This is a genomic window from Aquibacillus kalidii, assembly GCF_014280935.1.
In the GTDB taxonomy this organism is placed as follows: domain Bacteria; phylum Bacillota; class Bacilli; order Bacillales; family Amphibacillaceae; genus Aquibacillus_D; species Aquibacillus_D kalidii.
Genome location: NZ_JACLZI010000024.1, coordinates 1 through 57,671 on the forward strand (window position 1 = coordinate 1; position 57,671 = coordinate 57,671).

General features: G+C 36.1%; 59 protein-coding genes, 1 other RNA gene and 1 pseudogene (1 of these 61 running past the window's edge). 15 read left to right on the forward strand and 46 right to left on the reverse strand.

All coding sequences use genetic code 11. From position 1 onward, the window contains the following. Positions 1-171 precede the first annotated feature (171 nt). The 12 genes from mtaB to gpr all read right to left on the reverse strand — a co-directional run bounded on the left by mtaB (position 172) and on the right by gpr (position 14,330). On the reverse strand, positions 172-1,524 hold the full coding sequence (mtaB, locus tag H7K77_RS04095) for a tRNA (N(6)-L-threonylcarbamoyladenosine(37)-C(2))-methylthiotransferase MtaB (RefSeq protein WP_186576450.1): 1,353 nt from the start codon (positions 1,522-1,524) through the stop codon (positions 172-174). A gap of 1 nt (position 1,525) precedes the next feature. After that, positions 1,526-2,284 carry a 16S rRNA (uracil(1498)-N(3))-methyltransferase gene (locus H7K77_RS04100; RefSeq protein ID WP_186576451.1) on the reverse strand — a complete coding sequence of 253 codons (759 nt, stop codon included), beginning with the start codon at positions 2,282-2,284 and terminating at the stop codon, positions 1,526-1,528. 10 nt (positions 2,285-2,294) lie between these two features. Then, positions 2,295-3,242 carry a 50S ribosomal protein L11 methyltransferase gene (prmA, locus tag H7K77_RS04105; protein ID WP_186576452.1) on the reverse strand — a complete coding sequence of 316 codons (948 nt, stop codon included), beginning with the start codon at positions 3,240-3,242 and terminating at the stop codon, positions 2,295-2,297. Between the two features lie 45 nt (positions 3,243-3,287). Next, positions 3,288-4,415 carry a molecular chaperone DnaJ gene (gene dnaJ / locus H7K77_RS04110; protein WP_186576453.1) on the reverse strand — a complete coding sequence of 376 codons (1,128 nt, stop codon included), beginning with the start codon at positions 4,413-4,415 and terminating at the stop codon, positions 3,288-3,290. A gap of 213 nt (positions 4,416-4,628) precedes the next feature. Beyond that, positions 4,629-6,461 carry a molecular chaperone DnaK gene (gene dnaK / locus H7K77_RS04115; RefSeq protein ID WP_186576454.1) on the reverse strand — a complete coding sequence of 611 codons (1,833 nt, stop codon included), beginning with the start codon at positions 6,459-6,461 and terminating at the stop codon, positions 4,629-4,631. Positions 6,462-6,492: 31 nt separating this feature from the next. Next, positions 6,493-7,089, reverse strand: a complete 597-nt coding sequence (gene grpE / locus H7K77_RS04120; protein ID WP_186576455.1) for a nucleotide exchange factor GrpE — start codon at positions 7,087-7,089, stop codon at positions 6,493-6,495. A 179-nt stretch (positions 7,090-7,268) separates the two neighbouring features. Next, positions 7,269-8,291 carry a heat-inducible transcriptional repressor HrcA gene (hrcA, locus tag H7K77_RS04125; protein WP_186576456.1) on the reverse strand — a complete coding sequence of 341 codons (1,023 nt, stop codon included), beginning with the start codon at positions 8,289-8,291 and terminating at the stop codon, positions 7,269-7,271. Positions 8,292-8,368: 77 nt separating this feature from the next. After that, on the reverse strand, positions 8,369-9,526 hold the full coding sequence (gene hemW / locus H7K77_RS04130) for a radical SAM family heme chaperone HemW (RefSeq protein WP_186576457.1): 1,158 nt from the start codon (positions 9,524-9,526) through the stop codon (positions 8,369-8,371). Positions 9,527-9,637: 111 nt separating this feature from the next. Continuing rightward, positions 9,638-11,455, reverse strand: a complete 1,818-nt coding sequence (gene lepA / locus H7K77_RS04135) for a translation elongation factor 4 (protein WP_186576458.1) — start codon at positions 11,453-11,455, stop codon at positions 9,638-9,640. A 131-nt stretch (positions 11,456-11,586) separates the two neighbouring features. Continuing rightward, positions 11,587-11,931, reverse strand: coding sequence for a DUF3679 domain-containing protein (locus H7K77_RS04140; protein WP_186576459.1), 345 nt, complete (start codon positions 11,929-11,931; stop codon positions 11,587-11,589). A 14-nt stretch (positions 11,932-11,945) separates the two neighbouring features. Beyond that, complete coding sequence (gene spoIIP / locus H7K77_RS04145; protein ID WP_186576460.1) at positions 11,946-13,118, reverse strand: stage II sporulation protein P; 1,173 nt, start codon at positions 13,116-13,118, stop codon at positions 11,946-11,948. Positions 13,119-13,229: 111 nt separating this feature from the next. Then, positions 13,230-14,330 (reverse strand): GPR endopeptidase, encoded by a 1,101-nt coding sequence (gpr, locus tag H7K77_RS04150; protein WP_186576461.1) that lies wholly within the window; start codon positions 14,328-14,330, stop codon positions 13,230-13,232. A gap of 190 nt (positions 14,331-14,520) precedes the next feature. Between gpr and rpsT the strand changes: the two genes are divergently transcribed. Further along, positions 14,521-14,787, forward strand: a complete 267-nt coding sequence (rpsT, locus tag H7K77_RS04155; protein WP_186576462.1) for a 30S ribosomal protein S20 — start codon at positions 14,521-14,523, stop codon at positions 14,785-14,787. A gap of 319 nt (positions 14,788-15,106) precedes the next feature. On the opposite strand, the gene holA is transcribed toward rpsT, so the two are convergent. After that, positions 15,107-16,132: a DNA polymerase III subunit delta gene (gene holA, locus H7K77_RS04160; protein WP_222599205.1), complete on the reverse strand. Its 1,026-nt coding sequence runs from the start codon at positions 16,130-16,132 to the stop codon at positions 15,107-15,109. Between the two features lie 410 nt (positions 16,133-16,542). On the opposite strand from holA, the gene H7K77_RS04165 reads away from it, so the two are divergent. Continuing rightward, positions 16,543-16,677, forward strand: coding sequence for a YqzM family protein (locus H7K77_RS04165; RefSeq protein ID WP_186576464.1), 135 nt, complete (start codon positions 16,543-16,545; stop codon positions 16,675-16,677). A gap of 77 nt (positions 16,678-16,754) precedes the next feature. Here H7K77_RS04165 and H7K77_RS04170 read toward each other — a convergent pair whose 3' ends face one another. The 3 genes and pseudogenes from H7K77_RS04170 to H7K77_RS04180 all read right to left on the reverse strand — a co-directional run bounded on the left by H7K77_RS04170 (position 16,755) and on the right by H7K77_RS04180 (position 20,199). Next, positions 16,755-19,040 carry a DNA internalization-related competence protein ComEC/Rec2 gene (locus H7K77_RS04170; protein WP_186576465.1) on the reverse strand — a complete coding sequence of 762 codons (2,286 nt, stop codon included), beginning with the start codon at positions 19,038-19,040 and terminating at the stop codon, positions 16,755-16,757. A gap of 41 nt (positions 19,041-19,081) precedes the next feature. Next, a pseudogene (locus H7K77_RS04175) lies at positions 19,082-19,528 on the reverse strand (ComE operon protein 2); the annotation flags it as partial. Between the two features lie 68 nt (positions 19,529-19,596). Beyond that, positions 19,597-20,199 (reverse strand): helix-hairpin-helix domain-containing protein, encoded by a 603-nt coding sequence (locus tag H7K77_RS04180; protein WP_186576467.1) that lies wholly within the window; start codon positions 20,197-20,199, stop codon positions 19,597-19,599. Positions 20,200-20,278: 79 nt separating this feature from the next. Between H7K77_RS04180 and comER the strand changes: the two genes are divergently transcribed. Beyond that, complete coding sequence (gene comER, locus H7K77_RS04185) at positions 20,279-21,103, forward strand: late competence protein ComER (RefSeq protein WP_186576468.1); 825 nt, start codon at positions 20,279-20,281, stop codon at positions 21,101-21,103. Between the two features lie 80 nt (positions 21,104-21,183). On the opposite strand, the gene H7K77_RS04190 is transcribed toward comER, so the two are convergent. From H7K77_RS04190 to H7K77_RS04225, 8 genes are all read right to left on the reverse strand, one after another. Beyond that, entirely contained in the window at positions 21,184-21,936 is a 753-nt protein-coding gene (locus H7K77_RS04190; protein WP_186576469.1) for a class I SAM-dependent DNA methyltransferase, read from the reverse strand. A gap of 2 nt (positions 21,937-21,938) precedes the next feature. Next, positions 21,939-22,295, reverse strand: a complete 357-nt coding sequence (gene rsfS / locus H7K77_RS04195) for a ribosome silencing factor (protein WP_186576470.1) — start codon at positions 22,293-22,295, stop codon at positions 21,939-21,941. A gap of 89 nt (positions 22,296-22,384) precedes the next feature. Beyond that, positions 22,385-22,948 (reverse strand): bis(5'-nucleosyl)-tetraphosphatase (symmetrical) YqeK, encoded by a 564-nt coding sequence (yqeK, locus tag H7K77_RS04200; protein WP_186576471.1) that lies wholly within the window; start codon positions 22,946-22,948, stop codon positions 22,385-22,387. Continuing rightward, positions 22,938-23,504 (reverse strand): nicotinate-nucleotide adenylyltransferase, encoded by a 567-nt coding sequence (locus H7K77_RS04205; RefSeq protein WP_186576472.1) that lies wholly within the window; start codon positions 23,502-23,504, stop codon positions 22,938-22,940. Before H7K77_RS04205 ends, yqeK begins: the two co-directional genes overlap by 11 nt. A gap of 49 nt (positions 23,505-23,553) precedes the next feature. After that, a complete protein-coding gene (yhbY, locus tag H7K77_RS04210; protein WP_186576517.1) occupies positions 23,554-23,844 on the reverse strand; it encodes a ribosome assembly RNA-binding protein YhbY in 291 nt (96 codons plus the stop codon). Between the two features lies 1 nt (position 23,845). Then, a complete protein-coding gene (aroE, locus tag H7K77_RS04215) occupies positions 23,846-24,685 on the reverse strand; it encodes a shikimate dehydrogenase (protein ID WP_186576473.1) in 840 nt (279 codons plus the stop codon). A gap of 20 nt (positions 24,686-24,705) precedes the next feature. Beyond that, the gene (yqeH, locus tag H7K77_RS04220; RefSeq protein ID WP_186576474.1) at positions 24,706-25,806 is read right to left on the reverse strand and encodes a ribosome biogenesis GTPase YqeH; all 1,101 of its coding nucleotides are present in this window, start codon (positions 25,804-25,806) and stop codon (positions 24,706-24,708) included. Between the two features lie 2 nt (positions 25,807-25,808). Beyond that, a complete protein-coding gene (locus H7K77_RS04225) occupies positions 25,809-26,324 on the reverse strand; it encodes a YqeG family HAD IIIA-type phosphatase (RefSeq protein WP_186576475.1) in 516 nt (171 codons plus the stop codon). Positions 26,325-26,737: 413 nt separating this feature from the next. Here H7K77_RS04225 and sda point away from each other — a divergent pair, with 413 nt between their 5' ends. The 9 genes from sda to H7K77_RS04270 all read left to right on the forward strand — a co-directional run bounded on the left by sda (position 26,738) and on the right by H7K77_RS04270 (position 33,593). Further along, positions 26,738-26,881 carry a sporulation histidine kinase inhibitor Sda gene (sda, locus tag H7K77_RS04230; RefSeq protein ID WP_186576476.1) on the forward strand — a complete coding sequence of 48 codons (144 nt, stop codon included), beginning with the start codon at positions 26,738-26,740 and terminating at the stop codon, positions 26,879-26,881. A 219-nt stretch (positions 26,882-27,100) separates the two neighbouring features. Continuing rightward, entirely contained in the window at positions 27,101-29,443 is a 2,343-nt protein-coding gene (locus tag H7K77_RS04235) for a Na+/H+ antiporter subunit A (RefSeq protein ID WP_186576477.1), read from the forward strand. Continuing rightward, a complete protein-coding gene (locus tag H7K77_RS04240) occupies positions 29,444-29,791 on the forward strand; it encodes a Na(+)/H(+) antiporter subunit C (RefSeq protein ID WP_186576478.1) in 348 nt (115 codons plus the stop codon). Next, the gene (locus H7K77_RS04245) at positions 29,784-31,268 is read left to right on the forward strand and encodes a Na+/H+ antiporter subunit D (RefSeq protein ID WP_222599207.1); all 1,485 of its coding nucleotides are present in this window, start codon (positions 29,784-29,786) and stop codon (positions 31,266-31,268) included. The genes H7K77_RS04240 and H7K77_RS04245 overlap by 8 nt, the downstream gene beginning before the upstream one ends. A 6-nt stretch (positions 31,269-31,274) precedes the next feature. Further along, positions 31,275-31,751, forward strand: a complete 477-nt coding sequence (locus tag H7K77_RS04250; protein WP_186576479.1) for a Na+/H+ antiporter subunit E — start codon at positions 31,275-31,277, stop codon at positions 31,749-31,751. Between the two features lie 17 nt (positions 31,752-31,768). After that, entirely contained in the window at positions 31,769-32,059 is a 291-nt protein-coding gene (locus H7K77_RS04255; RefSeq protein WP_407926413.1) for a Na(+)/H(+) antiporter subunit F1, read from the forward strand. Further along, positions 32,040-32,414, forward strand: a complete 375-nt coding sequence (gene mnhG, locus H7K77_RS04260) for a monovalent cation/H(+) antiporter subunit G (RefSeq protein WP_186576481.1) — start codon at positions 32,040-32,042, stop codon at positions 32,412-32,414. The genes H7K77_RS04255 and mnhG overlap by 20 nt, the downstream gene beginning before the upstream one ends. Positions 32,415-32,618: 204 nt before the next feature. After that, positions 32,619-33,326: an RNA polymerase sporulation sigma factor SigK gene (sigK, locus tag H7K77_RS04265; RefSeq protein ID WP_186576482.1), complete on the forward strand. Its 708-nt coding sequence runs from the start codon at positions 32,619-32,621 to the stop codon at positions 33,324-33,326. Between the two features lie 69 nt (positions 33,327-33,395). Next, a complete protein-coding gene (locus tag H7K77_RS04270; protein ID WP_186576483.1) occupies positions 33,396-33,593 on the forward strand; it encodes a hypothetical protein in 198 nt (65 codons plus the stop codon). 46 nt (positions 33,594-33,639) lie between these two features. Here H7K77_RS04270 and H7K77_RS04275 read toward each other — a convergent pair whose 3' ends face one another. The 3 genes from H7K77_RS04275 to H7K77_RS04285 all read right to left on the reverse strand — a co-directional run bounded on the left by H7K77_RS04275 (position 33,640) and on the right by H7K77_RS04285 (position 35,402). Then, positions 33,640-33,879 (reverse strand): YrhC family protein, encoded by a 240-nt coding sequence (locus H7K77_RS04275; RefSeq protein WP_186576484.1) that lies wholly within the window; start codon positions 33,877-33,879, stop codon positions 33,640-33,642. 86 nt (positions 33,880-33,965) lie between these two features. Continuing rightward, positions 33,966-34,664 (reverse strand): 5'-methylthioadenosine/S-adenosylhomocysteine nucleosidase, encoded by a 699-nt coding sequence (mtnN, locus tag H7K77_RS04280; RefSeq protein WP_186576485.1) that lies wholly within the window; start codon positions 34,662-34,664, stop codon positions 33,966-33,968. A 27-nt stretch (positions 34,665-34,691) separates the two neighbouring features. Further along, positions 34,692-35,402, reverse strand: a complete 711-nt coding sequence (locus H7K77_RS04285) for a YrrS family protein (protein ID WP_186576486.1) — start codon at positions 35,400-35,402, stop codon at positions 34,692-34,694. Positions 35,403-35,586: 184 nt separating this feature from the next. On the opposite strand from H7K77_RS04285, the gene H7K77_RS04290 reads away from it, so the two are divergent. Beyond that, on the forward strand, positions 35,587-35,835 hold the full coding sequence (locus tag H7K77_RS04290; RefSeq protein ID WP_186576487.1) for a hypothetical protein: 249 nt from the start codon (positions 35,587-35,589) through the stop codon (positions 35,833-35,835). A 17-nt stretch (positions 35,836-35,852) separates the two neighbouring features. On the opposite strand, the gene H7K77_RS04295 is transcribed toward H7K77_RS04290, so the two are convergent. The 17 genes from H7K77_RS04295 to H7K77_RS04375 all read right to left on the reverse strand — a co-directional run bounded on the left by H7K77_RS04295 (position 35,853) and on the right by H7K77_RS04375 (position 53,481). Beyond that, entirely contained in the window at positions 35,853-37,583 is a 1,731-nt protein-coding gene (locus H7K77_RS04295; protein ID WP_186576488.1) for a peptidoglycan D,D-transpeptidase FtsI family protein, read from the reverse strand. Between the two features lie 102 nt (positions 37,584-37,685). Beyond that, positions 37,686-38,162 carry a transcription elongation factor GreA gene (greA, locus tag H7K77_RS04300; protein ID WP_186576489.1) on the reverse strand — a complete coding sequence of 159 codons (477 nt, stop codon included), beginning with the start codon at positions 38,160-38,162 and terminating at the stop codon, positions 37,686-37,688. Between the two features lie 154 nt (positions 38,163-38,316). Further along, the gene (gene udk / locus H7K77_RS04305) at positions 38,317-38,955 is read right to left on the reverse strand and encodes a uridine kinase (RefSeq protein ID WP_186576490.1); all 639 of its coding nucleotides are present in this window, start codon (positions 38,953-38,955) and stop codon (positions 38,317-38,319) included. A gap of 28 nt (positions 38,956-38,983) precedes the next feature. After that, positions 38,984-39,619 (reverse strand): O-methyltransferase, encoded by a 636-nt coding sequence (locus tag H7K77_RS04310; protein WP_222599208.1) that lies wholly within the window; start codon positions 39,617-39,619, stop codon positions 38,984-38,986. An 82-nt stretch (positions 39,620-39,701) separates the two neighbouring features. Beyond that, complete coding sequence (mltG, locus tag H7K77_RS04315; protein ID WP_186576491.1) at positions 39,702-40,889, reverse strand: endolytic transglycosylase MltG; 1,188 nt, start codon at positions 40,887-40,889, stop codon at positions 39,702-39,704. A 316-nt stretch (positions 40,890-41,205) separates the two neighbouring features. Further along, positions 41,206-41,490, reverse strand: coding sequence for a DUF1292 domain-containing protein (locus tag H7K77_RS04320; protein WP_186576492.1), 285 nt, complete (start codon positions 41,488-41,490; stop codon positions 41,206-41,208). A 16-nt stretch (positions 41,491-41,506) separates the two neighbouring features. Further along, the gene (gene ruvX, locus H7K77_RS04325; protein ID WP_186576493.1) at positions 41,507-41,923 is read right to left on the reverse strand and encodes a Holliday junction resolvase RuvX; all 417 of its coding nucleotides are present in this window, start codon (positions 41,921-41,923) and stop codon (positions 41,507-41,509) included. A gap of 1 nt (position 41,924) precedes the next feature. Next, positions 41,925-42,191 (reverse strand): IreB family regulatory phosphoprotein, encoded by a 267-nt coding sequence (locus tag H7K77_RS04330; RefSeq protein ID WP_186576494.1) that lies wholly within the window; start codon positions 42,189-42,191, stop codon positions 41,925-41,927. An 81-nt stretch (positions 42,192-42,272) separates the two neighbouring features. Continuing rightward, positions 42,273-44,909, reverse strand: coding sequence for an alanine--tRNA ligase (alaS, locus tag H7K77_RS04335; protein ID WP_186576495.1), 2,637 nt, complete (start codon positions 44,907-44,909; stop codon positions 42,273-42,275). A 394-nt stretch (positions 44,910-45,303) separates the two neighbouring features. Beyond that, positions 45,304-46,371 carry an AI-2E family transporter gene (locus H7K77_RS04340; RefSeq protein ID WP_186576496.1) on the reverse strand — a complete coding sequence of 356 codons (1,068 nt, stop codon included), beginning with the start codon at positions 46,369-46,371 and terminating at the stop codon, positions 45,304-45,306. 118 nt (positions 46,372-46,489) lie between these two features. Then, positions 46,490-46,681, reverse strand: coding sequence for a hypothetical protein (locus H7K77_RS04345; protein ID WP_186576520.1), 192 nt, complete (start codon positions 46,679-46,681; stop codon positions 46,490-46,492). Between the two features lie 282 nt (positions 46,682-46,963). Further along, on the reverse strand, positions 46,964-49,315 hold the full coding sequence (recD2, locus tag H7K77_RS04350) for an SF1B family DNA helicase RecD2 (protein ID WP_186576521.1): 2,352 nt from the start codon (positions 49,313-49,315) through the stop codon (positions 46,964-46,966). A 33-nt stretch (positions 49,316-49,348) separates the two neighbouring features. Further along, positions 49,349-50,008, reverse strand: coding sequence for a tetratricopeptide repeat protein (locus H7K77_RS04355; protein ID WP_186576497.1), 660 nt, complete (start codon positions 50,006-50,008; stop codon positions 49,349-49,351). 128 nt (positions 50,009-50,136) lie between these two features. Continuing rightward, positions 50,137-51,249, reverse strand: coding sequence for a tRNA 2-thiouridine(34) synthase MnmA (gene mnmA / locus H7K77_RS04360; protein WP_186576498.1), 1,113 nt, complete (start codon positions 51,247-51,249; stop codon positions 50,137-50,139). 30 nt (positions 51,250-51,279) lie between these two features. Beyond that, complete coding sequence (locus H7K77_RS04365; RefSeq protein WP_186576499.1) at positions 51,280-52,422, reverse strand: cysteine desulfurase family protein; 1,143 nt, start codon at positions 52,420-52,422, stop codon at positions 51,280-51,282. 14 nt (positions 52,423-52,436) lie between these two features. Beyond that, a complete protein-coding gene (cymR, locus tag H7K77_RS04370) occupies positions 52,437-52,856 on the reverse strand; it encodes a cysteine metabolism transcriptional regulator CymR (protein WP_186576500.1) in 420 nt (139 codons plus the stop codon). Then, complete coding sequence (locus H7K77_RS04375) at positions 52,810-53,481, reverse strand: YczE/YyaS/YitT family protein (RefSeq protein ID WP_186576501.1); 672 nt, start codon at positions 53,479-53,481, stop codon at positions 52,810-52,812. The genes cymR and H7K77_RS04375 overlap by 47 nt, the downstream gene beginning before the upstream one ends. 305 nt (positions 53,482-53,786) lie before the next feature. Here H7K77_RS04375 and H7K77_RS04380 point away from each other — a divergent pair, with 305 nt between their 5' ends. Together H7K77_RS04380 and H7K77_RS04385 are read left to right on the forward strand one after the other, a co-directional pair. After that, positions 53,787-55,055, forward strand: coding sequence for a replication-associated recombination protein A (locus H7K77_RS04380; protein WP_186576502.1), 1,269 nt, complete (start codon positions 53,787-53,789; stop codon positions 55,053-55,055). Positions 55,056-55,174: 119 nt separating this feature from the next. Further along, entirely contained in the window at positions 55,175-55,891 is a 717-nt protein-coding gene (locus H7K77_RS04385; protein ID WP_186576503.1) for an RsfA family transcriptional regulator, read from the forward strand. Between the two features lie 169 nt (positions 55,892-56,060). Here the strand turns inward: H7K77_RS04385 and ssrS are convergent. After that, positions 56,061-56,251, reverse strand: a non-coding RNA gene (ssrS, locus tag H7K77_RS04390) — 6S RNA. A 106-nt stretch (positions 56,252-56,357) separates the two neighbouring features. Beyond that, positions 56,358-57,671, reverse strand: partial view of an aspartate--tRNA ligase gene (gene aspS, locus H7K77_RS04395; protein ID WP_186576504.1) — the 3' portion only. Its footprint extends 456 nt past the window's final position; 1,314 of the gene's 1,770 nt are visible here — the last part of the coding sequence; its start codon lies off the right edge, out of view; the stop codon is at positions 56,358-56,360.

Sequence of the window (57,671 nt, forward strand, 5' to 3'; positions counted from 1 at the left end):
AAGCAACAGGTGAAGACCCCACAGGAAGCGGTTTTCTTCCGAGGAGGCTGAGGCGTTGCCCACGGAAAGCAACTGCCCGGAGCGGAAATCAACGTCTCCACTTACTGGTTATTTTATAGAAATTGCGTCTTAATAAAATTTTATTAACAAAAAAACCCAGGAATCCTGGGTTTATGATGTCATTTCTATTTTTTGATTAATCATTGGCTCATCCATTACACGGACAAATGTCCCTTCATTGTATGGGTAGCCAGCTTTAGTTAATTTTACTCTTACGATCTTACCAATCAAATCAGAAGAACCTTCAAATTTAACTTTTAGATAGTTATCTGAATAACCAATAAGAAGATTTCCATCACCGTCGAAATTTTCCTCTGGAATCACTTCTAGGATGTCACCTTCGTAAAGAGAAGCATATTCTTTTGCTTGTTGATTGGATAACTCTATTAACTTTTGTACACGATCATTCTTCACTTCGTCCTCAACCTGATTATCCATTCTTGCTGCAGGTGTACCAGTACGCTTAGAGTATGGGAAGACGTGTAATTCTGAATAACCTATTTCTTTAATGAAGTCGACCGTCTCGTTAAATTCCTCTTCCGTTTCACCTGGGAAGCCTACAATAACATCTGAAGTTATTGCTAAGCCTGGTAAAGCTTTTTTAATCTTATCAACCTTTTCTTTGTAAAAAGAAGAAGAATATTTTCTACGCATTCTTTCCAAGACTGTATCTGATCCTGATTGCAATGGAATATGCAAATGACGAACAATCTTTTCGGATTTATCTAATACATCGATTACTTCATCTGTAATTTGACTAGCCTCAATAGAGGAAATACGAATTCGTTTTAAACCTACAACTTTTGTTTCTAATTCCCTTAATAGTTTAGCAAAGTTGTAATCTTTCATATCTTCTCCATACCCTGCAGTATGAATACCAGTTAACACTAGCTCTTTATAGCCTGAATCTACTAACTGCTGAGCTTGTTCTAGCACGTTTTGAGGATCTCTGGAACGAAGTAAACCTCTGGACCACGGAATGATACAGAACGTACAGAAATTGTTACAACCTTCTTGTATTTTTAGATTTGCTCTTGTTCTGTCCGTAAATGCTGGGACGTCCATTTCCTCAAACACACGGTTTTTCATTATGTTAGAAACACCATTAATAGGTTGACGATGTTCTTTATGTTCCTCAATATAGCTGATCATTTTGCCACGGTCTTGCGTTCCAACAACTATGTCGACTCCTGGAATCTCCATAATCTCACCTGGTGAAGTCTGTGCATAACACCCTGTTACACATACCACACCTTCAGGGTTTTTCCTTACTGCACGTCGAATAATTTGTCTAGACTTCTTATCTCCAGTATTCGTAACAGTGCAGGTATTAATAACATAAACATCAGAATGGTGATCAAAGTCAACACGCTCATAGCCTTCTGCTTTGAACTTTTGCCAAATCCCTTCTGTCTCATACTGATTAACTTTACAACCTAATGTATGAAAAGCCACTGTAGGCATTTCAACACCCCAATTCTTCAAAATGATAAGATAAACTTGATAGAAAATACATGGCAGCTGTTTCAGTTCGTAGGATTCTAGGCCCTAATCGAACAGAAACAAAACCAGCTACTTTTAACGCCTCAACCTCTTCAGGGGTAAAGCCCCCCTCTGGTCCAATACAAGTGAAAATAGTCTGGTCTCGTTCCAACGTATTAAAAACTTGACTAAGTTTATTTGGTTGATCACTGCGTGCCTCTTCTTCATATGCCATAAGTTTAACATCATATGATTTACTTTTCTCTATCAAATTCTGGAAACTAACTACTGTTTCCACGCTAGGAATGACACTTCTATGAGCTTGCTCACTAGCCTCTTTGATAATCTTATGATATCTATCTAATTTTTTAGTCGCCTTTTTTTGATCCCATTTAACGATGGATCTACTTGCTTGGTAGGGGATAAACTTCCTAGCACCAAGTTCTGTTCCTTTTTGTAAAATAAGTTCCAACTTGTCACCTTTTGGTAACCCCTGAGCAATGGTAACCTCAACAGGAAGTTCAACTTCTTCCTGCTTCCATTCTAGGACAGAAACTTTTACTTCATCAGAATCTATATGCGTAATTTCACATGTGGCTGCTTGCCCACCTGAATTTACGCAGATCACTTGATCTCCTTCTGTCATTCGCATAACCCGGGAAATGTGGTGAACATCATCACCTGTAATCCTTGCTTTATCAGGAGAAATCCAATCAGTAGTAGCTACGAAATAACGTTGCAATGCTAGCCACCTACTTTCCTACCGGTTTCTTTGCAATAATTGAAATCCAATCTTCCATTTGGTTGACCTCTAAATCTACGAAGCCCGCCGAAATTAGCGCATCCTTTACCAATTGTTTCTTGGCTTGAATAATTCCTGATGTAATAAAAGTACCACCTGGCTTCAATCTATCAAATGCGTCCTTTTCAAAGCGCAAAATAATCTCTGCTAATATATTAGCAACTATGACATCTACTTGTTTATCAACGTTATCAAGCAAGTTGTTCTGCTTAGACTCAATTTGTTGCTCAACTTTATTTAACTTAGCATTTAACTTTGTCGTTCTAACAGCTATTTCATCAAGATCAAAGGCTTGGACACGGTCAGCGCCTAGTAGGACAGAAGCAATACTTAACACACCTGAACCACAACCAACATCAATGACCTGATCCCCTGATTTTAGCTGTCTTTCCAAAGCTTGTATACTTAATACCGTTGTTGGATGGGTACCAGTACCAAATGCCATTCCAGGATCAAGTTCAATAATAATTTCATCACTTGAAACTGGAGTATATTCTTCCCAAGTGGGAGTAATGGTTACTCTTTCAGAGATTTTGACAGGTTTATAGTATTTTTTCCAAGCAGTAGCCCATTCTTCTTCATTAACCTCACTGACAGTTATCTGATTACTTCCTAAATCGATATCATATAACAGTAAGCCATTAATCGCTTGTTTAATCTCTTCAACAGTCTCACCCAAAAAACTATTAACTGGTAAATATGCTTTTAAAAGAACTCCCTCTTCCGGATAATCATCAGGATTTAATTCATAAATTTCACCAAGAAAAGTGTCGCGTTCTTTTATAAGATCATTAGGATCTTCTATTACAACACCACTTGCTCCAGCTTCATGCAATATATTAGAGATAGGCTCGATAGCTTCATTGGTGGTTTGGATGCTTAATTCAGACCACTTCAATAAGATCAACTCATTTCCTTAAATTTCAGTACACCTTATTAAAAATTATTCTCCCTTAAACGCACGTTTTACACGTTGAAAAAAAGAATCCTCATGTTCATCAGTTGCTTGATTACCGCTAATTTCATTAAACTCTCTAAGTAAATCCTTTTGACGATCGCTTAGATTAGTTGGCGTAACGACTCTAATTTTCACGTGCTGATCGCCATGACCATGACCACGTACATTTGGAGCACCTTTCCCTTTTAGACGGAAGGTCTTCCCATTTTGGGTACCAGCTGGCACTTTGAGCTTTACTTTTCCATGGACTGTTGGTATCTCAATCTCATCGCCAAGTGCAGCTTGCGCAAAAGTGATAGGCATTTCACAGAAGATATGATCCCCTTCACGCTCATAAAATTCATGAGAACGGACTTGAATAACAACATATAAGTCGCCAGCAGGTCCTCCGTTTGCACCTGGCTCACCTTGACCAGACACACGAATTTGTTGACCTTCATCAATACCAGCTGGAATACTGATGTGAATTTTTTTACGCTTTTTAACTGTCCCACTTCCACCACAAGTATTACACTTATCCGGAATGATTTTTCCAGTACCTTGACAATAATGACAAACTCTTTTATTCACCACACGTCCGAATGGCGTATTTTGCTCCATATTTAATTGCCCAGAACCGTTACAATGCGAACACGTTTTAGATTTTGTACCTGGTTTTGCACCTGAACCATCACATGTATCACATTCTTCTTCTTTTGGAATTTCAACATCGGTCTCTTTACCAAAGATTGCTTCCTCAAATCCTAGTGTCATGGTGTACTGAAGATCTGCCCCTTGTCTCGGTGCATTTGGATCACGACGACGTCCACCACCACCAAAGAACATATCAAAAATATCACCAAAGCCACCAAAGTCCTCAGCACCACCAAATCCTCCACCGAAGCCTTGGCTTTGTGGACCAGCATGACCGAACTGATCATACTGAGCACGCTTCTGCTCATTACCTAGTACTTCATACGCTTCTTTTGCTTCCTTAAATTTATCTGCGGCATCCGATTCCTTGTTCACATCAGGATGATATTTTCTAGCAAGCTTGCGGTATGCTTTTTTTAATTCATCCTTAGATGCATCTTTTGAGACACCTAATATTTCATAATAGTCTCGTTTACTCACTTGACGATCACTCTCCCGACTCTCTATAGCATAGAGTTTATCATAACATTTAATCTAATTTCAGGGCAAATATTATCCTATCTATCCTTACCTACATCTATTTCTAAGGCTAGCTCGAAATTAAAGACCTTTTTAAAGAGGTAAAAGTCAAAGCCATGTGGATCCTGACTTTGACTTTTACTTAATCTATCTTCTCATTCACTTTTTGGCTAATTATTCTTTCTTTTCATCATCGACTTCTTCGTAATCTGCGTCTACAACATCATCATCTTGTTTTGTTGAGCCTTCAGCACCTGCTTGAGCTTGTGCGTCTGCTTGAGCTTGCTCATACAATTTAACAGATAAAGCTTGTACTTGCTCTTCAAGAGCTTCTTTCTTAGCTTTAATATCATCTAAATCGTTACCTTCTAAGGCTTTTTGTAATTCATCCTTAGCAGACTCGGCTTTTTGCTTTTCATCATCAGAAACTTTATCACCAAGATCTTTTAATGTTTTGTCAGTGCTGAAAATCATTTGATCTGCTTCGTTGCGTAGATCAATTTCTTCACGACGTTTTTTATCTGCCTCGGCATTTTCTTCAGCGTCTCTTACCATTTGTTCTACTTCATCATCAGATAGACCAGAAGATGATTTAATTGTAATAGACTGTTCTTTATTTGTTCCTAAGTCCTTAGCACGTACATTTACAATACCATTCGCATCAATATCAAATGACACTTCTATTTGTGGTACACCACGTGGAGCTGGTGGGATATCAGTTAGTTGGAAACGACCCAACGTTTTGTTATCAGCAGCCATTTCACGTTCCCCTTGTAACACATGGATATCTACAGCTGTTTGGCTATCAGCTGCTGTTGAGAAGACTTGAGAATGGCTAGTTGGAATAGTGGTGTTACGTTCTATTAATTTTGTTGTAACGCCACCCATAGTCTCAATACCAAGTGAAAGTGGTGTAACATCTAAAAGAACAACATCTTTTACATCACCTTGTAGAACTCCACCTTGGATAGCAGCACCAAGTGCAACTACTTCATCAGGATTTACACCTTTTGATGGGTCTTGACCAACTTCTTTTTTAATAGCTTCTTGTACAGCCGGAATACGAGTAGAACCACCAACTAAAAGAACTTTGTCAATATCACTTGCAGACATACCAGCATCTTTTAAAGCTTGACGTGTTGGTCCCATTGTACGCTCTACTAGATTCGAAGATAACTCATCAAATTTTGCACGACTTAGATTCATTTCCAAGTGTAACGGTCCAGCTTCACCCGCAGTGATAAACGGCAAAGAAATCTGTGTTTGTGTTACACCAGAAAGATCCTTTTTCGCTTTTTCAGCAGCATCTTTTAAACGTTGTAAAGCCATTTTATCTTTAGAAAGATCAATTCCGTTTTCTTTTTTAAACTCTGCAACCATGTGATCAATGACAACTTGGTCAAAGTCATCTCCACCTAGACGGTTGTCCCCTGCAGTTGCTACTACTTCAAACGTACCTTCTCCGATATCAAGGATGGACACGTCAAATGTACCTCCACCAAGGTCATACACTAATACAGTCTGATCTTGATCACCTTTATCAATACCGTATGCAAGTGCTGCAGCTGTTGGTTCGTTAATAATACGTTCTACTTCAAGCCCTGCAATTTTACCAGCATCTTTTGTTGCTTGGCGCTCTGCATCGTTAAAGTATGCTGGAACAGTGATAACTGCTTTATCCACTGTTTCACCAAGATAGTCTTCTGCATAGGATTTAATATATTGTAAAATTGCTGCAGATAACTCTTGAGGAGTGTATTCTTTTCCTTCAATCTCTACTTTATAGTCTGTTCCCATGTGACGTTTAATAGAAATGATAGTATTAGGATTAGTGATTGCTTGACGCTTTGCAACCTCCCCTACTTGACGTTCCCCATTTTTAAACGCTACGACAGAAGGAGTTGTACGGTTACCCTCTGGATTAGGGATAACTTTCGACTCTCCGCCTTCCATTACAGCCACACATGAATTTGTTGTACCTAAGTCAATACCGATTATTTTTCCCATGACTTATTTCCTCCTTTACGACATATGTAATTTATTGATTTACTTTTACCATGCTTGGACGAATTACTCTATCCTTTAAGCGATAGCCTTTTTGTAATTCTTCTACAATTTGATTGGATTGATAGTTTTCATCTTCCACTTGCATGACTGCTTGGTGAAGGTTAGGATCAAATATTTCTCCTTCTGTTTTAATCTCTTCTACCCCTTCATTTTTCAATGCATCAGCTAGTTGACGGTAAACCATTTGCAATCCATCTACAACACTTTTAGCTGCTTCATCTTTAATTTCCACTTGCAGGGCTCTTTCAAAATTATCCACAGCCGGAAGCAACTCTGTTACAAGACTTTGAGATCTATACTTTCTATCAGCTTCTTTTTCTTTTTGTGTTCGCTTGCGGAAATTATCATACTCAGCCTGCAACCTTAACAATCGCTGATAGATTTCATCTTTTTCTTGCTTTAACGCCTCTAGTTCTGAATCCTCATCTGTACTCTCAGCATTTTCAAGATCTGGATCTTCAACTAGCTCTTGTTCAGCTTCCTCTACTAACTCTTCTTTTTCTTGTTCCCCTGTTTCTACTGTTTCTTGTTCCCCTGTTTCTACTGTTTCTTGTTCTTTTTCTTCCACGACGATCGTCACCTCCTAAAACTACAGAAAAATCCTTATAGAATATATCACGAATGATTAGATAATCAAATCATTTCGTTTGCATGTATATAGCCGCAAGTAGCATAAGCTCTAATACGGCTAGTATTTCCCAACAATTTAAAAGCTTACATAACCAACTATTCCCTATTTGAAGGAAATTAATACCAAGAATGAAATGTCTTCGTTAATCTTGATGATAGAACATTTAACAATGAAATAACTCGTGAATATTCCATTCTTGTAGGGCCAAGCAAAGCTATTGTTCCCATTTGTTTATCACCAAGGGAGTAAGTTGCAGTAATCAAACTACAGTCTTGCATAGCATCCATCTTGTTTTCTTGCCCAATGGAAACATTAATCCCACCAGTGCTTGAACGAAGTAGGTTAGCTATTTCATCTTCTTTTTCCATGATAGTAAACAACGAACGGATTTTCTCAACATCTTTAAATTCAGGTTGCATTAAAATATTTGTCTTACCACCAACATATAGCTTAACATGCTGTTCATCAAATAATGCTGCCTTAACATATTTATAAGCAGTTTCGAAATCCTGTGTATAACTGTTTACTAACTCAGCGATTTCCGTATATAGTTTCTCATGAAGTTGGATAATCGGCACTCCTACTAGTCGATCATTTAAGATATTTACTAATTTATCTAGATCACTTGGTTGAATAGTAGCAGGGATAGTAAAAGACCTATGCTCAACGTGACCAGTGTTTGTTACAAGTATGGCAACTGCGGTTGTTGAAGATAAGCTAATGATCTGGATTTGTTTCAGTTTCGTTTCAAAAACCTCAGGTCCTAAAATGATTGACGTATAATTCGTCAGATCCGAAAGTACCCTCGCAGAACTTTGCACTATTTGTTCGAATTCTAGCATTCCTTTTTCAAAAGTATGCGTGATAGAATTCATTTCGTCACTCGACAGTCGAAATGGTGATATTAAGTGATCGACATAAAAACGATACCCTTTTTCAGATGGCACTCTCCCAGAGGATGAATGTGTTTTTTCAATATATCCCATTTCTTCCAAATCTGCCATTTCATTACGAATCGTCGCAGAACTGAATGAGATATCCTCTTTCTTGGAAATAGCACGGGAACCTATTGGCTGTGCCGTCTGGATGAATTCATCAATAATAACTTGTAATACTAATAATTGTCTATTTGATAACATCGATGATCACCTCTGTTAGCACTCTTCACTTCCGAGTGCTAAATCTAATAATAAATTATCAAAAGGTGCCTAAATTGTCAATGCGAAAGCTTCAAAGAATCTTCTTCCAAAAGAAATTCTTGAAAAACTTCATTACCGAATAACGCTCCAGATTCTGTTAAGGAAATAGAGTCTTCCGTTTCCAGAAGCCAACCTTTTTGAACAAGGTGAAAAATAGCGTCTTTATATATGTCATTTAACGTCACTCCATACTTATCATGAAATAACTGTTTAGAAACTCCTTGTATTTTCCTTAAACCTAAAAACATTTCTTCTTCTACTTGCTCTTTCTTGTTTATCTCCTCAATATGCAGAACAGGTCTACCATCTTCATTTGCTTTTTTTACATAAGCTGGAAACGGCCTTAAGTTTATTATTCTTTGCCCAGGCAAGTATCCATGTGCCCCTGCCCCAAATCCAAAGTAATGTTGGTTATTCCAATAGGTTAAATTATGCTTACTTTCAAAACCGGGTTTAGCAAAATTACTTATTTCATATTGTTTTTTACCATGAGCATTCATTTCATCTCTTAATAACTCGAACATGGATGCTTCCACTTCTTCCTTGGGCTTTCTAAGCTTCCCTTTCTTATGACGTTGATAAAATACTGTTTTAGGTTCTATTTGTAACGAATAAGCGGAATAATGTGGTAAATCAAAGGATAACGCCTCATCTAGCGTATGCTTAAAATGTTCCAACGTTTGGTTTGGAAGGCTATATATTAAATCAATACTGATATTTGTAATTCCTTGCTGTGTTAATGAATCAATGTTTTGGTAAACATCCTTAATGCGATGGAGTCTTCCTAGTTTCTCAAGCATCTCATCATCAAATACTTGTACCCCCATGGATATACGATTCACACCGTATTGTTTTAATATCTTAATTTTTTCAGCGTCAAGATCGCCCGGATTCGCTTCAAAGGAATATTCCTCACAGTGCTCTACATCAAAATGTCTAGCTATCGCTTTTACTAATCTTTCTAACTGCTTATAGTTAAGGGCTGTTGGTGTACCACCCCCAACAAATATCGTATTTACTTTGTGTTTTGGTGCCGAAATATAACTTGCCATTTCTTTTTCTAACGCTTCTAAGTAGTCATCCGCCATTTTTTCTTCATAGAAAAACTTTGTGAAATCACAGTAGTGACATATTTTTTCACAAAATGGGATGTGAATATATACTGCAGAAACCATCTTTACAACTCCTCGACTAATTAACGTTCACACCCAACGGGAAGTGAGAAACCCTTGTCAAAAGAAACGACAAGGGTCAGATTACTATTATACTATACAATTACGGATTGATTAGCTTTCATCATCCATACGCAAGACAGCCATAAATGCCTCTTGAGGGACCTCTACAGATCCTACCATTTTCATCCGCTTTTTACCTTCTTTTTGTTTCTCAAGCAATTTTCTTTTCCGTGAAATATCCCCACCATAACATTTTGACAACACGTTTTTCCGCATTGCCTTAATAGTGGACCTAGCAACAATTTTATTCCCTATAGCTGCTTGAATTGGAACCTCAAACTGCTGTCTAGGAATTAATGATTTTAATTTTTCAACAATAGACTTTCCACGCTCAAAAGAGAAGTCTCGATGCACAATAAAGGAAAGCGCATCGATGGTATCCCCATTTAAAAGAATTTCCATCTTCACTAAATTAGATGACTTATAACCAATCATTTCATAATCAAAAGAAGCATATCCTTTTGTGTTCGACTTTAATTGATCAAAGAAGTCATAAACAATCTCAGATAAAGGAATTTCATAAACAACATTGACACGATTATCGTCCAAGTACTGCATGTCAATGAAGTCTCCACGTTTCTTTTGACATAATTCCATAACAGGTCCCACGTAATCGTTCGGCACCATAACAGTAGCCTTCACATAAGGTTCCCTAACTTCTTCAATTTTTTGATTATCAGGCATAAAGGATGGGTTATCAATGGATAGTTCTTCTCCATCTGTTTTTAAAACTTGATAAATAACGCTTGGTGCTGTTGTAATTAAGTCAATGTTAAATTCGCGTTCAATTCTTTCCTGGATTATTTCCATGTGAAGTAATCCCAAGAAACCACAACGGAAACCAAAACCTAATGCTTGGGATGTTTCTGCTTCAAACTGTAAGGAGGAGTCATTTAATTCTAGGCGCTCCAACGCTTCACGTAAATCATTATATCGATTAGCATCGACTGGATACAATCCACAGAACACCATTGGGTTTAATCTTCTATACCCAGGTAATGCTTGTTCTGCCTGGTTATTAACCAATGTGATTGTATCCCCAACACGCGTATCTCCAACGTTTTTAATGGAAGCAGTTAGATACCCAACATCCCCAACTGAAAGTTCATTTTGTGGAACCGGCTTTGGATTGAAAACACCAACTTCATTAACTTCGAATTCTTTACCAGTTGCCATCATTTTAATCTTGTCGCCAACTTTTACAGATCCCTCTTTAATACAAACATAGGCAACTACACCTCGATAGGAATCGTACAATGAATCAAAAATTAGTGCTTTCAGTGGGGCATCTTGATCACCAACAGGGGCAGGAATTTTCTCGACAATCCGTTCTAATATCTCATCAATTCCGATCCCGGCCTTAGCACTTGCTAATATCGCTTCATCTCCATCAATCCCAATTACATCTGTTATCTCTTGCTTTACTCTTTCGGGGTCAGCACTAGGCAAGTCAATCTTGTTTATAACTGGGATAATCTCCAAATCGTTATCCAGAGCTAAATAAACGTTTGCAAGCGTTTGGGCTTCAATCCCTTGGGCAGCATCTACCACTAGAATTGCTCCTTCACAAGCTGCTAAACTTCTAGAAACTTCATATGTAAAATCGACATGCCCAGGGGTATCAATCAAGTGAAATAAAAATTCATCACCGTTTTCCTGTTGATATTTTAACTGAACAGCGTTTAGTTTAATAGTTATCCCACGTTCTCTTTCAAGGTCCATGGCATCAAGGAATTGTTCTTTCATTTCTCGTGATGTTAGTGCTTTTGTTTTCTCTAAAATTCTATCCGCCAAGGTTGACTTTCCATGGTCAATATGGGCAATTATTGAAAAGTTACGTACTCTACTCTGATTTCTTTCTTTTGTCAATGGTGATCACTCCTATTTTCGAGAGGGCATACTAGGGTAAATTATAGCAGTCGACACTGCTATATTCAATAAAAAGTATAGAACCCTGGGATAATTCCTATCACCAGGATCATTTTGGGTTACATTTTGGATTAGAAGAAGGCTTGGGATAATTGATAGGCTGAGTGAATCACTTGGTTATAGAACCATTTTACCCCACTCTCTAAATTAGTTGCCACTTTTTGCATAAGGTGATTAGATTCTATTTCTTCATATTGCTGTTCCTTTTTATCCATATCTACCTGTTCAAATTTCTTTCCCATTACTTCTACTTCATAACTACCTCCTTCTGTCACCTCAGACTTGACAGCCTCCTCCAGATCTGAGGAATATCCCCGAGTTTGGAGGACCCCTTCATTTGCTTGTTCGATACCAAATAGTACACCACCTAGAAACAAAACCAACATTGTCAATGCCGTCATAATCATTTTCCCCATTTTAGTCACCTCGATTAATTTCCTTGAACCTTCTCAGCATTCCAATAATACTCACTAAAAACCTCTGCCACAGCATCAGCCGTTCTGTATAGTTCTTCCATAGTGTTGTCTACACCGCCAAATTCAAGAATTATTGAATTTTGAGATAGATCTTGGTTATATACGCCGTTATAACCTGCACCACCTTGGGTCGAAACAGTTCTACTTAGCCCAGGATATTTTTCATTAATTAAATTATGTAATTCCGTTGCAAAGCTAAGATTCTTTTCATTCTGATAATCTTCTCCTACTACGAAAGCGATACGAGCATATTTTTTTCCGTCAAATTCTTTTGTTGTGACATCTTTCCTCTGACTATCTCTATGAATGTCAAAAACATATTGAATATCTTTGTTTTGTGCTAATGCTTCCTTAACTACAGGTCTCGAAGCATCATAGGATTGCCAATACTCCCAACCGTTTTTGCTTAAAACATTCCCAATATCTGTTTGGTCAACGCTAGAACCAATTCCATTTGCCTCTAAGCTTTTTGCAAGTCGATCACTTACTTTTGTAATGTTAACCTCTGAATGGTAAACGTGATTTATATCTGTTCCTTCCGGTAAATATGGCAAGAAGGATTCCCTATTATGGGTGTTATAAACGAAGACAACATCTTTTCCATTGGTAGTAGGTTGACCTTCTTCAGGCTCCTTACTTGGAACGTTTGTTTCTTCCTCTTCCGGTTCTTTTGCCTCTCTGTCCTCTAGAACTACATCTAACGGAGCAGAAGATTCAATCGGTAAGTTCGTATAGTCGCTACCTTCACTTGCCACAATGATTGTACTATCATATGCCTCGAAGCCAGGTAACTCTCGTCCTAAAAGACTTCTAGCATCATTTGGCTTTACACTCGTCGCCATTTCAAAAACTAAATCAGATATAACAATAGGGGATTCGTCTTGAGGAAACGCTTTTCCAAATGAATGGTTTTCCATTTTTAATAAATACAGAAAAGATGACCCCTTGATTTGACTAGTCCAATTATTAATAGTCGATGAGGATACTCGATATGCTGGTTGTATGGTTGTTAAAATCCCTATAAAAATAAACAGTATTGAAACACCTATGACCAGTACACTAAATTTCTTCCATGGTTTCCATCTATTTAAAAACTTTTTCGCTTCGTTTAACTTTTGTTTATACATCGTCCCACCCTTTCTAAACCTTCTATCACCTTTAATAGACTCTATGATAGAGATTCAGAAAGTAGAACGACTTATTTATTTTTCTAGTAACTATTTATAGTCCTAATAGATTTAACGTGTATATGCTCCAAAGTTGTCTATATTAACATTCTCATGGAGGGCAGCATTTAATCCTTCTGCTATAACATGAGCCATGTCCGTCATAAATCCATCAACTTCTTTAGGCGTTACCATTAAGTTATGACCAAGCGGGGTTAAAACTTCTTTGATCAGCGTACGTTTCTCATCATCGTTTAATTGCCCCACCATTCCTAGTACAGCTTTTCTGTTCTCTTCACTTGGCATATCTTCGTCTGTCAGTTTCCTATTCCCGAAATTCATCCCAGCAGGGGTCAATGCTTTTGATGGCTTATCTCGTTCGTTCCACTCTCTACCAAAATGTTTTAGTAGAAAGTCAATTGTGTCACTTGTTATGGTAACGGCATCGACAACAGTCGGAACTCCCAAAGCGATGACCGGAATACCTAGTGTGTCCTTACTTAATTCTTTCCGCTTATTTCCAACACCCGAGCCAGGATGAATTCCAGAATCAGAAAGCTGTATTGTAGCGTTAACTCTTTCAATAGACCTAGAAGCTAGAGCATCTACTGCAATAACAAAGTCTGGTTTCGTTTTTTCTACGATTCCAAAAATAATGTCACTTGTTTCAATCCCGGTTAGCCCCATAACACCTGGTGTCATTGCTGAAACTGGACGATATCCTTCTTCGACATATTGAGGTTGTAACTTAAATAGATGACTAGTCACCAGAATTTTTTCAGCCGTCATAGGTCCTAGCGCATCAGGTGTCACGTTCCAATTTCCTAACCCAACAACAAGACATTTCGCATCATCTGGAAGGTTACTTTGCTTTAACATCTCCACTAATTCTTTAGCTAAAACCTTTGCAGTTTGCTCCTGTAGCTTCGTATCTTGTTTTTTAACTCCCTCTGAATGGATGGTTATATAGTTACCAGCTTTTTTATCTAATGATTTAGCACCCGTTTCATCTATTTGAACATATGATATGTTTATATTACCCTCATTTTTTTCTTTAATGGTTACCCCTTTTATTTCCTGTTCCTCTTGATTTTCCTTTTCGACATACATATCTCTTGCTTCCACAGCTAGATCTGTGCGAACTTCAAATAACTTCTTATCTTCTTGTGCCACCGTAATTCCTCCTTCAGTAAATGGTTAGGATTATTTACACCATTTTTCCATTAGGGTTGACATAAAGGGAGGAAAACATACAATTATACACAATAAAAAATATTCCTATTGAAAACTTTGTCCTGCTTTGGTACAATGACTTTTGATCCAAAAAGTTAAGTTGATCGAGTTGTTACATGGAGGTGAAAAAATGGCTAACATTAAATCTGCAATCAAACGTGTTCGTATTAACAACGATCACCGTGCACAAAATCTATCAATTAGAACTGACATGCGCTCTCAAATTAAACGCGTAGAAAGCTTAGTTGAAGGAAAAGATGTGGAAAACGCTAAAGCTGCTCTTCAAAAGGCTGTTACTAAAATTGACAAAGCAGTTCAAAAAGGCATTATCCATAAAAATAAAGGTAATCGTCAAAAATCTCGCCTAACTAAAGCTGTTAACGAGCTTAGCGCTTAATTCGTTTTAAATATGACCAACACTAACGATCCTCTTGTAAGGGTCGTTTTTTATTTTTAAAAAGCTAGATCTCACCCGTTTTAAGGGGCTTTTTGCACATGGACTGTTAAAAGAGTGATAATTCCTCGGACATTAAACATAAGACAACGAAAATCACACTATATACTAGGGGCATATTAAACAGCTGGTTCATTTTGATGTGATAAACGTAGTGATTAGATAGACTGGAGAGGATTTTTCTTTTCGATGTTAAAAAAAGTACTATTCAGAGGAGATATGGATAGAATGTCTATTAAAAAAAAGAGATAAGCATAAATGCTTATCTCTGGATTGCAGTAGCCTTTCGATTAATTAATTGATATAACAGTAATTCAAAAGCCAATGACTTTTCAATTCTACCTCGTTTTATACTTGCATCAGTATCCGTAAAGATGTGAAAAATTTCTTTCAATTCATTTACCGAAAAGTTTTTTTCCCTCGATGCTGACATTTTCACTACATAGGGATGTACTCTTAATTGCTGAGCCATTTGTTGTTGCCCATATCCTTTTTGCTTTAAAATTTTCACGTGATAGATCGTTCGAAATTGTGAAGATAACAACGCTACTAAAGCAATCGGGTCTTCATTCATTTTTTCTAAGTCTTTATAAATTTGGATTGCTGATGATAAATCTTTATTAATAACAGCATCAACTAATTTCAATCCAGAAGTGTTTGTATTATGGGAAAGCAATTGTTCTGCAGTTTCAATGGTAATGTGCTGATCTTCTCCCACATATATGGCCATTTTCTCAATTTCTGACTTAAGCATTAGAAGATTAGTACCAATTTCTTGTACTAATTTTTCTTTTACTGGATCGTCCATAACCACTTTTAATGAACGAACTATATCATCGATCCACTTACCCAAATCCCACTCTTTAATTGGTTCACAAGCGACCACTTCGCTTTGCTTTTTCAATAACTTAGTTATTTTCTTTCTTTCATCTATTTTTTCATATGCTGCAATAAATACTATGATGGAGTATTCAGCTGGATGAAGAAGGTATGATTGTAATACCTCCACATCGTGTTCAACAGAAGTCTTATCTGGTTTGGCCTTTAAAAACATTGGATTATTCACTATAATTATTTTACGTTCTCCAAAAAAGGGATAAGTCTCAGCATCAGCAACCACTTCCTGTATGGAAACGTCCTCCAGATCGTAAATAGAGACATTTGTGTCTCTTTCTTCTTCCGTTAAACCTTTAGAAAGAATTTGTTGTTTAAGATCCTCTACTAAATATGATTCAGTACCATAAAATAAGTATATAGGAGAGAATTGCTTTTTTTTAATCTTTTTCATTACTTCAAAATATGACACGTTTATTTCCCTCCGACAGAAAAACCATTTATGTGTTAATCCTAATCGGAAAGTAAATAATTCGCAACATCAAGTTGCAATTTTCTTTTTATTGTTTTATTGTATGTTTATAAACTGATCCAGATATGTATGGTGTAAGCAAAATAAAAGAGGGAAGTAGCGGCAACTACTCCCCCCTGCAATCTATATCAACGCTTTAAAAGTGAGCCCCAGGAAACTCCTTCATAAAGCGATATTTTCTCTTTCCTTTATAGATTGACCAAAATTTAAAATAATATGGGTGTAAAGTCTTGCTAACTAAGGTAACTCCCACAATTTTGATTTTTTATCTGTCTAGGTGGATTTTTTTATTATTTTGCACTATACTAAAGATTGGATTAGGAGGGGTACATATGAATGAATTTGAAAAAGATGTGCAATCCAAAAGTCATGATATATTTGATTCCGGTAAAGGGTTCATTTTCTCTTTTCTATTCTTTATGATTATTTTCTTCGTCGGAGTTATCATTGACGTAATTGGATCTTAAGTATTGATTATTACGTATGAAAGAGACTGTTTTAACAGTCTCTTTTTTCATTGAATAAATGCTTCTTCATCTGTATACTATGGAAGTTGTGTTGTAAATGTTCCTAATTGATTACTGCGAAACTGATATTGAATTGCACCAACCTGATCTGTACGTAAAATCGAAACCCCTTCTTGCTCTAAACTGTTTATAACTTCTAAATGTGGATGACCATACCTATTATTATCTCCTACAGAAATTAAAGCATACTTAGGAGAGACAGTTTCTATAAAGGAATTTGCGGAAGATGAATTACTACCATGATGGGCAACCTTTAATACATCAATAGTAAGGTTCGGGTATTTTGTTACCAATTCTGATTCAATGTCTGTATTTATATCCCCGGTAAATAACCATGTTAAACCTCCGATTTTTGAAAATAATACTAAGGAGTTTTCATTAGTAGATCCATTATTGTTAATAGGGCTTAGAACATAAAAATGTTGGTTTCCTTGGACAAACTCTTCCCCCGTTGATAGTGTAATGTGCTCAATCCTCTTTTGTTCCAATATCTTTTTAGCCTCTTGTGAAAATGTAAAATATTCAGAAGTGATCAGCTTCCCCACCTTAAAATCTCCCAAAAGATACGGCAGACTCCCTATATGGTCGTGGTCCTCATGGCTAAGAAATACTGCATCAATGGAGGAAATCCCCCTTGAAAGTAAATATGGTTTAATTACCTGTCGATACACTTTATCAGAAGGAGATTTAAAATTTGCTTGCAAGGTACCTGCTACATCGATTAAAATTACTCCTTTTCTGTGCGGTAGTTCTACAACTATAGCATCCCCTTGGCCAACATCAAGAGTTGTTACATATCCACTACTACTTATGTAAGGTTTTAAAGTAGCTGCTAGCAGAATAACTACTAACAAACAACCGGAATAAAAAGCCTTACTTTTATTAGAGCGAGACAACTGATTCATAAATAGGATAAATACCACAAAATAAGGGATGAACATTAGAAGCGGAAACTTACCAGTAATCCATGGATAAAATAGGGTTTTATCGATATTTTCCAATGGAATCATTGCAAAATGATGGATGTTTTGGAACATTTGGTCTACAAAAGAGAATGGAAAAGGAAAAATTAAAGATAGGGTTATAACAAGTAAAAGTGGCATTACAATAAAGGAAAAATAAGGAACATATAATAGATTTATTAGAATGGATAAGGGGTTGAAATAATAAAAGTTATATAATTGAAGAGGTAACAACGTAAGTAAGCTCAAAAAGCTAATTGTTAGTATAGAAAAAAAACGTGATTGATTTTGAATAAACGACTTAGATAATAACAGACAATATGTGATTAAAAAAGAAAATTGAAAGCCCAAGTGATACATATTTTCCGGTTTGATCAATATAAGAAGTAAGAAAACTACTCCTAGCATGTCGGTAGTAGTCAACTTAATTTTGACTTTTGTTATGATGAGGGCCAAAAAGGTTAGAAGAGAAGCACGCCAAACAGATGGTGCACCCCCTGCTAAAATAGCGTAAAAAGGCAAACAAATAATAACAAACCATTGCGCTTTTTCTCGGGTAAGCAGTTGTAACTTTATAAGTGAGAAATAAATAGAGGAAACAATTAAACCAACATGTAAACCTGAAATAGCCAGGAGATGAGATAGACCCCACTTCTGAAATAGTTCGATTGTGTCGTCACTTAAGAACTGATCATCACCTAAGATTAACGCAGAAATCCAGCTTGCTGTTGAAGGACTTAACTCCTCTTGTGCTTTCTGTATAACGGTAGTCCTTGCCAAATATAACTGGTTAATTGTCGATGCGCCTGTACAATAAACATTCTGTGGATCTTTCACAATCAGTTCGCTCGTGATCCCCTGTTTTTCTAGATATCCCCCATAATCAAATTGACCGGGATTAGTTTTCCTGTCTAATGGTTGTGGTAATCCATTTATGGTACAGTTAGCTCCTGCTTTTAATTGACTATATTGATTTTCACTCTGTATTTGATCTGAATAGACAACAACTAATGTCTTGTCGTTTACCTGATCTGGTTTAAGGGTAAATTGAATGGCTTTTGAAGAAATAGAAACCGGGGAAATTATCTTTCCGACAACAGTGTTGCTTATGGAAGAGGAATTAAATTTTAAACTAGGATCAACTAACAATCCTTTGTTCCAAACATTTAGGAATACGATTGCAATCATAAGACTGACGAAAACACGTTTTTGCAATCCTTTCGCAAATACTAAATAGACCAACCACCCAATCCAACACCAGGAAAAAATCGTGTTATGAAAAGAGGCTGATAAGGCAGAAGTGATTGCGGATAAGACAAACAAATGATTGTTTCCTTTCACTGACGCTTAATACCCCCTTTACATAACCATTAATTATTTGGCTGTAAGTCAATTGTATCTTTTTCTAATTCAACCTTTTCTACAGAAACACCAGCGTCTCTAAATAACTCGATTGCATATGGGTGATTTTTGTAATCTTTAGCATAATACACCGCTTTAATCCCACTTTGTATAATCGATTTACAGCAATGTAAGCATGGAAAATGGGTGACGTAGATTTCAGCGTTCTCTGTAGCCACACCAAATTTCGCACACTGTAAAAGCGCATTAATTTCTGCATGAACAGTTCGGACACAATGCCCATCTATTACATAGCATCCATCATCAATACAATGGATACCACCTGACACACTTCCATTATATCCTCCTGCTATGATTCGCTTATCTCTTACAATGGTCGCACCAACCATTAATCGTTGACAGGTACTTCTAAGTGCGAGCAAGTGACTTTGCGACATGAAATATTGATCCCAAGAAATCCTCTGCATTGTACTCTACCTTTCTTTTCTTTCATTTTTACTAAGTTTACATTCATTCGTCAATCTTCGTCAACATATTACGGGACTTGGATATAATCTTTGATATTTTCTAATGTCTTTTCACCAATTCCATCTACATTTAAAAGGTCTTCCAATTTAGTGAAGTTGCCATGTTCCTCTTTATATTGAACAATTGCAGAAGCTTTCGTTTCACCAATTCCTTTCAATGCTTGGATTTCCTCTATTGACGCATTGTTTATCCTGACTTTTTGATTTGCACCTGTTGTTGTACCATCACTTACAATCGCTGTGGGATTCTCACCTTTTTTTAGTACATTTATTACCATTTCGTCCATTACCTTTTGCGCTAAATTGACTGATTGCGGATCTGCTAAATCTGTAAATCCACCAGCAAGATGAATGACATCATCCACTCTCGAATTACCCGTAAGTTGGTAGACACCAGGCTTTTTCACTTCCCCTTTTACATCAACAAAAATAGGGGACTGTAGATTGTTGCCTTCTTTTAACTGTGTTTCCGTTTCATCTGTATTTACTACCTCAATTGCTTGTTCAGATACAGGGTTATTCACTTCTGATTTATCGTTATCAAGGAGAATAAAAAGAGTTACAGCCAGAATAACCAATAGAATTAACCAATTATTTTTAATCCAAAACAATTAGTTCACCTCTTTTTCTCATAATATGAAAATTTAGTTCATAGACTTGATGTGAAGCATTAATTAGGAGGGGAGCACCATGAAATGGGGAGTAATAGGTACTGGAAACATGGGTCAAATATTAATTGAATCGTGGTTATCTTCAAGAACTATAGAACCAGAGCAGCTTTATATTACAAACCGAACGATCAGCAAAGCAATGGCTATTAAGGAACAATATCCAAGTATAAATGTATGTGAGGATATCAAGGATTTAGTTAAAACCGTAGATATTATTTACATTTGTGTTAAGCCACTAGAAATTCACCCTCTATTACTTAACATATATAATTATCTCTCAAAAGAACAATGTATTGTATCCATAACAAGCCCTTATTCAGTAGAACGTTTGGAATCAATGGTTCCGTGTCAAGTTGCTCGAATGATTCCGAGTATAACAAATCGTGCAATGTCTGGGATTACCTTGGCTAGTTTTGGAAACAGAATAACAGATCAAATGAAGGGGTATCTTTTACAAAGTAGTAAGATATATTCAACTCCAGAACAAATTGATGAGAACGTGACTAGAATGGCTTCTGATATCGTTTCTTGCGGACCAGCATTTTTCGGTTATTTAGCTGAACGATTCATCCAGTCTGCAACAGAGGAAACACTTATTAGCAAAGAACAAGCGACTAAACTTACAGAAAAAATGTTTATTGGGTTCGGAAAACTTTTAGAGGATGGGCATTATACTCTTCCTGAACTCATTGAAAAAGTATGTGTTAAAGGTGGAGTTACTGGTGAAGGAATCAAAGCGATGGACCAACATATTGGGGAACTGTTTAATTACTTAATAAGAGCGACACACGATAAGTACCGTGAAGATATTGAAAAGATTAGCGACCAAGTGCTAAATGGATAGCTCTAGTTTATATGTTTCGACATAGTTAAGATAAATCCTTCCACCTTTTTAAAATATTTAAATCAAGACAGCTAAGTCGATCAGCTGTCTTGATTTTTTTGGCAAACAAAAAATATACGTTCTCCTGTGTTAGCTTCTGTTTGTTCTATAGAAAAGTCAGAATAGATTCCACGAACAGTAAAGCCTGCTTCTTTAAGCCACTGTTTATATTCATTTATAGAAAAAGTTCGTTGGTGATGTGTCTCATCAAACCTTTCATATCGATCGTTATCTTGAACGAAAAAGGTTAACTCATGATAAACTTCGCCTTCTTCTTCTCCAGGCTGACAAAGCCATACATATGTAAGGTCATCATAAATTTCCGCAAAAGTCTCGCCTTTAAGGTTTTCCTCCACATGCCTCATAGAATGGGCATCAAATAAGAATAAACCACCTTGCTTAAGAACATTATGAATACGTTGAAATACTTGCTTTACATCTTCTTTATCCGTTACATAATTAATGACATCACAAAAGCTGATAGCTGCATCAATTTGATGAAATCCTTCTAATTGGCGTAAATCTTGCTTGTACCATTGTATGGACAGATTTTCTTCAGCAGCAGCTTGTTGTGCATATGTTAACATGTCTGACGAATAATCTACTCCAAGTAAATGATATCCTCGTTTAGCCAGCCTTCGTGTTAATTGACCCGTTCCACACCCCAGATCAGCAACCGTCTGTACAGAAGATCCATATTGTTTAAACATTTGTTCTGCAAACAGCATCCAATCGTCATAGGGGGCATCTTCCATTAACACGTCATAGACATATGCCATCTTCTGATACGACATGTTTAGCTCTCTTGATCTAAACTTAGTTCGACTGAAGGAGCATCTCCCCATAGTCTCTCTAAATTATAATAATTTCTTTCATCTTTATGGAAAACATGGCAAACAACATCGCCAAGGTCGACAAGAATCCATCGTGCTTGCTCAAAACCTTCTAGACGTTTGATATGAATGTCCTTCTCTTGTGCTTGTTCTTTAATTTCACGTGCAATTGCTTGGACCTGACGTTCATTCGTTCCTTCACATATGACAAAGTAATCAGAAATTAAAGAAACATCCTTCATATCTAGAATTACGATATCCTGACCCCTTTTATCGTCACAAGCTTTTGCAGTTAGTTGTACAAGTTGTTTGCTATCCATTCAATAAATCCCTCCAATATATAATACACATATTTCCTCTTTGTTTTAGCAGGTTGCAGTCAATTTAACTAAAATAAATAAGTTATTCATTATGATAATCGACTAGTGAAATCATTATACGCATGAAATGTATCCGGATAAATAGTTTGTTTTTTGCTCATTAGAAATTGAATTGTATTCCTAAGTGCCATCCAACAAGCTAAGTCTAGGCTTAGTTTTACTTGATGTCTCACTTCATCCACACCCGGGAAATCCCGACCTGGTTCAATATAATCTGCTATGAAAACAATTTTTTCTATTAAAGACATGCCAGCTTTTCCAGTAGTATGCCAGCGAACTGCACTTAAAACATTAGTATCTTTAATTCCAGCTTCCTTTTTTAATAGCAATGATCCAACAGGTCCATGCCATAGCTCATGATGGAACTCTAGTAAGTCTTTAGGTAGCGATTCTTCGATAATCCACCTTTTCATTTCTTCTTTATCACGGTATTTCGCATAGTCATGTAATGCCGCGGCTAACTCTACTTTTTCAATGTCTGCTTGATAAAAATCAGCCAGATCAACAGCAGTTTCTACAACCCTTTTAGTATGTTCAAATCTAGACTTCTTTAAATGAGGTTCTACAAATTGCAATGCTTCCTTAAGATTCATACAATTGTAACTCCTTTATAAACTCCTCTACCTTCGTAGGTATTAGATACCTGATCGAATGCCCTTGTCTAATCCTTTGCCTGATCATAGTAGAAGATATCTCAACTCCGGGTATATTCACTTCTATAATAGGATACTTAGAAACTAATTGATAATCATTTCTTTTAACCCCTACAAAATCAACTAATTGAATTAATTCTTCGATTTTATTCCACTTAGGTAAGAATTCCACCATATCTGCTCCAATGATAAAATAAAATTGAAAGGTAGGAAATTTCTCTTTTAAATGAACGATCGTATCATAAGTATATGATTTACCTAAGCGATCTATTTCTAATGTATTCAAAGAAAAATGATCATTATCAGAAATTGCATTTTTTAACATTGCGACACGATCAGATGCTTTTATATTTGCTTTTTCTTTATGCGGTGGTTCATAGGAAGGAATGAACCAAACTTCATCCAATTCCAATGCTTGATATACCTCTTCAGCAATTAATAAGTGTCCATAATGAGGAGGATCGAACGTCCCCCCCAATAAACCAACCTTTTTCATGTTTTACTCCTTTTACATAACCTCAATTATTAAATAGTCGTTACTTGAATTAAGGTAACTGTAATTGTTTGTTTTCCTTAGATTCTTTATATAATACAATGATGTTTCCTATAATTTGAACAATCTCAGCCCCAGTACCTTCTGATAACTCTCCGGCTACCTCATTTTTATCTTCCATACAGTTTTGTAAAATAGATACCTTTAACAACTCTCTTTTTTCTAACGCCTCATTAATTTGAATGATCATATTATCATTAGTTCCTGTCTTACCTACTTGAAAAATAGGGTTCAAATGGTGTGCTTCCGCACGTAAAAACCGCTTTTGTTTTCCTGTTAACATTTTATTCATTCCCTCTCAATCTTTCTTCCATTAATTTTAAAGTATCTCCTAGTCCGAACTGTTTTCCTGACCAAATTTGAAAAGCCAATTGTGCTTGATATAATAACATGGCATGGCCTTGATGAATTTTCCCATAATTGGAATGCGCCTCTTTTAAGAAGCTCGTCATTAGAGGTTGATAGACAATATCACTTACTACCGCCCCTTTTTTCAAATTATCTAGGGAGATAATCGTTTCTTCCTTATTCATACCTACTGAAGTGGTCTGTACAACATAATCATAATCCTCTAATCTTAATTGGGCCTCTTCGAAAGACAAAATATTCGTTTCCACATGGTCGTCCTTTAACTCCGCTAATTGTTGAGCTTTCTCAAAAGTTCGATTTGCAATATCTACAATAGAAAACGGCTCCTGTACTAGTGCACGATAAATTCCTCGTGCCGCACCACCTGCACCTAATATTAAAACTCGATTCTTGGGTTGAAATAAATCCGGGTAATAATCCCTAACGGATTGAACATATCCCATCCCATCCGTATTATACCCTTTCCATTTACCATTGATTTGGGTAACTGTATTTACCGCGCCTATTCTAGCTGCATCCGGATCTAATTCATCCAAGTAGTTGATTATGTCTTGCTTATAAGGCACTGTTACATTAAAACCATTGAGTTGCTTTTCTTTTAAGCGATCAATTGTCGCAGCAAAATGTTCTTTCTTTGTTTCATATAGAACATATTCCCCATTAATACCAAGTTTCTTCATAAAATGGTTATGGATCCACGGTGAAAGTGAATGCTGAATCGGAAAACCGATTAATCCCAGTGATAATGTACTCATATTCCTCCCCCTATCGCACTTTATATTAATGATTCACGTAACGACACTGGCACACCCTTTGGACTATGAACAGTGACAGTAATTTCTCCATCTGGTAGTGTTATCCAACCTAATCCTGGAAAAACTATGTCTGTTTTCTTATCTGCTATCTTCATGGTTCGGGATGATAATGGTGGGAGTTGTTTTAACGTTTCATCATTGGGCGGCGACAACAATTCCCCGATATGTTTTTCATAAAGCTCTTCTGCATTATCTAGTTTAGTTCTATGAATGGTCAACTCATTTGAAAAATAACAAACAAACGACTGCCTTTCTCCTTTTTCAAAATCGATTCGCGCTAATCCACCAAAATAGAGCGTTTGTTGGTCATTTAGTTGGAAAACTCTAGGCTTTATTTCTTTTTTCGGTGTAATAACCTTTAGATCTGCTTCTGAAATATAATGTGCCATTTGCTTCCTATTAATAACCCCTGGTGTATCAAATAATGAGCTACGATCATCAAGTGGAATATCAATAAACCCTAATGTTGTACCAGGAAAATAGGAGGTAGTAATAGCATCTTGAATACCACTCGTTCGATCGATTAACTTATTAATAAATGTAGATTTCCCAACATTGGTACTACCAACTACGTAAACGTCTTTTCCCTTTCGGTAACTTTCAATTGCCTGTTCAAGGGCATCCATACCTTGCCCCTTAGAAGCTGAAATCAAAAATACATCCTGAACGGTAAGGCCCATATCACTTGCAGATTTTTTCATCCATTGCTTTAATTTGTTGTGATTCGTTGATTTAGGCAAAAGGTCTACTTTATTCCCTACCATTATAATTGGATTATTTCCTGTTAATCGCTGTAGACTTGGAATAAAACTCCCATTAAAATCAAAAATATCAACAATTTTAATAATTAAACCTTGTGTATTTCTTATTTGGCTTATCATTTCTAAGAAATCATCATCTGTATAAGACACATCTTGTACTTCGTTGTAATGTTTTAACCTAAAACATCGTTTACAAATAATTACTTCTTTATTTAACGCAGAAGCTGGAACAAATCCTGCCTTATCTTGATCTTCCGTTTGGATTTGTACACCACACCCTTGACAAATTATCTCTTCCACATCTATTCCTCCCAACTAATCATACCTTTCCTTCTCATCCAACTTAAAATTCTTCTTTCAATTTGACGGTTGATCCTAGTTATTTTCCCATCCGTTTGTACGATTGGAACGACTAAAATGGTGTAAAAGCCCGCGCTATTTCCTCCTAATACATCTGTGAGAATCTGGTCCCCTATGACAACAATCTCATCCTTAGATAATTCCATTTGCTTAGCTGCACGTTTAAACGCCAGTCCTAAAGGTTTTCTAGCACTGTAAACAAAAGGGGTCTTTAACGGCTCCGAGAATATTTTTACTCGTTCTTCCTTATTATTAGAAATAATGGTAACTTTTATATCATTTTCTTCCATTAATTGAAACCATTTAATTATTTCAGGCGTAGCATCTTTTACATCCCAAGCAACCAAAGTGTTATCCAGATCGGTTATGATTCCTTTAATTCCTTTCTCTTTTAACTCTTCCGGTGTTATCTCAAATACACTTTTAACATGTTCATTTGGCAAAAAATATTTCAACAACTATACGTCACCTCATATGCTTTTCAATTATTATTCCTTATTTTATAAAAGTCAGTATTATTTCCCCTTAATACTCCTTACTCATCATAAACAATTTAAGTAGTTGTTTCAAAACAAATTATTAAAACTTACTATTTATATGCTAGAATTTTAGTTTTTTCACAAAAACTTTTCGACATTTTTCAACAACATCTTTTCTGTGGATAACTTTATGCACAAAATTAAGGTTGTTAAATCACCCTTTTCTATATCTATTAACCCTTTACTAACAAGTTATATACAATCACCTGTAGATAACTTTCAACTTGTCCACCTATACTATTCATGATAAAGTTATATTAACTTCTTAAGAAGCAGTAAAAATCCTTTAACCACAGGGGTGGAAGGGGACTCCAAATATAGGAGGGGCTATGATGGAACATTTGTCAGATGAGCTTTTACTTGAATCCTATTACAAGGCAAATGAATTGGAATTAAGTAAAGAATTTATCCAATTAATAGAAAAAGAAATTCAAAGAAGATCATTATTACACGAAATTCAATATTTTGCCAACTAAATTATATAAACATTTTTCGCCAAGAAAAATTCATAAAATTGTCGAACTCTTGCCGTTCTCTAACGTGGCAAGGGTTTTTTGTTTTGTTATGATTGAAATTACGCAACGTTTTATGTTGTATAATCATACTGTTTTTGTTAAAAATGTAGTATGATAGTTGGGTTGAAAAACATACGATTATAGTAAAACTGCAGTTAATTAAAGGAGGACCATATATAGATGTTATTTGCTGTTTTTTTTCCATTACTACTTGCTTGCTTAATCCCCTTCTTAAGTAGGTATAAGCACAAAGTACATACAGGATTCTTTGTATTACTTGCACCGTTAAGTATATTCTTATACTTTGTTTCCTTTATAGGACATGATTTCGAACCGGTGATGAAAAGCTATCCTTGGATCCCATCATTGGATATCACACTTAACTTTCATCTAGATGGACTGAGTTTATTGTTTGTCCTTCTAATCAGTGGAATTGGTGCACTCGTTACTTTTTATTCCATCTATTATTTGCATAAATCGGAGCGACTTGGACATTTTTATGTGTATTTATTACTTTTTATGGCTGCAATGTTTGGTGTTGTCCTATCCGATAACGTATTTGTCCTTTATACATTCTGGGAACTCACATCGATTTCTTCCTTTCTATTAATTGGGTATTGGAACCATAGAGAACGGTCTAGATATGGTGCATTAAAATCAATGTTAATTACAGTGTTCGGTGGATTGAGTCTACTCGGAGCATTTCTATTATTAACAGTTATTACGAAAACAACAAGTATTCATGAAATGATTCAACAAGCAGACTTAATCCTATCGAGTGATTATTTACCTTTAATCATGACATTCATTTTTCTTGGTGCATTCACAAAATCTGCTCAATTCCCATTTCATATTTGGCTTCCTGATGCAATGGAAGCTCCTACACCTGTTAGTGCTTACCTGCATTCAGCAACAATGGTTAAAGCTGGAATATTTCTGATTGCAAGATTCTCACCTATTTTTTCAACAAATGAATGGTTCTTTATCATTGTCAGTGGTATAGGGATTATTACACTGTGTTGGGGCTCTTATATGGCTGTACGACAAACAGACTTAAAGGGTATTCTTGCCTTTTCGACGATTAGTCAGCTAGGTATGATTATGGCCATGTTGGGATTTGGAACAGAAGCTGCTATTTTTGGCGCAGTATTTCATATTTTAAATCACGCAACATTTAAAGGAAGTTTATTCATGATTGCAGGTATCGTGGATCATGAAACGGGAACAAGAGATATTCGTAAATTGGGCGGATTAATGACTCTAATGCCAATCTCTGCAACCTTAGCCTTTTTTGGGACTTTTTCTATGGCTGGAGTACCTCTTCCATTTTTAAATGGTTTTTATAGTAAAGAGGTGTTTTTTGAGTCTACCTTAGAATTGAATAATACAAGTTTGGCTTTTGCAGAAATTTTACGTACTGCGATTCCTTACTTGGCAGTATTCGGTAGCATCTTCACTTTCGTCTATTCCATGTATCTTGTATTTGGAACGTTTAGAGGTGAAAAACATTTAGATCAGTTACCTAAGAAACCACATGAAGCTCCAATCGGGATGCTTATTGCACCTTCTATATTAATCTTAGGCGTAATCATTATTGGACTATTCCCAAACCTTGTGAACGAATCCTTTTTAGCTCATACAGCTAGTGCAATTTTAGGAGAAGCGTATCATCCGCACGAAATAAAATTCTGGCATGGGTTTATTACACCACTCAAAATGTCTTTAGTAGTTGTTGGTGTTGGTACGGTACTATTCATCTTCAGAAAAAAATGGAGTGGCGTTTATCAAGCAATACCTGGCCGACTTAGCATGAACAAAGTGTATGATACGATCGTTAATGGAACAAAAACTGTCTCTGCAAGGATAACTAACAGTTATATGAATGGTTCATTAAGAAGATACATGGCACTTATATTAGCAGCAATTATAGTGGTGTCCCTCGGAACGATGTATTTAACAGATGGATTTACAATAGAATTGCATCCGGATACGTTAGCAGATATTAAGCTTCCTGAGATTTTAGTTGCCGCTACAATGGCGATAGCTGCCATAACAACTATTTTTACGAGAAATAGAATTGCGGCCATTCTTATATTAGGTGTAGTAGGTTACGGATTGTCCATTTTATTTGTTATCTATCGTGCACCAGATTTAGCTTTAACACAATTAGTTGTAGAAACCATTACGGTAGGTTTATTTTTACTATGTTTTTATCATTTACCAAATTTAAGACCAAGAACTGAGTCAATTGGTTTTAAATCAGTTAACTTAATTATTTCAATCGGTTTTGGTTTGTTAATGACTCTTATAGCTATTTCTGCCCACAGTAGCAAATGGTATAGCACGATAGCTGATTATTTCATTCATACTTCACATGACCTTGGTGGCGGAGATAACGTAGTAAACGTAATACTAGTCGATATGCGTGGCTTGGATACACTCTTTGAAATTACTGTACTTGGTATTGCTGCACTAGGCATTTATGGTTTAATCAAACTACGTGCCAAGAAAGGGGCAGAATAAATGGAAATTATCATGTCCATTCTTGCTGGAATCTTATTTACAACAGGAATCTATAATTTATTACAGAAACAACTATTAAGGATCATTATCGGGACTGGTCTCATATCTCATGGGGCCCATCTCTTCATTTTAACAATGGGGAAGTTAAAAACTGGTCTTCCTCCAATCTTGGAGCATGGAGATACAAATCCTGATCATTACACAGATCCACTTCCACAAGCGTTAATACTTACCTCAATTGTTATCAGTTTTGGTGTTACTAGCTTATTGTTAGTATTAGCGTATCGAGCATCGAAAGAAAATGAAACGGATAATATGGATTTATTAAGGGGTAACGAAAATGATTAGTAACTTAGCTGTGTTGCCGATTGTCATACCGATGATTGCCGGCATTCTACTCGCGTTTTTTCACAAAAAAATACCATTAGTAAGAAGCCTAGCTAAAATACTAACGACCACAAATACGTTAGTTGTATTGTTTATTTGGTTATACGTTAAAGAAAATGGTGCGGTTATTCTTGAAACAGGGGGATGGGAAGCACCATATGGCATCATTTTAGTGGCAGACTTGTTGTCCATAACATTAGTATTAACGACAAATATCATTGGGATAGCTGCTGTGTTTTATGCTCCAGCATCTTTAAGTAAAAAACAAGAAGAATTTTATTTTTACACCTTCTTCTTTTTACTAATCACAGGAGTTTCTGGCGCTTTTATTACAGGAGACTTGTTTAACCTATTTGTATTCTTTGAAGTGTTATTGATGGCTTCTTATGCGTTAATTGTTCTTGGTGGCGGAAAAGTACAATTAAGAGAGTCCATTAAATACGTTCTAATCAATCTTTTTTCCTCTATGCTCTTTGTTACAGCAGTGGCATTTTTATACTCTGTAGTAGGAACTGTTAATATGGCACACATTGCTGAACGTGTTCAAGGTGTAGAACAAAAAGGAATACTAACAACCATCGGGATACTGTTATTTTTCGTTTTCGGTACAAAAGCAGCTTTATTTCCTTTGTATTATTGGCTACCAAAGCCTTATACAGTACCGAATCCTGTTGTCTCTGCATTATTCGGTGCCTTATTAACAAAGGTAGGAATATACTCTATCTTGCGCGTGTTTACGTTGATTTTCATTCACGATACCGACTTTACACATACATTCTTCCTTTGGATTGCAGGATTAACACTCATTTTCGGGGTCATAGGTGCCCTATCGACCAACAATATTAAACTCATTGTTGCATACAACATCATTCCTGCGGTCGGATTTATGTTAATCGGTATTGCTATTTTCAATGAAACCTCTCTTAGCGGAACAGTCTATTACTTAATTCATGACATGATAATTAAGGCAGCATTGTTCCTTTTAGTTGGCGCTGTTGTCTATTTAACTGGTACGACTGATTTAAGAAAAATGAAAGGATTGATACACCACTATCCTTTACTCGGTTGGCTATTTTTCTTATCTTCCTTCGTATTAGCGGGTATTCCACCTTTTAGTGGATTTATAGGGAAACTTCAGTTACTCAAGGGTGCATTTGAAGAAGGAGAGATCCTTATCGTAATTGTTGGATTATTAGCTAGTCTGTTAATCTTATTATCCATGATCCGCATCTTTATCCAAGCATTCTGGGGTGAAAAAGACGAAACAGTTACCGTAAATAAAGCAGCTGCACGACGTTTTACGCTGCCAGTTGTGTTTTTATTATTCTTCTCTGTATTCCTTGGAGTTGGCGCTGAATTAATCTTCCCTAGTGTAGAACAGATAGCTGACTACTTAATGAATCCAGAAATCTATATACAATCCGTATTAAAGGAGTAAATGCTAATGCCTTTTCAAATTCTCTTAAACATTATCATTGCAGGTATGTGGATGTTTCTAAGTGAAAGTTACACTTTTTCTGCATTTATATCCGGCTATATAATTGGGATTCTGTTATTGCTCGTTCTACAAAGATTTATACCAGATGCCTTTTATATGAAACGGGTTGTAAAAGTAATTAAGTTAGTTTTATTATTTTTTAAGGAATTACTATTATCAAATATTGAGATTGTGAAGTTAGTTTATAAACCCAAACAAACTTTCGAACCAGGTATTTTTGCATTACCGACGGAATTAAAAAGTAACTGGGAGATCACAATCTTAGCTAATTTAATTACATTAACTCCTGGAACATTGTCTGTGGCTGTATCAGACGACAACTCCTTTATTTATATTCATGCCATGGATATAGGTGATAGTGAAGAATCGATAAACTCAATTAAAGACACGTTTGAAAAAGCGATTATGGAGGTGACACGATGAGTGATTTAGTAAAATCAATGGATTCTGCTGTTGAAACTGTTTCCATCATTTGTATTGTATTTATAAGCATATCTATTTTGATGCTTTTATACCGTGTCATTATCGGGCCAACAAATCCTGATCGCGCTGTAGCTTTAGACACAATTGGTATCAATTTAATGGCACTTGTAGGACTGATTGCTATTCTACTGGAAACAACAAGATTAAATGACGTTGTCTTGCTAATCGGAATATTATTATTTATCGGTACCATTGCGCTAGCAAAATTCTTAGAAAAGGGTGTTATTATTGATAGAGACTTGGATTGACATTATTGTTGACATAGTTGTAATTATAAGTTTACTAATTGGCACCTTTTTTATATTTTCTAGTTCCGTCGGTCTGATACGGTTTCCTGATGTGTACACGAGGTTACATGCTGCAACAAAAGCATCTACACTTGGTGTTGCTGGTATTATGATTGGAGCATTTATATTTCTCTATATTGAACATCACATTGTTAGTGGTAAATTAATATTAGGAGTTATTTTTGTATTACTAACTGCACCAGTATCTGGTCACGTTATATCCCGTGCAGCACATCGAAGCGGCGTTAAACCATGGAGCAGAAACAAATTACAAGATGATTATGCTGACTCATTTAAGGATAATTCGATTGAATAGGTAATTACAAAAGCTGTGAGGCGTTACACTGCCTCACAGCTTTTTTTACCTATAAATCTTCTTATAACGTTTAAGTAATCCCGGTATACCTAATTAACAAATAAATCCATTTGATAAATTTTATGTGGACAGGCACTTTTTGGGCTCTTACAACATAAGAATGATGTATAGGCTTAAGCCCAAATCAGCAGGAGGTGCATGTGTTTGTCTACCATTCTAAGCGCACTAGCTTTACTCATTAAAGAGGCGTTATTCTTTGTATCTTACGTAAAAAATCATGCCTTTCCTCAGCCTTTATCATCAGAAGAAGAAGCCATTCAAATTGAAAAAATGCAAGAGGGTGATGAAGAAGCTAGAAACAAATTGATTGAGCATAATTTGCGTCTAGTTGCCCACATTGTCAAAAAATTTGAAAATACTGGAGAGGATACAGAAGATTTGATATCGATTGGAACAATCGGTTTAATCAAAGGAATTGAAAGTTTTTCTAGTGGTAAAGGTACAAAATTAGCAACGTATGCTGCCCGTTGTATCGAAAATGAAATATTAATGCATTTACGGGCATTAAAGAAAACAAAAAAAGATGTTTCCTTGCAAGATCCAATTGGTCAGGATAAAGAAGGAAATGAAATTAGTTTAATTGATATTCTAGAAGCAGAAAATGAAGATGTCATAGAGTATATTCAATTGAACATGGAAGTTGCTAAAATAAGAGAATACTTAGACATTTTAGATAAGCGTGAAAAAGAAGTAATTATTGCGCGTTATGGCTTAAGCAATGAAGATGAGTTAACACAAAGAGAAATTGCTAAAAAATTAAAGATATCTAGAAGTTATGTCTCACGAATTGAAAAGAGAGCGCTAATGAAGGTATTTCATGAGTATTACAAAAAAGAAAAACAAAAGGATTAAGGACATCAACCCATTCGAAAATAGGCTTCTTGCATAGGATATAGTAAAAACCTTTAAGGTGGTGATATTGTGCCATATTGGGGTTATGATTACTACTATCCTTATCAAGGCTTCGGATACGGATACCCAAACTATGAATTCGGTTATCCCAATTATTTTGATTATGGCTATAGTGGTGGTAGTGGCTTAGGATTTGCATTATTAGTAGTTGGCGTCGTACTCCTATTAATTTTAGGCGGCGGATATTACTATTTCAATTATCTCTAATCTAAACTAATAAAACCCTCTGATTCCATGTAAGAATCAGAGGGTTTTATTGTTCGACCATTTCACTTAATTGGTTTTGCCATCTTTTTAGCAGGAAAGCAAACCATGCGGCTAAAGATATACTAACCAACATTAAGATGATCAAAATACCGTATTTATCACTTGGTTCAAGAAATGTATTAATAATCATTCCCAAATAAAAGTAAATACTCAGGATTAATAATGTAAACAGAAACCTACTGTAATCTTCTATTTTATCCTTCAGGTGCTTTGACTGCGAATTCAATATTATACCCCTCCTTCAGCCCTTATATGCATAATAACATAAAAGCAATCCAAAAAAGGGGTGTAAATGTTGGTAATAAAATATGATTAATCTTGAATATTTGTTACCAGTTCGATTATTAATTGTGCAGCATTAGTAGCTGCTTTATCTAAAAACGCATCAAATGATACGGAAGATTCTTTCCCTGCTATGTCAGATAACGCTCTAATTATGACAAAAGGTGTTTTATATTGGAAGCATACTTGTGCTATGGCAGCAGCCTCCATCTCACTTGCAAGCATCATTGGAAACTTACCTCTTACATATTCCACTCGCTTCTCGTCTTGCATAAATGAGTCACCAGTTGCAATTAAACCTGTAGTAGAGTTTATGGTGGTTAATTGCTTTGTAGCCTCCTCAGCAGCCTGTATTAAGGTTTCATCTGCAATAAATGTTGGTGGCATTCCTGGAACTTGTCCGTATTCGTAGTTGAATGCCGTTACATCCACATCATGATGAACAACTTCAGTTGAAATGACAAGATCTCCAACATCCAGATCCTTAGCAAATCCTCCAGCAGAGCCTGTATTAATTATTTTTGATGGTGTATAGCGCTCATGAAGGATAGTCGTCGCTAAGGCTGCATTAACCTTACCTATACCTGATTTAAGTAGCACTACCTCTTTCCCATTCAACTTTCCTACACTAAACCTGCATCCAGCAACATCCTCCTGCCTAGTTAGCTCCATTTTATTTTGTAATAATTTTACTTCTTCGTCCATTGCTCCGATTATTCCTATAGTCAATGTAAAAGTTCCTCCTTATATGTGTATCTATTCTTGTATGTCTTGTGCGTCTTCTGTTGAGTCAGCATTTGAAGAATCATCTTCTCCAGCAAAACGGTCTTTCTGATCATTTTCTTTTAATTCTTCTACCAAGGTTGGTTTCCACCCCTGACCATCAGCCCAACTTACATAAACACGGTATATCTCTGTTTCGGCATTATTGGAAACTGTAGCGACTACAGATTGATCGTCATTTCCTCTTGTAACCCACCACTGAATCATATCATCAGGTGTTAAGTTTGTAGCAACCCGAACTGCACGCATCATTTCCTGCCAATCTTGAGATTCCGGTTCAAAGCTAACCACATGTTCACCTTGTTGTTCCGTTCCAACGGGCTGCCAATCTTTTTTATATGCTTTCACTACATTATCATCACTAGAAGGTACCGTCTCTAACCCTTCTGACTCTATGTCTTCATTTACTTCAATACTTGCTTGATCACCTTGCTCCACATTGGCTTCACCTAGACTTGGTTCTGTAGTGTCCTCTTCAGTAGTCACATCTTCTTGATTATTTGATTTATCGTTTGTACCTACGCTTTTAGCCTGGTCTTCCTCATTTCCACCAAAAATAAAGAAGCCAATTAGTACAATAACTAATACTCCTCCTATACTTCCTAGAATAGAAATGGCTTTTGTGTTTTTCCTCTTCTTTTCAAAGCGGTTTACTCTAGTATAGCTATTATAATCATCCGACATACAAATACCTCCCCTAAATCTAATCTATATTATACTATGATACAAGCCATGAACCAATGATAGCATTTTAAAATATACAAAGTTTTCATGTCGAACTTCAACTACTTTTGACATATATGAAGGAGTTATTGAATAAGTATCTAATAATTACAATATGGAACCATTATAAGGAGCGTGTTGCGAATTGAAAACAACAAAATTTGATTGTAACCTTTGGGGACTAACTTCATTTGATCAAGTCAGTTATGATAAACACAACCACTTATTCGTAATCTATTTATTTGATGGTAGCCAATTACAATTTTCTGAAGTTGATGAATCGATTGTATTTAAGTTTATACTTTCTGAGCAAAAAGAAGCTTTTTTATCCAATACCTTACTCAAAAATTACCCATATATCCAATTGAAAAATTGGGTCTCCAACTTTACATAAATGGAGACCCTCTTGTTTTATTTTTTTTGATCGGAAAGTAAATTACTGGCTACTTCCTTATATATATCGTACGTCTTTGCTTTTTCATAGGTTTGCTGTAAGTCGACGACAACCATAGCATATTTAGGATCATCTTTTGGGAAATATCCAACAAACCAATGGTTATAGTGATCCTCTTTTCCCGTCTGGGCTGTCCCTGATTTGCCTGCAATAGGTAATGGCTTCAGCCGATTACCAGTACCATTCTCCACAACACCTTCTAGTAATTTCTGTAGAGCTCCAGCTGTTTCAGGTTTTATCGTATTTTCTATCTCCTTATTAGATGTAAACTCTTTCATTGTCGTATTATTATTATATAAAATAGACTTAACAACTGTAACCGGTTGTTTCAGGCCGTCACTCGCAATTGTGGCCATCATATTCGCCATTGCTAATGGTGTTACCTTTACTTCCTTTTGACCTATAGACGTTTGTTTGATCGCTTTTTCCACGTATGGATCATGCTCATTCCCCCAAACATGCCCTACCTCTTCATCTGGAAGTTGACTGAAATTATCATAATGATAGACATCACCAGACCAACCAACTGGACCAAGTAAACCTAATTTATTTGCATAGTCATCAAGAATAGTCACGTTTTGATTTACTAGCTTATTTCCAATCTCAGCAAAGGTATAGTTGCAGCTTTGAGCAAAGCTTTGTTCAAAGGTAAGTGTACCTAGTTGTCGTTCAGAAGCCTCTTCTCCGTAAAGATCTAAATTACAATTATAACTTGAGTTAATACTTTCTTGATCACTTTCAATTGCAGCAGCTGCTACTACCGTTTTGAAAACCGACCCAGGAAAATGAGTAGTTAACATTTGATTTTTTAAAGAATCATTCTTATAGGGCTTGTCTAAGTTAATATTTGGTTTTGATACTAATGACAATACTTCTCGACTATCAATGTCTAAAAGTACTAGTCCACCTTTCTCTACCTTATATTTTTCAAACACTTTCTCCACCATTTTCTGGGCTTGTGAATCAATAGTAGTTTGTATTTTAAGTGGATAAAAGGCATCCTGTGCTCCTGTATAACGTAAGTCCAGTCCTAAAAGAGGGTTACCCTTTGCATCAACATGGTACATAAGCTTTTCTTCCTTTTCCGATAGTAGAAAAGGGTCAAAGGTCTTTTCTATACCAGAAATACCGAGTGGTTGTGTTTTTCTTTGCTTGGAATCCCCTTCATAACGTTTATTAAACTGCTCTGGATTACTTCTAACAAGTCCTTGTAAATGGGTAGCTATTTTCGGGTCTTCCGATTCTGTTCTCTGTACTGCGACCATTCCAGGTATAGCGGCTTCTTTCAAAGTATTATATAAAGCATCATCCACCTCTTTCCCTATTAATTCAGAAAGGTAGACAGGTTCTTTCTCATTCTTCAATTTTTGTTTCCAATTATAGGATAGGTCAGTCAATTCACTAGTAATATCCTTTGGTAAAGAAATAGATTGTAAAAAAGGAAATAGGACAACATCTTTTTTAATATCATTGTTTAACGGAATATTATTTCTATCTAGTAACACACCTCTTCCTGTAGACAAAACCATCTCACTAGATCGCTGTTCAACACTTTCCGCTAACAGATTTACTTTATTTGGTCCGTATTGTTCCGTAGAAATTAGTTGGATATCAACGAGCTTGTATAAAATATAGGAAAAAAATAGAATCATAATACTAGCCAATACAAGAACGCGTGATTTCTTCATACTATCACCTCTTCTTCAAGTATCAACTATAATTAGGTAAATTAAACTTCTCTAAACATGAACAAGGTGTTTTGTCAGAAGACAAAACACCTTGTTCGAAAATTATTTAACATTTACTATTTTAACGTTCATTTCTCCACCTGGAGTAGGCACTGTTATTTCTTCACCAATTTCATGTCCTAACAGGCTTTTAGCGATAGGTGAATCATTTGAAATTTTACCTTCAAATGGATCTGCTTCTGCACTACCAACAATGGTATAAGTTTCTTCATCTCCATCAGGTAACTCTTGAAATGTAATCGTTTTACCTAAACTAACTATGTTTGGATTGTCATTATCATTCTCAATAATAACTGCATTACGAATCATATTCTCGACTTGTACGATTCTAGACTCGACAAAAGCTTGTTCATCCTTTGCTGCATCATACTCCGAGTTCTCGGATAAATCCCCAAACCCACGTGCTATTTTTATTCGTTCAACTACTTCTTGTCTTCTTTCTGTTTTCAAATAATGTAACTCTTGTTCTAACTTTTCTTTACCCTCTAAGGTCATATAGTAACTTTTCTCTACAGCCATTCCAAAACACTCCTTTTGATACCGACCAGATTCATTATTTCATAACAAGTCCGTGTCATTCTACATTTATTTAACTATTTAACTATGTACATGACGGAATATTTACATTACTAACCAATACTATGGCAGATTTTTCAGTAATTTTCAATACTTTTTATTTATTTGTCTTACGATCAAGGATTGTCTGAATCTTTGTAGCCATTAAATCAATAGCTACGTGATTCTTCCCACCTTCTGGAATTATAATATCTGCATATCGCTTAGTTGGTTCTATAAATTGTAAATGCATTGGCCGAACAACATTTGTATATTGTTCTATGACGGAATCGATTGTTCTTCCACGCTCCTTAATATCTCTAAGAAGTCGTCTAATAATTCGAATATCAGCATCCGTATCCACGTACACTTTTATATCCATTAAATCCAATAGCCTTGGGTCTTCCAAAATAAGTATACCTTCTAATATAATTACTTCTTTAGGCTCTACTTCAATCACTTTATCAGAACGTGTATGTAGCTTATAATCATAAACTGGCTTCTCAATTGCTTTATGCTGTAATAAGCTATTAACATGTTCGATTAACAAGTCATTATCAAATGCGAGTGGATGATCATAATTTGTATTTAAACGTTCTTCAAGTGGAATGTCTGATTGATCCTTATAATAATAATCTTGTTCAATAACAAGAATAGATTTATCTGCAAATCGCTTGCAAATAGACCTAGTAACAGAGGTCTTACCTGATCCAGAACCTCCCGCAACTCCGATAACAACTGGTTTTATACTATCCATACTTACCTATCCCTTCAACATTCTTTCTTTATCTCTTTATACTAATAGCAATTCCATCACCGATTGGTACGATGGTGGTTACATATTGGGGATGTTCCATTAACCACTTATTATAAGTAGTTATTTTATTAGCAATTTTGTTTAGACGCTCCTTATCTGAATTAGGATTAGCAACTAACCCCTTGAACAACACATTATCAGAGATAATAACAGCATCGCTTGTTAACATGGTAGAATAAAGTTCAAAGAAGCGCTGATATTGACCTTTTGCAGCATCAATAAATAATAAATCATATGGGCCTTTTTCCTTTATCTCATTAGTTATATCCAATGCATCACCAAACAAAACATCAATATTTTGATCCTTATCCATTTTTTTTATATTTTGTACCGCTTCCTGGAACCGAGGTTCATCTCTTTCAACAGATACAATATGAGAAGTTGGACTAGCTTCTAACATACGTAAAGCAGAATATCCAATTGCAGTACCTATTTCAAGTATTCTGCTTGGCTTATTGATACGAATTATTTGCATAAGAAAATCAATGCCTAACGGTTCCATAATAGGAACATGATTTTCCCTTGCATATTTTTCTAATTGCTGCGCCCATTCCGGACTATTATTTCTAATATCTAATAAATAATGATCGATTGTATTGTCCAATTCTATTTGACTCCTTTCTATCCGGCAAAATCATAGAAAAGCAGGGAATAGATTATACTAATCCCCTGCCTACTATCCTATATTAGTCTCTATCTCTTAGGTACTTAGCAACTAATGCCTCGTGTTGATCATAGGTTTTAGCATAATAAATTTCACCATCGTCATCGTCTGCAATAAAGTACATATAGTCTGTTTCTTCAGGCTCTAGTACAGAAGTTATAGAATTTTCTGCAAAGTTCGATATAGGACCTATCGGTAAACCAACATTTTGATAGGTATTATAAGGCGAATCTGTTTCTAAATGTTTGTTATATACTCTATCAATATCTTCACCTAATGCATAAATGACCGTTGGATCAGTCTGTAGCATCATGTTATCTTCCAAACGATTATAAAATACGCCTGCGATGATTTTACGGTCTTCTTCCGATCTAGCTTCATTTTCCACGAGTGACGCCATAGTTAGCGCTTCATGAACTGTCCAATCTTTTTCATTTATTTGCTCTAAATATGGTGTGACGACTTCTTCTGTCTTTTTAAGCATTTCTTCCACAATTGTCTCTACACTTGGATTTTCTTTATAAAATTGATAAGTCGCTGCAAATAGGTAGCCTTCTAATGGCGCACGAATCCCTTCTTCTAGGATCTCATCAGATAGAATGGATGGATATGCTTGAATTAGCTGCTCAATGTACGTTCGGTCATTCACTTTTTCCATGAATTCCTTTTTATCTACATTCGCATTTTCTTCATATATTGCAGCAATTTCCTCAATAGTTTTCCCTTCAGGAACGGTCACCCTGAGGACAGCTTCTTTCATTACGGTACCTGTTTGTAGTTTTTCCGTAATTTCACCTAGGGTCATAGATGGTGACAGGGTATAATCTCCTGCTTGAAATTCGGCTGCATTATTAAACTTAATGTAAAAACGATAGATCATACTGTTATTTATAATGCCATTATCCTCTAGTATCGATGCAATTTGCGATGTGGATGATCCTAGTGGAATGTTAATCTCAATCTTAGAGTCATCTTTTGAATCTACTGGTTCTAAAGCCGATCTAATATATAAATAGCCTGAGATTCCTCCTACAACAATAAATATTGTTAATAGGATCAGCACTATACTGACAATTTTTCTAACTATTCTAGCTTCTTCACCTCGTCGATCGACAAGTTCCTTATGAGACTTTTTGATATTTTCAAGTTTACTTGGTTTGTTTGTACCGTTATTTTTGTGATCCTTATTATTGTTATCCGACGTGGACATCAGGTATCCCCCTTCCATCCGGTATATTATACTACAAATATCGTCATAAATTCTAATCATTTTCCAAAAAAAGAGGAAGTCTTACTATTCAACTCCATTTAGCAGACACAATTAAGAAAAGCCCTAGAAGCCTTGCTCACTCCAGACAAGCTTTAAAACGAGCCTCAGCATGGCGGCCTCTGTCACATAAAGGCTCATCTTATGACCTACGGGAGGGAGGCCGTCCGGAGCTAGACATCTCTGATTTTTATACTTTTTTATCTCATTTAAAAAACAACTCCCAGTTAATAGGAGTTGTTCTACTTTTTTTACTAACTTAGCTGTTTTCTTCTTCTTCTGTTAACGTATTAAGCATTTCCTCAACCATTTCCCACTCTTCATCTGATTCAATTTGAAACAGTGATAAATCATCTTCGTTCGTTTGATCTTCGTAACGGAAAGCAAATACTTCTACTTCCTCATCATCTTTCTGGTCAGCAGGAACAACTGCTATATAAGAATGACCAGTTTCATCAACGTCAAAAGAAAACAATACTTCAAATAAATGTTCCTCACCATTCTCATCAGGAATGATAATTCTCTCTTTTTCTTCTAATGGCATTCTTTCGCCTCCAATTTTATTGTTTTGAGTCCAGAAAACCTTGTAGGATCATTACCGCAGCCATTTTATCAATAACTTTCTTCCTTTTTTTGCGACTAACATCCGCTTCTAACAATACCCTCTCTGCAGCCATTGTTGTTAGACGTTCGTCCCATAGTATCGTTTTTAAATGGAACTGAGTTTCTAAGTAGGTAGTGAAACGCTGCGATGCTTCCCCACGTTCCCCAATTGTCCCATTCATATTTTTTGGAAGGCCAACTACTGCTTGGTCTATTTCATGTTCCACAATAATCTTTCCTAGTTCTGCTTCTGCAGTACTATAATTTGGTTCTTGCCATCTTATAGTTGTCAATCCTTGTGCGGTCCAACCAAATGCATCGCTAATTGCTACTCCAATTGTTTTGGACCCAACATCTAATCCTATTGTTTTCATATTACGCCTCTTTATGCTGATCTAAATAGAATTTTACTAATTCCTCGATAAGCTCATCCCGTTCAATTCTTCTAATTAAATTCCTTGCATCTTTATGACGAGGAATATAGGCTGGATCCCCAGATAATAAATACCCAACTATTTGATTGATGGGATTATATCCTTTTTCTTTTAATGCCTGATAAACCGTAAGCAATACTTGGTTTACATTTTCATCAAAGGGCTCGTCCGAAAAATTAAACTTCATTGTTTTGTCCATAGACCCCATGAAAACACCCCCATTTTCCTATTACCGAATCTTAATTGATTACATTTTCTATTATATCGTTTAATGGTAGTGTATGACAAACTAGGAATTGGATTCCACGTAAGTTTCTGTATATTTTAGTGCTTCTGATAGTTTTTCTGGGTCCTTACCACCAGCTTGGGCCATGTCAGGTCGGCCACCACCGCCACCACCACAAATCTTAGCAGTTTCCTTAATAAGATTCCCTGCGTGGAAGCCTTTCTCAATTAAATCCTTGGAAACCCCTGCAATTAGTTGTACTTTGCCATTATTTACAGAGCCAAGTAAAATTATACCAGAGCCAAGCTTTTGTTTTAACTCATCAACCATAGTTCTTAGTTGATTTGCATCTTGTACATCCACTTGTTGTGCCAAAATAGATATACCATTTACTTCTTTCACACTATCAGTTAGAGAGGAGGCTTCTAAATTTGATATTTTTGCACTAAGTGATTCTTTTTCGCGCTGAACATCCTTCATCTCTTGGAATAAAGCCTCAATTCTAGTTGGAACCTTATCTTCCGCTACTTTTAACAGTTGCGCTGAAGCGTGCAATACTTGATGTTTTCCGCTTAAATAATCGTAAGCACCCTTACCTGTAGTAGCTTCAATTCTTCTAGTGCCCGCACCTATACCTGATTCAGAGATAATTTTAAATAATCCTATTTCAGCAGAATTTTGGACATGGCATCCCCCACATAACTCAATGCTATAGTCTCCTACCTTGACAACTCTAACAATGTCTCCATATTTCTCTCCGAATAATGCCATCGCACCCATTTCTCTTGCTTCTGCTAATTTATGATTATTAATAGATACAGGGATCGTTTCCCATATCTTTTCATTCACCTTCGTTTCAATTCTGGTAAGCTCTTCCTCCGTTATAGCTCCAAAATGGGAGAAATCAAAACGTAGTCTATCTTTTGCAACTAGTGAGCCTGCCTGATTTACATGTTCACCTAAGACATCTTTCAATGCCTGGTGTAAAAGGTGGGTTGCTGTATGGTTCTTAACAACATAAGCACGTGATACGCTATCGACTTCAGCTTTGACCTTATCTCCTTTATGGAGTGTCCCTTCTTTTACCGTGATGCGGTGTAGATTTTGTCCTTTTGGAGCTTTTTGAACGTTTTCCACAAATGCTTTACTTGAATCTGTATAAATCCAGCCATTATCTGCAATTTGTCCACCACTTTCAGCGTAGAAAGGTGTTTCGCTAAGAATTATTAATGCTTCCTCTCCTGCTTTAATAGACTCTACTATTTCTTTGTTTTGGACAATCTCTAAAATACTAGCATTAGCCTTTAACGTATCATACCCAACAAAAGAGCTTTCTACTTCAATTTGACTTAAAACACCGTCTTGAACTTGCATAGAGTCTACTTTTTGACGAGCATTACGAGCACGTTCTCGTTGTTTCTTCATCTCTTCTTCAAAACCAGGCTCATCCATTTCGAAGCCCGCTTCCTCCACGTACTCTTGTGTTAACTCTTTTGGGAATCCGTACGTATCGTACAGTCTAAAGATTTCTGTACCTGGGAATACATTACTACCTTTTTGCTTTTCATTCTCCATAATATCAGAAAGAATAGATAGTCCTTCATGTAGTGTTTCATGGAATCGATCTTCCTCGGTTTTAATTACATTTTGAATAAACGCTTCTTTATTTTTCACTTCTGGATAGAAAGCTTTCATTATACTCCCTACCGTAGGAACCAACTGATGCATAAATGGTTTCTCTATACCAATTTGTTTAGCGTATCTTACAGCTCGGCGTAACAACCTTCTAAGTACATAGCCTCGGCCCTCGTTTGAAGGCAAGGCACCGTCACTAATTGCAAAGGTTACAGTTCGAACATGATCAGCAATTACTTTAAAAGCAACATCGGAATCTATATGCTCTCCGTATTTCACGTTCGCTAGATCCTCTGTCTTTTTAATAATAGGTAAGAATAGATCTGTTTCAAAATTAGTTCGAGTATCTTGAATTACTGAAACCATTCTTTCAAGACCCATCCCTGTATCAATGTTCTGTTTTGGTAATGCTGTATAAGTATCATCTGGGTTATGGTTAAACTGAGAAAATACTAGGTTCCAAATTTCTAAATACCTTTCATTCTCCCCACCTGGGTATAGTTCAGGATCAGACGAATCGTTTCCATATTCCTCACCACGGTCATAGAAAATCTCTGTATTTGGACCACTTGGACCTTCTCCAATATCCCAAAAGTTTTCCTCGAGACGAATGATTCGTTCTTCAGGAACATTCATTTTATCACGCCATAGTTTATATGCTTCTTCATCCTCAGGGTGGACTGTAACCGATAGTTTTTCTTTGTCAAATCCAATCCACTTATCACTTGTTAGGAATTCCCATGCCCATTCAATTGCTTCTTCCTTAAAGTAATCTCCAATAGAAAAGTTCCCAAGCATCTCAAAAAAGGTATGGTGTCTAGCTGTATAGCCAACATTTTCAATATCGTTGGTACGAATTGACTTTTGGGCATTTACTATTCGAGGATTATCAGGTATAACACGGCCATCAAAATATTTCTTTAAAGTAGCAACACCACTATTAATCCAAAGTAAAGTTGGGTCTTCGTGCGGAACAAGAGATGCACTTGGTTCGACCCTGTGTCCTTTTTCTTTAAAAAAGTCTAAATACATTTGTCGCACTTCTGCTGATGATAATTTCTTCATCTTTTAACCTCCTATGTACATGGAATTAGGATATACGTAGAAAAACGTAAATATTCTCTGAGTCTTTATTAAAAGATAGTATTAAAAAACTCCCGTTCTGCTAATTAATTAGCAGGGACGAGAGTTAAATTCGCGGTACCACCCTGATTATAAACGAGCAGGTTGCCCATTTATCACCTTCATAACGCTTTTAACGGTGCGCGACCGGCGGCCTTTTAAAAACCGCACTCAGAACTAGCTTCCATGATCCTTCATTTAGAATTTCTCACAGCCAAGGAAATTCCTCTCTTACCAAGCACTAAAGCTTGTAAATGGTCTATCATGTACTCATGATCCTCTACGTATTACTATAATCTACTATGCTTCGATATTATAGATAACATTTATCTATCTGTCAATGATCACCTCGAAAAGTTCTAGTATGCATGACAAGCACTTTAACAATAGTTAGTACAGGAACTGCAATAATCATTCCAATTATCCCTCCAAGTTCGCCACCAACAAGCAGGGCAAGAATTATTAGTATTGGATGGATATTAATACTTTTACCGACAATAAAAGGAGATAATAAGTTCCCCTCAATGATCTGAACAACAAATACTCCTAGGATTACATAGATGACCATTTTCATCGAAATGGTAAACCCTATAATAATAGCTGGGACAGATCCAAGTATTGGTCCAAAATAGGGGATTATATTAGTCACTCCCATTAAGATTGCTAGTAGTAAAGGGTATTTCATGCCGATTAACCATAGAATCCCATATGAAGTCAATGCTACAAAAAAACAAACTAACAATTGTCCTCTTATATAATTGCCCAAGCTTTTATCAATTTCAATTGCTAGTTCTGTTCCCTTTTCCTGATACCTTTTAGGTGTTAATTTCCATAAGGTAGACTTTATTAACTTAAAGTCCTTCAGCATGTAAAACACGAGTACTGGTATAACCGCGACTATGACCACAACATCCATTAATTTTGTAACTTGCTTTACACTGTTTGTTAAAAATGTACTGACCATTTCTTGGACTTCATGAAAAAATTCATCTAACTGATCATGAAAAGTCTCTGGCAAGAAAGAAGTACTTTCATACAAATCATAAATTAGGCTACGATATTTATCGATTAAAAATGGTAAGTTCTGATTCAAATCCTTCAACTGTTCAATTAGGACCGGATATGTCTTATAGGATAAGTAACCAATCCCACCAAAAAATAACAGGTAAATCCCAATAATAGCTAGCCATCTAGGATAATTGAAGTCATGTAATTTTTCAACAATTGGATGTAGTAAATAAGCAATTAACCCCGCAATTAGGAACGGTGTCAAAATCCTCATGATAACCGAAAAAATACTAGTCATAAATGGGAATAATAGGGTTAACAAATAAACAAATAGAAAAGATAGAATTCCTAATAGTACCCAAAACAAATACTTTCTTGCTTTATTCTGATCGAACATTGATGTATATCTCTCCCAACCTTAGTAAAATACTGCAATAATGGTAGTATGCCAAAGAGGAACCCTTGCCATTTAAACGTCGACAAGGGTTCTTTCTGTTAACTATTATTTACTAGAGTTATAGTTGAAATCTCCGTTCATCTTCAGAAAACAGATCATTTAAAGAACTTAGTGATCCATCCTGTTCTACTTGGTGCACATCCAATACGCCATTAATGGCAGATAATTCTATAAAACAATTCCAACAATAGAATTGCTGATTTCCGATCTTACCTATATTGTTTCCTTTGCAATTCGGGCAATGCATAATTTAGCAACTCCTTGACGTTTCATAAAGTATACTAGAAGTATGGCCCGAATCACTAGATTTTATACGAACTAATTAATTTTAGCTAAAAACTCTTCACATACTGTCGACAAGGGCTGTTTCCTGGCTTTCTTAAAGAAAAGAAGCCATAGGAAAAAGAAGAAGAAACAAAAACGGTACCTCTTCTCTTTGCTTTCCTTCTAGTCTATCTTGCCAAGGAAGACTATGCTTATTTCTACTCTCGATACTAAACTAATTGCATAAATACACTCACAAAAAAGTATATTACAAAAAGTCGTACGGAGATAATTCTTCTCCTTCATCATCTTCTTCGGGTTTTAACTCATCAGCTTCAAGAGAAGGTTGTTTTTCTGTTGTCCCTTTTAACAGTTCTGTTAATTGTTCCTTTAACGAAGTATAACGACGATTGGTATCTTCTTCCCCAATCCCTTGGAGAAAGGCACGCTTATCCCCACACAATACTAACGATTTTTTTGATCTAGTAATAGCAGTGTACAATAGATTTTTACGCAGCATTCTTCGGTAACCATGGACAACTGGTAATACCACAATAGGGAATTCGCTTCCTTGCGATTTATGTATCGAAGTACAATAAGCGTGCATTAAATTGTTCAGATCTTTACGTTGGTAAGCAACTTCCTTCTCGTCAAATAATACAACGACTTGTTCACCTTCACCACTGCCCTCATCTTCCTCAAAGATGGCTGTGATTTCCCCGATATCACCGTTGTAAACACCGTCCTCCGGTTGGTTAACAAGTTGAATTACTTTATCTCCAGTTCGGAATATGAAATCCCTTGTTCTAATTTCACGCCGTTGGTTACTTTTAGGATTAACGATTTTTTGAATTTCTTGATTAATTTGATGTATTCCGGCTTGTGTTCGATACATGGGTGCTAGTACTTGAATGTCTCTTAAGTCGACTCCCTTTTCATGAGCTCTTTTTACAATTTGGATCACGATATCTACTACTTGATGTTCCCGACATTCTAGAAAATTAAAGTCAGATTCCTTTGTTAAGGAATTAATGGTACATTCATTACGCTTGATTTCATGAGCTAATTGAATTATTTTTGATCCTTCCTTTTGACGATACACTTCTTCTAGTTTTACAGAAGGAATCAGATCACTTTTTAACAAGTCTGCTAATACTTGTCCAGGTCCTACAGAAGGTAATTGATCCTCATCCCCTACCATTAGCACCTGCATGTCACTTGGGATTGCTTGAAACAATTGATAAGCCAACCAGATATCTACCATCGAAAACTCATCAATGACAATTAATTTTCCAGCTAAAGGGTTGTTCTCATTCTTCTCAAATGTTTCATGACCGTTCCAGCCAAGTAAGCGATGAATTGTAACAGCAGGTAGACCGGTTGATTCGGTTATACGTTTTGCTGCTCTTCCAGTGGGGGCTGTTAAAATAAAAGGATACGGCTGATCATTATCATAATCATCTGGGTTCAGTGAAAGGCTATGAATATGGCTATAGGCCTTAATAATGCCCTTTATTACAGTTGTTTTTCCAGTACCTGGTCCACCTGTTAAAATCATAACTTTAGAACCTAATGCTTTTTTTATCGCATTAAATTGTTCTTTCCCATAACTTAATGATTCCTCTTCTTCAATGGAACCAACAATTTTTAGTAATTCTGCATCATCTACTTGTTCCATGTTTTCTTTATCAACTATCCGTTTAACTTGCGTACAGAAACCACTTTCCGAATAATATAAAGACGGTAAATAAACCCTCGAATCGACAATAATTAGTTTCTTTTGTTTATTCAATTCCATTATTTCTCGGGAAATATCATCAAACGACACCTGTGACAAATTTCCACCAATTAATTCGTCAACTGCAATCAAATGCTGTTTTAAAGGTAAATAAACATGTCCATCTTGTGTACTATTCTGCAATGTATAAATACACGCAGCCTGAATTCTACTAGAATGATTCATCGGCAGATTGTTCTGTCGAGCAACTTCATCAGCCCGAAGGAATCCAAACCCTTCTATATCAAATACATATTGGTAAGGATCCCGCTCCAATACCTGCAACGCTTCTTGTTTATAAACACCGTATATTTTTTGGGCCATTTTCAGTCCGAATCCATATTTTGAGAGACTAATTACAACATGTTCAAACCCTTGATGTTCCTGTAAATCTTGTCGAAGCTGACTAGCCTTTTCCTTATTTACACCCGGGATTCCTTCCAAAGCATCTTCGTGATTTAATATTTTTGTAATGGCACCTTCACCTAAATGATCGATTATCTTTTGGGCTGTTTTTTTACCAATACCATAGAACAAATCACTAGACAAATAGGCTACGAGGCCATCTATTGTCGTAGGTACAAAGCGTTGATAGCTTTCTACTTGATATTGTCTTCCAAACTTCTTATGTTCCACAAATCCTCCCCGAAAAACATATGTTTCTCCAGGGTCTAGTTTTGAGAAATATCCTTTAATGACCATTTCCTTATCATCTATTTGTTCATTTGTTTCAAGAACCTTTATCTTAGCAATGGAAAAATGCTCAACTTCATTTTCAAAAATAGTATGAATTAATTCGCCTTTTATATAGTTTTGCTCTTCTATCGTTTGATATTCTTCCATCACTATTGGCTCTCCTTTTGCTGATTAATCGTTTTATCCTTGTAACATTTCGTCAATCGCTCTATTCGCATTAGCAGCTAAGAGGTTCTCTGGGTTGATTTCCAATGCTTTGTCGAAATGTTGCTTCGCTTCCTGCACCTTCTCTTGATATAGATAGGTTACACCCATGTTGTAATGGGCATCACTATGCTCCTCATTTAGATCTAATACTTTTTGAAAAGTTTGCTGTGCAATATCTATTTGATTGGTTTGTGCCAAAGATAGACCGTATTGGAACCAGATATCTTCATCATTAGACTTTAGCTCAGCAGCTCGTTGTAGATATGGTAGAGCCAATTTATGTTGATCTTGATTTTGCAAGCTTAAGCCTAGCATGAAATACACATCCCCTTCATCGAGGCCAAGCTTAATTGCTTGTTGGTAATTCTCTTGTGCTTGATGAAACATTTCTTGTTCAAAATAAACATTGCCCAATCCATAATAACCAGTAGCCGCTTTTGGTTCTAGTTCCATACCTTTTTTGAAAAAGGTCTCCGCACGCTCATAGTCGTTCATATGTAATAGTAAGTTACCAAAATTAATATATCCTAAATAATCATCAGGGTTTTCCTCGATCGCTGCTGTAAAAAATTTCACAGCTTCTTCTAGATTGCCTTCTTGCATAAACTGAACACCTTTATTCATTTCACTCATTACCACCATCTCCTAATCTATTGCTGACTAACCGTTCCCATCATTTATTATTTATTTTACCATGTTCCTTGTCGCTACTAAAATAAAAAAAAGATAGGACAGACATTTTGTCTGCCCCCTCTACTAATTTATCCAACATAGTCTAATGGCGTATCATTTTTTATGATTTCATCTATCGTACCACCACCAAGACATATTTCATCTTGATAAAATACGACTGCTTGCCCAGGTGTAATAGCTCTTTCCGCTTCATGAAACGTTACTTTTACCTTATCATTGTCAATCGGTGTAACTGTTACTTTGCTGTCAGTTTGACGATATCTAAATTTGGCCGTACACTCAAGTACTTCTGTTAAGGGTTCTTCATTCACCCAGTTCAATTGAGACGCGGTTAACCCATCTGAATATAAAGAATCATTGCCAAAACCTTGCTCTACATAAAGTACGTTCTCTTTTAAGTTCTTACCAACAACAAACCATGGATCACCTGCGCCTCCTATTCCTAAACCTTGGCGCTGTCCGATCGTGTAGTACATAAGTCCCTCGTGTTTTCCTTTTTCCACACCACTTAACGTCTTCATTTTACCTGGTTGTGCTGGTAAATACTCACTTAGGAATTCTTTGAAATTCCGTTCTCCAATAAAACAAATCCCTGTACTATCTTTTTTATGTGCAGTTGCTAAGTCATGCTCAGCAGCAATTCGACGCACTTCTTTTTTGGGTAAATGCCCTAATGGAAACATAACCTTAGATAAGACAGATTGAGAAAGTTGGTTTAAGAAATAAGTTTGATCCTTATTATCATCTACACCACGAACCATTTCGTATTTATCACCTATTTTACGCACCTGAGCATAGTGACCGGTTGCTAAATAGTCGGCTCCTAGTGATAAAGCATGATCTAAAAATGCTTTAAACTTAATTTCCTTATTACACATCACATCAGGATTTGGTGTACGTCCAGCTTTATATTCATCTAAGAAATAAGTAAACACTTTATCCCAATATTGTTTCTCGAAATTAACAGCATAGTAGGGGATATCTAATTGATTACATACACGTACGACATCATCAAAATCCTCAGTTGCCGTACAAACGCCATTTTCATCGGTATCATCCCAGTTTTTCATAAAAATACCAACGACATCATATCCTTGTTGCTTTAGTAATAAAGCAGTAACAGAAGAATCTACTCCTCCACTCATACCTACAACTACTCGTGTGTTTTTATTGTCTTTCATGCTGTTCACCACCTTATTTTTACTAATTTTTTATTTTATAAGTCTATTTATAATAGAAGCAACTCTTGTTGCTGCTTCTGTAACTTCATCTTCAGAATTGGGAAGCCCGAAACTAAAACGAATGGAATTAATTGTGCGATCATTTGATGACCCATACATTGCCGAAAGAACATGGGAAGGCTCAACGGAACCAGCCGTACATGCACTTCCACTAGAAGCAGAAATACCAGATAGATCGAAGTTGGTTAATAACTGTTCTACATTGGTACCCGGAAAGCTAATATTAACTATAGATGGAATAGCATTTTCCAGGTCTCCATTAATGGAAAAACTTACTTTTTCAGACTCGAGTTTTTTTAAAAATAACTGTTTGTACGTATTGTAGGCTAAATTGCGATCGTCTCGTTCTGCTTGGGCCAACTCGATTGCTTTTTGAAACCCTATTATACCCGTTACATTTTCAGTACCTGGACGCTTTTTTCGTTCCTGTTGACCACCGTGCTGTAAGGAAGAAATTTTCACATTCTCGTTTATATAGAGAAATCCTACACCTTTTGGTCCATTTACTTTATGTGAAGAGACAGTTAATAAGTCAACTCCGAGCTTATCTACATCTATATCTAGTAAACCATAAGCTTGTACTGCATCCGTATGGAAGTATGCTTGATGCCCTTTTAGAATCTCTCCTATTTCTTTTATCGGTTGAATAATTCCTGTTTCGTTATTAACCATCATAACAGATACCACAATCGTTTCATCTGTTAACGCATCTTTCAAATCCTGTACGTTAATTTGTCCATTAGATTGCACTTGCAAATATGTGACAGTAAAGTCCTGTTTTTCTAAACTTTCTGCTGCATGTAGAATAGCATGATGTTCAATCGTTGTCGTAATGATATGCTTACCTTTATCTTGATTAGCTAAAGCTGTACCAATTAACGCAAGATTATCTGCCTCAGTTCCACCACTAGTAAACGTTATATTCTTCTCATTCGCACCAATACTTGAAGCTGCAACTTTTCTTGCATTATCAAGTGTTTGCCGCGCTTTTCTACCATACTGGTGGATACTGGAGGGGTTGCCATATACTTCTTCTAAGCTTTTCTGCATCACCTTTATTACTTCGGGATGAACAGGTGATGTTGCAGCATTATCTAAGTAAATTCCATTCATTTGCCTTCCTCCTATTAAATGTAGAACATGTACGGATCTTGGTTACCAGTATCCTCATATTTACTTAAGTCGTCTAAGGTTGTCGTATCTAACACGTTCTTTACTGCATCTCGGATACGAATCCATAAATGTTGCTTTGCAGGCTCTTCATCTTCAATTCCTTCTACCGGAGTAATAGGACCTTCGAGAATTCTTATAATATCTCCTGCAGTAATATCTACAGGCTTTTTAGCTAGTATATATCCACCATAAGCGCCTCGAATACTTCTAACTAAAGAAGCATTACGTAATGGCGCCACCAATTGTTCTAAATAATGTTCTGATAAATTATTTTCCTTTGCAATTGCTTTTAATGACATTGGGCCTTTCCCATCATTTTTCGCTAATTCAATCATAATGGTTAGTCCATATCTTCCTTTTGTTGAGATTTTCATCTCGCACTCCCCTTTTCAATGCATTATTCAAAAATTGTTCTGCTTGAGGTATAGTAACACCTACTACAGAACCGATCGATAACACAATAACAATTGTTCCTACACCTATTGGACCGCCTAAAAGCCAGCCAATGACAAACACTACTAGTTCAATAGCATTCCTTACGCGAGACAATTTCCATCCAAACCTTTTACTCATATACAACATGACACTATCTCTAGGACCAGCACCAAAGTTTGGTGCCACATAGACACCTACACCTATTGCCGTTATAAATATTCCTAGTATTAACAGCACCACTTCAGTCCAATACAAATTTGGCTCAGGAATTAACCAATTAAACAAATCAATAAACAGCCCAAGTAATATCATATTTAAATATGTACCTATAGTTGGTAGTTTTTTTGTTAGATATGCGGTTAACATAACTATAATTAAACCGGTAATAATCGACCATGTACCTATCGTTAATCCAAATTGAATATATAACCCATAGTGGAATACATCCCATGGACTTAATCCCAGGTCCTTAGCTTTTATTGTTAAACTGACACCAAACGCCAAAATAATAATACCCGCGAAAAAAAACAACCATCTTATCAAATATTCTCTTTTGTTACTCAATTGTAATGCGTCCCTCTTTGATGATTTTATTTTAAAAACATGATGTTAAATAGTATGTCCTATAGTATTTACGAAATAATCTACTATTTAGCCAAATAATTGCTAAACTACCAACGGTAATTATAGCACGAATGACATGTTTCTTGCATTTTCGAACAGGAATAAGTACGCTAAAGATATAAAAATACGAAATTATGTTCGCTGTAAAACTTCATAAGTCTTGTGATAAAACAAAGAATAATTTTAAAAAAATTAACTCTTATTGTCAAGCTATTAGAATTAGTTACTAAAGGAGAATAAGTCCGATGAATAATAAACCACTAGCGTTTAGGATGCGACCTAATAGTATCAATGAAATTATTGGTCAAAAGCACCTAGTAGATCAAGGGAAAATGATACGTAGAATGATTGAAGCTAATCGTCTTGCTTCTATGATTTTATTTGGTCCTCCAGGAACTGGAAAAACATCTATGGCAATGGCATTAGCCAAAAGCTTAAATTTACGCTTTAAATTATTAAATGCGGTAGTTGATAAGAAAAAAGATATGGAAATAGCTGTAGAAGAAGCTAAAATGTCGGGACATCTTGTTCTAATTTTAGATGAGGTTCACCGTCTAGATAAAGCTAAACAAGATTTTTTATTACCACATGTTGAAAGTAACTTGCTGACTTTAATTGGCTGTACGACAAGTAATCCATATCACTCTATCAATCCTGCCATACGAAGTCGAACACACTTATTTGAATTATATAAATTGGAACCAGAACACATAATAGAAGCGATAAACAGGGCGGTAAATGATTCTGTCAATGGATTAGCAAATATGAATATTGAGATTACAGAAGATGCGCTTGAACATTTTGCCAATTCTGCCAACGGTGATTTACGGGCAGCATTAAATGGATTGGAATTAGCAGCCTTCTCGACTCCTGAAAAAGATAACACAGTCTTCATTGACTTGGAAGTTGCAGAAGCATGTATGCAGAAGAAGAGCTTTTCTCATGATAAAAATGGGGATGCACATTATGATGTGTTGTCAGCCTTTCAAAAGTCTATTAGGGGTAGTGATGTCAACGCCGCCCTGCACTATTTAGGCAGATTAATAGAAGCTGGGGATCTTGATAGCATATCTCGTAGAATGATCGTCATCGCTTATGAGGATATCGGGCTAGCTAATCCACAAGCAGGGCCTCGGGCATTAGCTGCTGTTGAAGCTGCTGAACGGCTTGGTTTTCCAGAAGCAAGAATTCCATTAGCAGTTTCAATCGTAGAACTATGTCTATCACCAAAATCAAACACAGCATACAAAGCTTTAGATGAGGCCTTGTATGATATTCGTCATAGTAACTCCGGAGACATACCTGCTCACCTTAAAGACGCTCATTACAAGGGTGCTAACTCGCTTGGTCGTGGTGTAGGTTACAAATATCCACACAATTACGAGAATGGTTGGGTTGAACAACAGTATTTACCAGATAAAATTAAAAATAAAAAATACTATCAACCAAAAGACACAGGGAAGTTTGAGAGATCATTAAAACAGGTTTACGATAGAATGGAGAAAAAATCATAAGTTTATGAATATAGCGTATAAACTCCTATCTTTTAGGTAAAACTAGAAAACAACATTACCAAACTAGTTCTATGAATCAGTAATCATAAACAGTTATCTATTAGAAGGAGTGAATGTTAGTGGTAAAAGTAAGACAAGACGCATGGTCTCATGAAGATGATTTACTATTAGCGGAGACTGTATTACGTCATATTAGAGAAGGCAGTACCCAGTTAAATGCATTTGAAGAGGTTGGTGACAAATTAAACAGAACGTCTGCTGCTTGCGGATTTCGTTGGAATGCTGAAGTTAGGCAACGTTACGAACAAGCTGTTTCTATTGCAAAAAGACAAAGAAAAGAGAAAAAACGTGCATTAGCAAGGCAGCAACAGTCTACAACTAGACAAGAGGTTATTCCTGCTACTCATACGGAAACAGAACAATTTTCCATTCCAAGTCAGGAAATAGAATTGGATGCAGAACCCTTACCAAAACGCTCTGAACTAGATTTCAGCACCTTACCTAGTTCAGATTTTGAAAGTAACGAAATGAATATCGATAATATAATAGATTACCTTAGAGATATTAAGAAAGATGTAAATAATTCCACTCTTTCGAAAAGTGGTATGGAACGATTACAAAGAGAAAACGAAGAGCTTAAACAAGAAAACCAATTGATGGAGAAGAAAATAGGTCAGTTAGAAAAGCAATTACACACCGTACAGGAAGATTATCAGGTATTAATTCAAATCATGGATAGAGCTAGAAAAATGGTTGTTTTTGATGACGATGAGACAGTACCAACGCCCGCATTCAGAATGGAGAAAAACGGTAATTTAGAGCAAGTTGCTAGATAACAACCTTTTCTGGAAAGTTAATAATACGTCGTCAAAAAGCATGAATATCTAATTTGTTCATGCTTTTTATATGGAACCTAGCAAATAATCTATTATTCAAAAAAGCTATCAGGTATTTTCCCTGATAGCTTTTTAATTAATTTTCTTAAATAAGTACATTATGTAAGTAATCAATCCCAATCGTGCCGTCGGTGTGATGAGTTTTGATCCCGCTCTTGGCAGGTGGGTGCTCAGTTCCATATTTTATACTTCCTCTCTCCGTCATAAAGGAGGCATGTATGCCATATAGAAACAAGAAGCTCCCGTATTTATTGATGTTCGGTCAAAACGTCAATAAGACGACGAACACATCAGGATTGATCACTAGATACTTAATTACTTTGTAAGAAAATAATAGCATATCGCGCTACTCATTTCAAGGAATCTAAAATGACGATTGTTTTACAATTTTACATTTTATTTACATTTATTCTTTTTTCTTTAAAGCTAGATTCAATTCATCTAATTGGTTTGTACTAACACTTCCCGGTGCTTCTGTAAGTGGATCAGATGCAGATGCTGTTTTAGGGAACAGAATGGTATCGCGCAAATTAGTCCTGCCTGCTAATAGCATAATAAATCGATCAAATCCCAAAGCTATACCACCATGTGGAGGTGCACCAAACTCAAGTGCTTCTAGTAAGAACCCGAATTGCTCTGTTGCTTCCTCTTCCGTGAATCCCAATACCTCAAACATCTTATTTTGCATGTCACGTTGATAAATACGCAGTGATCCGCCACCAAGTTCGTATCCGTTTAACACAAGATCATACGCTTGTGCTTTTACTTCACCTGGATTTGATTTTAGCTTATCAAAGTCTGCCTCAGCTGGCATTGTGAATGGATGGTGAGCGGCAAAATATCTTCCTGCTTCTTCATCATATTCAAATAATGGCCACTCTGTAATCCATAGGAAATTAAATTTACTTTCGTCAATTAGTTGCAACTCTTTACCTAATTTTAACCGTAGTGCACCTAAGCTGTCATAGACAACACTTGTTTTGTCTGCGACGAATAACAACAAATCCCCATCATCTATTTGAAGAACATTACGTAAGTCAGAAACCTCTTGGTCTGATAAAAACTTAGAAATTGGTCCTTTCAATTCGCCACTTTCAGCTTTTAACCACGCCAAGCCTTTAGCACCATAAATCTTGACAAAATCTGTAAGAGCGTCAATATCCTTACGTGAATAGTTACCAGCCTGACCTTTAACATTTAATGCACTTACTTTTCCACCAGATGTTACAGCCCCGCTAAACACCTTGAAACCAGATTCTTTTACAATCTCGGACACACAAGTTAATTCGAGATCAAATCTAGTATCTGGTTTATCAGATCCAAACCGCTCCATTGCTTCGTCATATGGCATGCGCTTGAATGGAAGCGTTACGTCAACACCCTTGACTTCTTTCATCACTTTTTCCATCATGCGCTCCGTCATAGACATAATGTCATCACTAGTCATGAAAGATGTTTCAATATCGATTTGGGTAAATTCAGGCTGTCTATCTGCGCGAAGATCTTCATCCCTAAAACATCTAGCAAATTGAAAGTATCGCTCAAACCCTGATACCATTAATAATTGCTTAAATAATTGTGGTGATTGAGGCAAAGCATAGAAATGACCTGGATGTACCCGGCTAGGTACTAGATAATCCCTAGCGCCTTCTGGTGTACTTTTCGTTAGCATCGGTGTTTCCATTTCTAAATATTGTTCTTCGTTCAGAAAGTTTCTAAT

Bases quoted from the DNA above. Each gene is read 5' to 3' on its own strand.
- mtaB (WP_186576450.1), bottom strand. From the start codon at position 1,524: ATGCCTACAGTGGCTTTTCATACATTAGGTTGTAAAGTTAATCAGTAT.
- dnaK (WP_186576454.1), bottom strand. From the start codon at position 6,461: ATGGGAAAAATAATCGGTATTGACTTAGGTACAACAAATTCATGTGTG.
- hrcA (WP_186576456.1), bottom strand. From the start codon at position 8,291: ATGTTATCAAATAGACAATTATTAGTATTACAAGTTATTATTGATGAA.
- hemW (WP_186576457.1), bottom strand. From the start codon at position 9,526: ATGGTTTCTGCAGTATATATTCACATCCCATTTTGTGAAAAAATATGT.
- H7K77_RS04140 (WP_186576459.1), bottom strand. From the start codon at position 11,931: ATGGGGAAAATGATTATGACGGCATTGACAATGTTGGTTTTGTTTCTA.
- spoIIP (WP_186576460.1), bottom strand. From the start codon at position 13,118: ATGTATAAACAAAAGTTAAACGAAGCGAAAAAGTTTTTAAATAGATGG.
- rpsT (WP_186576462.1), top strand. From the start codon at position 14,521: ATGGCTAACATTAAATCTGCAATCAAACGTGTTCGTATTAACAACGAT.
- holA (WP_222599205.1), bottom strand. From the start codon at position 16,132: ATGAAAAAGATTAAAAAAAAGCAATTCTCTCCTATATACTTATTTTAT.
- H7K77_RS04165 (WP_186576464.1), top strand. From the start codon at position 16,543: ATGAATGAATTTGAAAAAGATGTGCAATCCAAAAGTCATGATATATTT.
- comER (WP_186576468.1), top strand. From the start codon at position 20,279: ATGAAATGGGGAGTAATAGGTACTGGAAACATGGGTCAAATATTAATT.
- H7K77_RS04190 (WP_186576469.1), bottom strand. From the start codon at position 21,936: ATGTCGTATCAGAAGATGGCATATGTCTATGACGTGTTAATGGAAGAT.
- rsfS (WP_186576470.1), bottom strand. From the start codon at position 22,295: ATGGATAGCAAACAACTTGTACAACTAACTGCAAAAGCTTGTGACGAT.
- yqeK (WP_186576471.1), bottom strand. From the start codon at position 22,948: ATGAATCTTAAGGAAGCATTGCAATTTGTAGAACCTCATTTAAAGAAG.
- H7K77_RS04205 (WP_186576472.1), bottom strand. From the start codon at position 23,504: ATGAAAAAGGTTGGTTTATTGGGGGGGACGTTCGATCCTCCTCATTAT.
- yhbY (WP_186576517.1), bottom strand. From the start codon at position 23,844: ATGTTAACAGGAAAACAAAAGCGGTTTTTACGTGCGGAAGCACACCAT.
- aroE (WP_186576473.1), bottom strand. From the start codon at position 24,685: ATGAGTACATTATCACTGGGATTAATCGGTTTTCCGATTCAGCATTCA.
- sda (WP_186576476.1), top strand. From the start codon at position 26,738: ATGGAACATTTGTCAGATGAGCTTTTACTTGAATCCTATTACAAGGCA.
- H7K77_RS04235 (WP_186576477.1), top strand. From the start codon at position 27,101: ATGTTATTTGCTGTTTTTTTTCCATTACTACTTGCTTGCTTAATCCCC.
- H7K77_RS04240 (WP_186576478.1), top strand. From the start codon at position 29,444: ATGGAAATTATCATGTCCATTCTTGCTGGAATCTTATTTACAACAGGA.
- H7K77_RS04245 (WP_222599207.1), top strand. From the start codon at position 29,784: ATGATTAGTAACTTAGCTGTGTTGCCGATTGTCATACCGATGATTGCC.
- H7K77_RS04250 (WP_186576479.1), top strand. From the start codon at position 31,275: ATGCCTTTTCAAATTCTCTTAAACATTATCATTGCAGGTATGTGGATG.
- H7K77_RS04255 (WP_407926413.1), top strand. From the start codon at position 31,769: ATGGATTCTGCTGTTGAAACTGTTTCCATCATTTGTATTGTATTTATA.
- H7K77_RS04285 (WP_186576486.1), bottom strand. From the start codon at position 35,402: ATGTCGGATGATTATAATAGCTATACTAGAGTAAACCGCTTTGAAAAG.
- H7K77_RS04295 (WP_186576488.1), bottom strand. From the start codon at position 37,583: ATGAAGAAATCACGCGTTCTTGTATTGGCTAGTATTATGATTCTATTT.
- greA (WP_186576489.1), bottom strand. From the start codon at position 38,162: ATGGCTGTAGAGAAAAGTTACTATATGACCTTAGAGGGTAAAGAAAAG.
- udk (WP_186576490.1), bottom strand. From the start codon at position 38,955: ATGGATAGTATAAAACCAGTTGTTATCGGAGTTGCGGGAGGTTCTGGA.
- mltG (WP_186576491.1), bottom strand. From the start codon at position 40,889: ATGTCCACGTCGGATAACAATAATAAGGATCACAAAAATAACGGTACA.
- H7K77_RS04320 (WP_186576492.1), bottom strand. From the start codon at position 41,490: ATGCCATTAGAAGAAAAAGAGAGAATTATCATTCCTGATGAGAATGGT.
- ruvX (WP_186576493.1), bottom strand. From the start codon at position 41,923: ATGAAAACAATAGGATTAGATGTTGGGTCCAAAACAATTGGAGTAGCA.
- H7K77_RS04330 (WP_186576494.1), bottom strand. From the start codon at position 42,191: ATGGGGTCTATGGACAAAACAATGAAGTTTAATTTTTCGGACGAGCCC.
- alaS (WP_186576495.1), bottom strand. From the start codon at position 44,909: ATGAAGAAATTATCATCAGCAGAAGTGCGACAAATGTATTTAGACTTT.
- H7K77_RS04340 (WP_186576496.1), bottom strand. From the start codon at position 46,371: ATGTTCGATCAGAATAAAGCAAGAAAGTATTTGTTTTGGGTACTATTA.
- recD2 (WP_186576521.1), bottom strand. From the start codon at position 49,315: ATGGAAGAATATCAAACGATAGAAGAGCAAAACTATATAAAAGGCGAA.
- H7K77_RS04355 (WP_186576497.1), bottom strand. From the start codon at position 50,008: ATGAGTGAAATGAATAAAGGTGTTCAGTTTATGCAAGAAGGCAATCTA.
- mnmA (WP_186576498.1), bottom strand. From the start codon at position 51,249: ATGAAAGACAATAAAAACACACGAGTAGTTGTAGGTATGAGTGGAGGA.
- H7K77_RS04365 (WP_186576499.1), bottom strand. From the start codon at position 52,422: ATGAATGGAATTTACTTAGATAATGCTGCAACATCACCTGTTCATCCC.
- cymR (WP_186576500.1), bottom strand. From the start codon at position 52,856: ATGAAAATCTCAACAAAAGGAAGATATGGACTAACCATTATGATTGAA.
- H7K77_RS04380 (WP_186576502.1), top strand. From the start codon at position 53,787: ATGAATAATAAACCACTAGCGTTTAGGATGCGACCTAATAGTATCAAT.